General features: G+C 73.5%; 40 protein-coding genes, 4 tRNA genes and 1 pseudogene. 9 read left to right on the plus strand and 36 right to left on the minus strand.

The features are described 5' to 3' along the window. Positions 1 to 636: 636 nt before the first annotated feature. Positions 637 to 1,851, minus strand: a complete 1,215-nt coding sequence (locus tag ACWPXV_RS15770) for an aminoglycoside phosphotransferase family protein (RefSeq protein ID WP_454086108.1) — start codon at positions 1,849 to 1,851, stop codon at positions 637 to 639. A gap of 75 nt (positions 1,852 to 1,926) precedes the next feature. Between ACWPXV_RS15770 and ACWPXV_RS15775 the strand changes: the two genes are divergently transcribed. After that, positions 1,927 to 2,943, plus strand: coding sequence for an adenosine deaminase (locus ACWPXV_RS15775; protein ID WP_454086109.1), 1,017 nt, complete (start codon positions 1,927 to 1,929; stop codon positions 2,941 to 2,943). Here ACWPXV_RS15775 and ACWPXV_RS15780 read toward each other — a convergent pair. From ACWPXV_RS15780 to ACWPXV_RS15815, 8 genes are all read right to left on the minus strand, one after another. After that, the gene (locus tag ACWPXV_RS15780) at positions 2,940 to 4,085 is read right to left on the minus strand and encodes a UDP-N-acetylmuramate dehydrogenase (RefSeq protein WP_454086110.1); all 1,146 of its coding nucleotides are present in this window, start codon (positions 4,083 to 4,085) and stop codon (positions 2,940 to 2,942) included. The two genes, ACWPXV_RS15775 and ACWPXV_RS15780, sit on opposite strands and share 4 nt — an antisense overlap. A 9-nt stretch (positions 4,086 to 4,094) precedes the next feature. Then, on the minus strand, positions 4,095 to 5,315 hold the full coding sequence (locus ACWPXV_RS15785; protein WP_454086111.1) for an MFS transporter: 1,221 nt from the start codon (positions 5,313 to 5,315) through the stop codon (positions 4,095 to 4,097). Then, the gene (locus ACWPXV_RS15790; protein ID WP_454086112.1) at positions 5,312 to 5,728 is read right to left on the minus strand and encodes a MaoC/PaaZ C-terminal domain-containing protein; all 417 of its coding nucleotides are present in this window, start codon (positions 5,726 to 5,728) and stop codon (positions 5,312 to 5,314) included. Before ACWPXV_RS15790 ends, ACWPXV_RS15785 begins: the two co-directional genes overlap by 4 nt. After that, positions 5,728 to 6,201, minus strand: a complete 474-nt coding sequence (locus ACWPXV_RS15795; protein ID WP_454086113.1) for an FAS1-like dehydratase domain-containing protein — start codon at positions 6,199 to 6,201, stop codon at positions 5,728 to 5,730. The genes ACWPXV_RS15790 and ACWPXV_RS15795 overlap by 1 nt, the downstream gene beginning before the upstream one ends. 18 nt (positions 6,202 to 6,219) lie before the next feature. Next, positions 6,220 to 6,408 carry a 50S ribosomal protein L33 gene (gene rpmG, locus ACWPXV_RS15800; protein ID WP_251304072.1) on the minus strand — a complete coding sequence of 63 codons (189 nt, stop codon included), beginning with the start codon at positions 6,406 to 6,408 and terminating at the stop codon, positions 6,220 to 6,222. Positions 6,409 to 6,442: 34 nt separating this feature from the next. Beyond that, positions 6,443 to 6,516, minus strand: a tRNA-Met gene (locus ACWPXV_RS15805). A 61-nt stretch (positions 6,517 to 6,577) separates the two neighbouring features. After that, positions 6,578 to 6,650, minus strand: a tRNA-Thr gene (locus ACWPXV_RS15810). Positions 6,651 to 6,778: 128 nt separating this feature from the next. Continuing rightward, a tRNA-Tyr gene (locus tag ACWPXV_RS15815) sits at positions 6,779 to 6,860 on the minus strand. Between the two features lie 99 nt (positions 6,861 to 6,959). On the opposite strand from ACWPXV_RS15815, the gene ACWPXV_RS15820 reads away from it, so the two are divergent. Further along, positions 6,960 to 7,463 (plus strand): YajQ family cyclic di-GMP-binding protein, encoded by a 504-nt coding sequence (locus tag ACWPXV_RS15820; protein ID WP_454086114.1) that lies wholly within the window; start codon positions 6,960 to 6,962, stop codon positions 7,461 to 7,463. 12 nt (positions 7,464 to 7,475) lie between these two features. Here the strand turns inward: ACWPXV_RS15820 and htpX are convergent, their stop codons facing one another. The 18 genes from htpX to ACWPXV_RS15910 all read right to left on the minus strand — a co-directional run bounded on the left by htpX (position 7,476) and on the right by ACWPXV_RS15910 (position 28,624). Continuing rightward, positions 7,476 to 8,345: a zinc metalloprotease HtpX gene (gene htpX, locus ACWPXV_RS15825; protein WP_454086115.1), complete on the minus strand. Its 870-nt coding sequence runs from the start codon at positions 8,343 to 8,345 to the stop codon at positions 7,476 to 7,478. Further along, positions 8,346 to 9,713: an FAD-dependent oxidoreductase gene (locus ACWPXV_RS15830; RefSeq protein ID WP_454086116.1), complete on the minus strand. Its 1,368-nt coding sequence runs from the start codon at positions 9,711 to 9,713 to the stop codon at positions 8,346 to 8,348. A 209-nt stretch (positions 9,714 to 9,922) separates the two neighbouring features. Next, a complete protein-coding gene (locus tag ACWPXV_RS15835) occupies positions 9,923 to 10,927 on the minus strand; it encodes a polyprenyl synthetase family protein (RefSeq protein ID WP_454086117.1) in 1,005 nt (334 codons plus the stop codon). Next, positions 10,924 to 12,486, minus strand: coding sequence for an NADH-quinone oxidoreductase subunit NuoN (gene nuoN / locus ACWPXV_RS15840; RefSeq protein ID WP_454086118.1), 1,563 nt, complete (start codon positions 12,484 to 12,486; stop codon positions 10,924 to 10,926). The genes ACWPXV_RS15835 and nuoN overlap by 4 nt, the downstream gene beginning before the upstream one ends. Further along, complete coding sequence (locus ACWPXV_RS15845; protein ID WP_454086119.1) at positions 12,483 to 14,072, minus strand: NADH-quinone oxidoreductase subunit M; 1,590 nt, start codon at positions 14,070 to 14,072, stop codon at positions 12,483 to 12,485. Before ACWPXV_RS15845 ends, nuoN begins: the two co-directional genes overlap by 4 nt. Before the next feature lie 17 nt (positions 14,073 to 14,089). Continuing rightward, on the minus strand, positions 14,090 to 16,048 hold the full coding sequence (nuoL, locus tag ACWPXV_RS15850) for an NADH-quinone oxidoreductase subunit L (RefSeq protein WP_454086120.1): 1,959 nt from the start codon (positions 16,046 to 16,048) through the stop codon (positions 14,090 to 14,092). Positions 16,049 to 16,065: 17 nt separating this feature from the next. Then, positions 16,066 to 16,365 carry an NADH-quinone oxidoreductase subunit NuoK gene (gene nuoK / locus ACWPXV_RS15855; RefSeq protein WP_251304077.1) on the minus strand — a complete coding sequence of 100 codons (300 nt, stop codon included), beginning with the start codon at positions 16,363 to 16,365 and terminating at the stop codon, positions 16,066 to 16,068. Then, positions 16,362 to 17,327 carry an NADH-quinone oxidoreductase subunit J gene (locus ACWPXV_RS15860; RefSeq protein ID WP_454086121.1) on the minus strand — a complete coding sequence of 322 codons (966 nt, stop codon included), beginning with the start codon at positions 17,325 to 17,327 and terminating at the stop codon, positions 16,362 to 16,364. Before ACWPXV_RS15860 ends, nuoK begins: the two co-directional genes overlap by 4 nt. A gap of 8 nt (positions 17,328 to 17,335) precedes the next feature. Next, complete coding sequence (gene nuoI, locus ACWPXV_RS15865; protein WP_251839008.1) at positions 17,336 to 17,962, minus strand: NADH-quinone oxidoreductase subunit NuoI; 627 nt, start codon at positions 17,960 to 17,962, stop codon at positions 17,336 to 17,338. Between the two features lie 91 nt (positions 17,963 to 18,053). Then, the gene (gene nuoH, locus ACWPXV_RS15870) at positions 18,054 to 19,424 is read right to left on the minus strand and encodes an NADH-quinone oxidoreductase subunit NuoH (protein WP_454086143.1); all 1,371 of its coding nucleotides are present in this window, start codon (positions 19,422 to 19,424) and stop codon (positions 18,054 to 18,056) included. Further along, a complete protein-coding gene (locus tag ACWPXV_RS15875) occupies positions 19,424 to 22,060 on the minus strand; it encodes an NADH-quinone oxidoreductase subunit G (RefSeq protein ID WP_454086122.1) in 2,637 nt (878 codons plus the stop codon). The genes nuoH and ACWPXV_RS15875 overlap by 1 nt, the downstream gene beginning before the upstream one ends. Beyond that, a complete protein-coding gene (gene nuoF, locus ACWPXV_RS15880; protein WP_454086123.1) occupies positions 22,057 to 23,373 on the minus strand; it encodes an NADH-quinone oxidoreductase subunit NuoF in 1,317 nt (438 codons plus the stop codon). Before nuoF ends, ACWPXV_RS15875 begins: the two co-directional genes overlap by 4 nt. Then, positions 23,370 to 24,191, minus strand: coding sequence for an NADH-quinone oxidoreductase subunit NuoE (gene nuoE, locus ACWPXV_RS15885; protein ID WP_454086124.1), 822 nt, complete (start codon positions 24,189 to 24,191; stop codon positions 23,370 to 23,372). The genes nuoF and nuoE overlap by 4 nt, the downstream gene beginning before the upstream one ends. Continuing rightward, positions 24,191 to 25,534 (minus strand): NADH-quinone oxidoreductase subunit D, encoded by a 1,344-nt coding sequence (locus ACWPXV_RS15890; protein WP_454086125.1) that lies wholly within the window; start codon positions 25,532 to 25,534, stop codon positions 24,191 to 24,193. Before ACWPXV_RS15890 ends, nuoE begins: the two co-directional genes overlap by 1 nt. Continuing rightward, a complete protein-coding gene (locus ACWPXV_RS15895) occupies positions 25,534 to 26,340 on the minus strand; it encodes an NADH-quinone oxidoreductase subunit C (RefSeq protein ID WP_454086126.1) in 807 nt (268 codons plus the stop codon). Before ACWPXV_RS15895 ends, ACWPXV_RS15890 begins: the two co-directional genes overlap by 1 nt. Next, positions 26,337 to 26,891, minus strand: a complete 555-nt coding sequence (locus ACWPXV_RS15900) for a NuoB/complex I 20 kDa subunit family protein (protein WP_251304085.1) — start codon at positions 26,889 to 26,891, stop codon at positions 26,337 to 26,339. Before ACWPXV_RS15900 ends, ACWPXV_RS15895 begins: the two co-directional genes overlap by 4 nt. 10 nt (positions 26,892 to 26,901) lie before the next feature. After that, a complete protein-coding gene (locus ACWPXV_RS15905) occupies positions 26,902 to 27,261 on the minus strand; it encodes an NADH-quinone oxidoreductase subunit A (protein ID WP_454086127.1) in 360 nt (119 codons plus the stop codon). 70 nt (positions 27,262 to 27,331) lie between these two features. Further along, positions 27,332 to 28,624 carry a geranylgeranyl reductase family protein gene (locus ACWPXV_RS15910; protein ID WP_454086128.1) on the minus strand — a complete coding sequence of 431 codons (1,293 nt, stop codon included), beginning with the start codon at positions 28,622 to 28,624 and terminating at the stop codon, positions 27,332 to 27,334. A gap of 143 nt (positions 28,625 to 28,767) precedes the next feature. On the opposite strand from ACWPXV_RS15910, the gene ACWPXV_RS15915 reads away from it, so the two are divergent. Both ACWPXV_RS15915 and ACWPXV_RS15920 read left to right on the plus strand, forming a co-directional pair. After that, positions 28,768 to 29,457 (plus strand): demethylmenaquinone methyltransferase, encoded by a 690-nt coding sequence (locus ACWPXV_RS15915; protein WP_454086129.1) that lies wholly within the window; start codon positions 28,768 to 28,770, stop codon positions 29,455 to 29,457. Between the two features lie 11 nt (positions 29,458 to 29,468). Beyond that, positions 29,469 to 30,755 carry an isochorismate synthase gene (locus ACWPXV_RS15920; protein ID WP_454086130.1) on the plus strand — a complete coding sequence of 429 codons (1,287 nt, stop codon included), beginning with the start codon at positions 29,469 to 29,471 and terminating at the stop codon, positions 30,753 to 30,755. A gap of 171 nt (positions 30,756 to 30,926) precedes the next feature. Here the strand turns inward: ACWPXV_RS15920 and ACWPXV_RS15925 are convergent. Then, positions 30,927 to 31,985, minus strand: a pseudogene (locus ACWPXV_RS15925) (S1C family serine protease); the annotation flags it as partial. Positions 31,986 to 32,269: 284 nt separating this feature from the next. Between ACWPXV_RS15925 and fdhD the strand changes: the two are divergent. Continuing rightward, positions 32,270 to 33,103, plus strand: coding sequence for a formate dehydrogenase accessory sulfurtransferase FdhD (fdhD, locus tag ACWPXV_RS15930; protein WP_454086131.1), 834 nt, complete (start codon positions 32,270 to 32,272; stop codon positions 33,101 to 33,103). Between the two features lie 131 nt (positions 33,104 to 33,234). Here the strand turns inward: fdhD and ACWPXV_RS15935 are convergent, their stop codons facing one another. The 5 genes from ACWPXV_RS15935 to selD all read right to left on the minus strand — a co-directional run bounded on the left by ACWPXV_RS15935 (position 33,235) and on the right by selD (position 40,441). Then, positions 33,235 to 34,080 carry a formate/nitrite transporter family protein gene (locus ACWPXV_RS15935; protein ID WP_454086132.1) on the minus strand — a complete coding sequence of 282 codons (846 nt, stop codon included), beginning with the start codon at positions 34,078 to 34,080 and terminating at the stop codon, positions 33,235 to 33,237. Continuing rightward, on the minus strand, positions 34,077 to 35,099 hold the full coding sequence (nrfD, locus tag ACWPXV_RS15940) for an NrfD/PsrC family molybdoenzyme membrane anchor subunit (protein ID WP_454086133.1): 1,023 nt from the start codon (positions 35,097 to 35,099) through the stop codon (positions 34,077 to 34,079). The genes ACWPXV_RS15935 and nrfD overlap by 4 nt, the downstream gene beginning before the upstream one ends. After that, complete coding sequence (locus ACWPXV_RS15945; RefSeq protein ID WP_454086134.1) at positions 35,096 to 36,082, minus strand: 4Fe-4S dicluster domain-containing protein; 987 nt, start codon at positions 36,080 to 36,082, stop codon at positions 35,096 to 35,098. Before ACWPXV_RS15945 ends, nrfD begins: the two co-directional genes overlap by 4 nt. 1 nt (position 36,083) lies before the next feature. Then, positions 36,084 to 39,380 (minus strand): formate dehydrogenase, encoded by a 3,297-nt coding sequence (fdh, locus tag ACWPXV_RS15950; RefSeq protein ID WP_454086135.1) that lies wholly within the window; start codon positions 39,378 to 39,380, stop codon positions 36,084 to 36,086. Positions 39,381 to 39,445: 65 nt separating this feature from the next. Further along, the gene (selD, locus tag ACWPXV_RS15955; protein WP_454086136.1) at positions 39,446 to 40,441 is read right to left on the minus strand and encodes a selenide, water dikinase SelD; all 996 of its coding nucleotides are present in this window, start codon (positions 40,439 to 40,441) and stop codon (positions 39,446 to 39,448) included. Between the two features lie 70 nt (positions 40,442 to 40,511). Here selD and ACWPXV_RS15960 point away from each other — a divergent pair. The 4 genes from ACWPXV_RS15960 (at position 40,512) to ACWPXV_RS15975 (ending at position 44,248) form a co-directional block, all read left to right on the plus strand. Then, a tRNA-Sec gene (locus ACWPXV_RS15960) sits at positions 40,512 to 40,606 on the plus strand. 22 nt (positions 40,607 to 40,628) lie between these two features. Beyond that, positions 40,629 to 41,933 carry an L-seryl-tRNA(Sec) selenium transferase gene (selA, locus tag ACWPXV_RS15965; RefSeq protein ID WP_454086137.1) on the plus strand — a complete coding sequence of 435 codons (1,305 nt, stop codon included), beginning with the start codon at positions 40,629 to 40,631 and terminating at the stop codon, positions 41,931 to 41,933. Then, entirely contained in the window at positions 41,933 to 43,687 is a 1,755-nt protein-coding gene (locus ACWPXV_RS15970; protein WP_454086138.1) for a SelB domain-containing protein, read from the plus strand. Before selA ends, ACWPXV_RS15970 begins: the two co-directional genes overlap by 1 nt. Before the next feature lie 81 nt (positions 43,688 to 43,768). Next, positions 43,769 to 44,248, plus strand: coding sequence for an ATP-binding protein (locus ACWPXV_RS15975; RefSeq protein WP_454086139.1), 480 nt, complete (start codon positions 43,769 to 43,771; stop codon positions 44,246 to 44,248). Here the strand turns inward: ACWPXV_RS15975 and menD are convergent. From menD to ACWPXV_RS15990, 3 genes are all read right to left on the minus strand, one after another. Continuing rightward, positions 44,245 to 45,903 (minus strand): 2-succinyl-5-enolpyruvyl-6-hydroxy-3-cyclohexene-1-carboxylic-acid synthase, encoded by a 1,659-nt coding sequence (gene menD, locus ACWPXV_RS15980; RefSeq protein WP_454086140.1) that lies wholly within the window; start codon positions 45,901 to 45,903, stop codon positions 44,245 to 44,247. The two genes, ACWPXV_RS15975 and menD, sit on opposite strands and share 4 nt — an antisense overlap. Then, positions 45,900 to 46,889, minus strand: a complete 990-nt coding sequence (locus ACWPXV_RS15985; protein WP_454086141.1) for an o-succinylbenzoate synthase — start codon at positions 46,887 to 46,889, stop codon at positions 45,900 to 45,902. The genes menD and ACWPXV_RS15985 overlap by 4 nt, the downstream gene beginning before the upstream one ends. 24 nt (positions 46,890 to 46,913) lie before the next feature. Then, a partial coding sequence (locus tag ACWPXV_RS15990) for a hypothetical protein (RefSeq protein ID WP_454086142.1) occupies positions 46,914 to 47,116 on the minus strand: 203 nt, incomplete at its 5' end.

The following is a 47,116-nucleotide window of genomic DNA, read 5'->3' on the forward strand; positions in this document are numbered from 1 at the left end:
TGTAATATGTTGTCCGCGTGAAGTGCCACTATGTACTTCCTATAGAGTTGCGCTACATCATTTACACATCTACTGAGCTGGCATGTTTGTGTTTTTGTTTATTAAGACAGACCGTCCACAATGACCTGTATGTTTTTTTTTTTTAATGATCCGGCGACCACCGAGATCTACACGTAAGGAGTCGTCGGCAGCGTCAGATGTGTATAAGAGCCCGCTCGGGGCCTGGGTGCGGGCCGGTGCCTGCGTGCGCTCCGGCGCGGGCTCGCGTGCGGGGGCCGCCGTGGCCGCCTCGCGGGGCGCCTCCGCGGGCGTCGCCGAGGTGGGTACCGAGGCGGCCGTCGTCGCCGTCCCCGCCGCCGGGGACGCCGGGTCGGTCGCCCGGGGGTCCGGGGTGGCGGACGGGCCGGCCTCCTCGCCGGACACCCGCACCGCGGGCAGCGTCTGGCTGCCGGGGGGCTCGGTGATGGCCGCCGCGGCCAGCCCCGCCCCACCGATGCCGAGTGCCCCCAGGACTCCTGTCGTGACCCAGCGTCGTGCGCTCATCGCCCGTCCCTCCTCGTCGGGTGCGCCTGCCGCACCTGGCCCCAGCCCAGCCTCCCCGCATGAGAGGGGGAGGAGGGCCGGATGAGAGGGCTCTCATCTGGCCCCGGCGAGCCAGCTCTCGGCCTCCGCCAGGCGCCCCTCGGCGTCGGCCCGCCACCCCGCCGCGCCCGTGCGCCGGGCGCCGGCCACGAGCGAGAGGACGACCCCCGCCGCCCGGGCGCGCAGCGCGCCGGGGTCCACGAGCCGCTCGCACCGCTCGGTCCACGTCTCGAGGACGGCGGGCACGCCGGGGTAGGTGCGCGGGGCGAGGTGGGGCAGGACGCTCACGTGAGCGAGGAGGCAGGCGAGGTCGTCGACGCGGTGCCCCGGGCCGAGGGAGTCGACGTCGAGCAGGGTGCTGACCCGCCCGTCGGTCATGAGGAGGTTGGCCTCGTAGAGGTCACCGTGCGTCGGCACGACGGGGCCGGCGTCGGTACTCGCCAGCGCGGCGGCCACGCCGTCGGCGAGCGCCTCGATGCGCGCGCGGTGCTCGGGCAGGACGACGCTCGCCGCGTGCGCGTAGTGGCCGGAGCGCTCGGCCCAGGCGGGCCGGCGCGGCAGCTCGAGTGCGGCCGCGGGCAGGCGGTCGAGGACGGCGACGACGTCGTCGAGGACGGCGCGCGCCCGCGCCGGCTCCATCCCGCGCGCCAGCGCGTTCGCCAGGGAGGTGCCGCGGCCCGCGCGGATGACGAGCAGGCCGTCGTCGTCCTCGTGGAGCACCTCCGGCGCCGGGACACCGGCGGCGGTGAGCACCCGGTGGCGGGTGGCGAGCTGGTGCAGCGCCCGCGGCCGCACGACCTTGGCGTAGACCTCCCCGTCCGCGAGGCCCGTCCCCCGTGCCCGCACGACGGCGCGGCGCAGCGGCCGGTAGGCGAGGAGCTCGACGGCGGGCTGCCGCTCCACGCCCAGGCGCTCGGCCAGCCCCGCCGGTGAGCAGGCCGCCGCGAGCGCCGGGAGCTCGGGGTCGGCCGGGTGCCCCCACCCGTGGCCGACGCTGCCGCCGCTCTCGAGGCGGACGAGCCCCTCCCCCGCCGGCGCGGTGACGCGGCCCGTCGTCGCGCACAGGTAGTCGTCCGGTCCGTCGCCGCCGGTGCGGACGGTGTAGCCGACGGTGACGCCGGCGCCGGGCCGGTGGTGGACGGTGTGGACCCGCCACGGCCCCAGCGAGGCACCCTCGGCCGCGAGCGCCGCCCCCAGCACCTCCCCCGCGCCGGGGCCGGTGAGCAGGGCGACGTCGTCGCGCTCGGTCTGCGACACCGACTCGTCCATGGGGGACAGTCCACCACGACCCGGCGGGGCGGCGCCGCACGTCGTCGTCGCCGGGTCCGTGACAGACTCGGGCCCGTGCGGGACCTGACGACGCTGCCCAAGACCCACCTGCATCTCCACTTCACCGGCTCGATGCGGCCCAGCACCCTGGCCGAGCTGGCCACGGAGGCCGGGATCCGTCTCCCGCCGGCCCTGCTCGACGGGCAGGCGCTGCGCGTGCCCGCCGGGGAGCGGGGCTGGTTCCGCTTCCAGCGCCTGTACGACGCGGCCCGCGCCGTCGTGCGCAGCGAGGCCGCGATGCGGCGGATCGTGCGCGAGGCGGCCGAGGACGACGCCGCCGAGGGCTCGCGCCGCCTGGAGATCCAGGTCGACCCGACGTCCTACGCGCCGTTCGTCGGCGGGCTCACCCCGGCGCTGGAGATCGTCCTGGACGAGGCCCGGACGGCGAGCCGGACGACGGGCGTGGAGGTCGGCGTCGTCGTGGCCGCCTCGCGCACCCGCCACCCGCTCGACGCCCGCACGCTCGCGCGCCTGGCGGTGCGGCACAGCGGCGACGGCCCGGGCGAGGTCGTCGGCTTCGGGCTGAGCAACGACGAGCGCCGCGGCGACACGAGCGAGTTCGCCCCCGCCTTCACCATCGCCCGGCAGGCCGGGCTGGCGAGCCTGCCCCACGGCGGGGAGCTCCTCGGCCCGGACCACGTCCGCGCCGTCCTCACCCACCTCGGGCCCACCCGGCTGGGCCACGGCGTGCGCCTCGCCGAGGACCTCGCGCTGCTGGAGAAGGTCACCGAGGCGGGCATCGCGCTCGAGCTGGCCCCGGCGAGCAACGTCGCGCTCGGGGTCTACCCCACGGCCGCGGACGTCCCGCTGCGGACCCTCCACGACGCGGGGGCCCGGATCGCGCTGAGCGCCGACGACCCGCTCCTGTTCGTCTCCCGCCTCACCGACCAGTACCGCATCGCGCGGGAGGACCACGGCATGGACGACGTCGCCCTCGCCGAGCTGGCCCGCGGCTCGGTCCGTGCGAGCCTCGCCGCGGAGTCGAGCAAGCGGCACTGGCTGGCCGAGATCGACGCCTGGCTGGAGTCCTAGAGGCTCACGCCGAGCAGGACCGGCTCGGGGACGAGCTCGACGCCGAAGCGCGCGCGGACGGCGTCGCGCACGGTGCGGGCGAGCTCGACGACGTCGGCGGCGCTCGCCCCGCCCCGGTTGGTCAGGGCCAGCACGTGCTTGCTCGACACCGCGGCGCGCCGGGGGTCGCCCTGGCCCCGCTCGACGCCGGAGCGGGAGATGAGCCAGGCGGCGGAGGTCTTGACCAGGCCCTGGACCGTGGGCGGGGTGACGCCGAAGGCGGGGCGGGAGCGGTCCTCGACCGGGAAGCGGGGCGCGTCGGGCGGCAGCAGCGTGTCGGCCTGCTCGACCGTGAGCACCGGGTTGGTGAAGAAGGAGCCGGCCGACCACGTGTCGGGGTCGGCGTCGTCCAGGACCATGCCCTTGCCGCGGCGCAGCTCGAGGACGGCCTGCCGGACGTCGGCGGCCGGTGCGCGGGCGCCGAGCTCGACGCCGAGCGCACGTGCCAGCTCGGCATAGCGGACGGGTGCCGAGGTGGAGCCGAGGGCGAGCTGGAAGCCGACCTCGAGGACGACGTACCGGCCCGTGGGGCCCCAGGTGCGTCCCCCGCCCGCGCGGGTGTCGGTGAGGGAGCGCTTGAGCACGCTCGTGCGGTAGCCCAGCCCGAGCTCGCTGACGACGAGGGTGCGCGTGCGCTGCTCGAGGCGGTCGTAGACGCGCACCGTCTCGAGCGTCTCGGCGACCTCCTGGCCGTAGGCGCCGACGTTCTGCACGGGGGTGGCGCCGGTGGACCCGGGGATCCCGGAGAGCGCCTCGACGCCGCGCCAGCCCTCGGCGACCGCGGTGGCGACGACGTCGTCCCAGGGGTGACCGGCGGGCACGGTGATCGAGACGCCGGCGCACGCGTACTGCGACTCGGTGCGGATGCCGCGGCGCGCGTCACGCACGACGACGCCGTCGAAGCCGTCGTCGGAGGCGAGGAGGTTGGAGCCGCCTCCGAGGACGAGGAGCGCGGTGCCCTGCTCGTCGGCCTCGCGCACGGCGGCGAGGAGCTCGGCCTCCGTCGTCGCCTCGACGAGACGGGCCACCGGCCCGCCGACGCGGAAGGTGGTCAGCTCGGCCAGGGTGGTCGGCGCGGCCGGGGACTGCTCGGTGGTGCTCACCGGACCAATCTAGACGTGGCCCGGGGCGGGGGCGTCCAGCGGTCGCGGCGTCTGCGGCAGCGGGCGCGCGGCGCGGGCGACGAGGAAGGCGACGGCGAGCGGCACGGCGATCGCGAGCATCGCCCGGCGGTAGCCGACGTGCTCGGCGAGCAGACCGAGGAGGGGCGGGCCACAGAGGAAGGCCGTGTACCCGATCGAGGCGACGACCGAGACCCGGGCGGCCGCCTTGAGCGGCTCGTCGCCCGCGGAGCTCATGCCCGCCGGGAAGCCGAGGGCGGCACCCAGGCCCCACAGCGCCCCGCCGACGAGCGCCAGCCAGAGCACCGGGGAGAGGGCGAAGAGCAGGAGGCCGGCGAGCGCGAGGACCGTCGTGCCGCGTAGCACCGCCACCCGCCCGAAGCGGGCGAGCAGCCGCTCCCCCGCCAGGCGCATGACCGTCATCGCGGTGACGAAGACGCCGAAGCCGAGGGCGCCGACGGCGTCGGACGTGCCGAAGCCGTCGACGACGCCGAGCGCGAGCCAGTCGTTCGCGGCGCCCTCGGTGAGGGCGAAGGCGAGGACCATGACGCCGACGAGGAGGGTGCGCGGCTCGCGCCACCCGCCGAGCGCAGCGGCGAGCCGGCGGCGTCGGCCGCTCTCGAGGGGCGCGGGGGTGAAGGGGAGGAAGCCGCGGGTGGCGACCAGCCCGCCGACCGCAACGGCGACGGCCACGACCGCGAGGTGCACGACCACCGGCAGCCCGAGGAGTGCCGCGCCGGCCCCGAGGACCGCCCCCGCGACCGTGCCGAGGGAGAAGCCCGCGTGGAACCGCGGCATGATCTCCCGCTCGATCTCGTGCTCGACCAGCCCGCCCTCGAGGTTCATCGCGACGTCCCAGGCGGCGATCCCCATCTGCGCGACGAGCAGGCCGACCGCCAGCAGCGGCACGGCGCCGGAGAGCAGCCCCGCCGCGACGACGCCGAACCCCGCGACCGCGACGACGACCCCGCCCCGCACGGTCAGCGCCGCGCCCACGCGCTGCGCGACGGCGCCACCGACGGGCAGGGCGAGCAGGGAGCCGACGGAGCCGACGAGGAGGAGCACGCCCATCTCGCCGGGGCTCAGCCCGAGGGCGTCCCGGACGGCGGGCAGGCGGGAGACCCAGCTGGCGAAGAGGAAGCCGTTGAGGGCGAAGACCCCGAGCACCGCTCCGGTCGCGCGCCGGCCGGCGGGCGAGGCGGTGACGCTCACCTGGGCCGGACCACGGCCTGGGCCTTGGCGAGCACCGTGACGCCCGCGGCCCGGGCGGTGAGGTCCACGCGCACCGTGCCGGCCTCGGCGTCCAGGGCGCCGACCTTCCCGCTCACCTCGAGCTCGACCTCACCAGGGTCCGGCACGACGATCGGGCGGGTGAAGCGCACGCCGTAGTCGACGACGGCGCCGGGGTCGCCGGCCCAGTCGGCGACGGCGGCCGCGGCCAGGCCCATCGTCGCCATCCCGTGGGCGATGACGCCGTCCAGGCCCACCTCGCGGGCGACGCGCTCGTTGTAGTGGATGGGGTTGAAGTCCCCGGAGGCGCCGGCGTAGCGCACGAGCAGCGCGCGGTCGACGGCGTAGGTGCGGGTGAACAGCTCGTCGCCGACGGCGAGGGCGGACAGGTCCATCAGCGTCCCTCCCCGCGCACGGCGAGCGTCGAGCGGACGGTCGCGACGGGTGTTCCGGCGTCGTCGGCGATCTCGGCCCGGGTGCTCACCATCGCGATGCCCGCCCGCTCGGTGACGGAGTCGACGTGGACGGTGGTGCGCAGCAGGTCCCCCGCGACGATCGGGCGGTGGTGGGTGAAGCGCTCCTCCGCGTGGACGACCCGGGAGAAGTCGATCCCCGACTCGGGGTCGGCGATGTAGGCCTGCTCGGCGCGCTGGGCGACGACGACGGCGAAGGTGGGCGGCGCGACGACGTCGTCGTAGCCGAGCTCGCGGGCGGCGTCCCGGTCGGTGTGGGCGGGGTGCCCGGCACCGGTGGCGGCGGCCATCTCGGCGATCTTCGCTGCGGAGACGCGGTAGGTCTCCGTGGGGGCATACGAACGCCCCACGAGCGTCAGGTTGACGCTGGTGGGGCGGTCGGGACTCTCGTTCACGCGGTCAGCGTAGACCGGTCAGCGGGTCTCGCGGTGGATCGTGTGGCGGTTGTCGCGCGGGCAGAACTTCTTCACCTCGAGGCGGTCGGGGTTGTTCCGACGGTTCTTGTTGGTGATGTAGTTCCGCTCCTTGCACTCCTCGCACGCGAGGGTGATCTTCGGACGGACGTCGCTGGACTTGCTGGCCACGGTATTCCTCGCGTTCATCGGGGCTCCGGGGCCCCGGAGCCGTGTCGTTCAGTAGCGGGGGCGGGACTCGAACCCGCGACACCACGATTATGAGCCGTGTGCTCTAACCACCTGAGCTACCCCGCCATGATCGTCGACCATGGCCGGCACGCCATGTTACGTGACGCACGACGTGGACGTCGATCGGAGCCCCGAAAGGGAATCGAACCCTTGACCTTCTCCTTACCATGGAGACGCTCTGCCGACTGAGCTATCGGGGCGGCGCTGACAACCGTACATGCTGAGGCGGCTCGGACGAAATCGCCTCGGCGTGGCCTGCCTCACGTCCCCGGCGGACGGTCACCACCGACGACGACGGCCCGGATCCTGGGATCCGAGCCGTCTCACGTGGCGGGTGCAGGATTCGAACCTGCGAAGCATTCCGCGGCTGATTTACAGTCAGCTCCCTTTGGCCACTCGGGCAACCCGCCTTGGTCCGTGCAGGACCGAGTGGAACAATACCAAGCCGGAGCGGGTGCTCCCAACCAGGGGCCCGCGTGATCCACCTCGCACCCAAGGAGAGCCCACCGATGGCAGCCGACTCGTCCTTCGACGTCGTGAGCAAGATCGACCGCCAGGAGGTGGACAACGCCGTCAACCAGGCGGCCAAGGAGATCGCCCAGCGCTACGACTTCAAGGGCGTGGGCGCCTCGGTCGAGTGGAGCGGCGAGGACGCGATCCTCATGAAGGCGAACTCCGAGGAGCGGGTCCTCGCGGTGCTCGACGTCCTGCAGAGCAAGCTCATCCGCCGCGGGGTGTCCCTCAAGGCGCTGGACACCGGTGAGAACGAGCCGCAGGCCTCGGGCAAGGAGTACCGCCTCGTGGGCACCCTCAAGGAGGGGCTGAGCTCGGAGAACGCGAAGAAGATCACCAAGCTCGTCCGCGACGAGGGCCCCAAGGGCGTCAAGACGCAGATCACCGGCGACGAGGTGCGGGTGTCCTCGAAGAACCGGGACGACCTCCAGGCCGTCATCGCGCTCCTCAAGGGGGCCGACGACATCGACGCCGCCCTGCAGTTCGTCAACTACCGCTGACGCGCCCGCCGGTCAGTAGCCGGCCATCCGCTCCAGTCGGGCGATGCGCTCGGCCATCGGCGGGTGGGTGGCGAAGAGCTTGGTCATGCCGCCGCCCCGGAAGGGGTTGGCGATCATCATGTGCGAGACGTCCTCGAGCCGCGGCTCGGGCCGCAGCGGGGCGGCCGCCGTGCCCCGCTCGAGCTTGGCGAGGGCGGAGGCCAGGGCCATCGGGTCACCGGTGAGCTGGGCGCCGTCCTCGTCCGCGTCGAACTCGCGGGTGCGGGAGATCGCCAGCTGGATGAGCGAGGCGGCGATCGGGGCGAGCAGCGCCGTCGCGATCATCGCCAGCGGGTTGCCGCCGCGGTCCCGGCCGCCCCCGAAGAACAGGAGGAACTGCGCCGCGGAGGTGATGAGCCCGGCGATGGCCGCAGCCATCGACGAGGTGAGGATGTCACGGTTGTACACGTGCATGAGCTCGTGGCCCAGCACCCCGCGCAGCTCGCGCTCGTCGAGGATCTGCAGGATGCCCGCCGTGCAGCACACCGCGGCGTTGCGCGGGTTGCGGCCGGTGGCGAAGGCGTTGGGCTGGACGGTGGGCGAGACGTACAGGCGCGGCATGGGCTGGCGGGCCGTCGTCGAGAGCTCGCGGACGATCCGGTACATGACCGGCGCCTCCGCCTCGGAGACGGGGCGCGCGCCCATGGCGCGGATCGCCAGCTTGTCGGAGTTCCAGTAGCTGTAGAACGTCGTGCCGACGCCGATGAGGGCGAAGACCCAGATGAAGGCACCGGAGCCGGTGCCGCTCGCGATGAGGCCGCCGATCCCGAGGAGGACGGCCCACATGACGCCGAAGAGCGCCGCGGTCTTGACTCCGTTGAGGTGCCGTCGACCGCCGTCCATCTAGCTCTCCTCCCCCCGCGACACGCGGGTCATCTCGTCCCTGGGCACGACCTTGACGCGCTCGCGCCCCTCGGCCTCACCCAGGGAACGCTCGTAGGCGTCCAGGAGTTCCCAGCCGGACCAGCTCGTCGTCGGCACACCGCGCTCCTCGAGGGCGGCGATGAGGGCGTCGGGGTCGGCCGGCGCGCTGCCCGGCGCGACGCGCCCGGCCTCGGCGTCGGCGACGAGGTGGGCGATCGTCTGCTGCGCGTCGGACTTCGTCGAGCCGATGAGGCCGACCGGCCCACGCTTGATCCAGCCGGTGGCGTACAGCCCGGTGACGATCTCGCCGTCCTCGTCGAGCACGCGGCCCTCGTCGTTGGGGACGACGCCCGCGACGTGGTCGAAGGCGACGCCGTCGATCGGGGAGCTGAAGTAGCCCACCGCCCGGTAGACGGCCTGCACGGGGGTGTCGACGAAGACGCCGGTCCCCCGCACGGTGCCGTCCCCGACGAGCTCGGTGCGCTCGGTACGGATGCCCTCGACGCGGTCGGTGCCGAGGATCTCGACGGGCCGGTGGAGGAAGTGGAGGTGGATGCGGCGGGAGGCGGTGAGCTCCTCCGGGTCGCGCAGCGTCCAGTCGGTGAGCGTCTTGACGACCTGCTTGGTCTGGTTGGTCGAGCGGATCGCGGCCTCGGAGCCCTCGTCGAACTCGAAGTCCTCCTCGTAGACGATGACGTCGACGTCGGGGACCTTGCCGAGCTCACGCAGCTCGAGCGGGGTGAACTTCACCTGGGCGGGGCCGCGGCGTCCGAAGACGTGGACGTCTGTCACCGGGCTCTGGCGCAGGCCCTCGACGACGTTCGCGGGGACCTCGGTCGGCATGAGGTCCTCGACGTGCTTGGCGAGGATGCGGGCGACGTCGAGGGCGACGTTGCCGACGCCGAGGACGGCCACGCTCTGCGCCTCCAGCGGCCAGGTGCGCGGCACGTCCGGGTGGCCGTCGTACCAGGAGACGAAGTCCGCGGCGCCGTAGCTCCCGGGCAGGTCGATGCCGGGGATGGGAAGCGGGGCGTCCTTGTCGGCGCCGGTGGAGATGATGACGGCGTCGTAGTGCTGCCGCAGCTCCTCCATCGAGACGTCCGTGCCGACGTCGACGTTGCCGACGAGCCGGATGTCGCCGCGCGCGAGGATCTTCTGCAGCGCGACGATGATCTGCTTGATGCGCGGGTGGTCGGGGGCGACGCCGTACCGGACCAGGCCGAAGGGGGCGGGGAGGCGCTCGTAGAGGTCGATGGAGACCTCGAGGCCGGCCTTGGACAGGATGTCGGCGGCGTAGATGCCGGCCGGGCCGGCGCCGATGAGGGCAACGCGCAGTGGCTTGGTCACAGAGCCTCGTCTGGTCGGTGGTGCGGGCGGGGGAATCCGCCGTCCAGTCTATGCGGTGCCGCCCGCCCGCCCCTCCGCTGTGCCGGGCGTCACGTCGACGGGCCCTCCGGAGCAATCCGGCTGTCGGCGGGGAAGGTGGCGCGGGCGTGGCGGGCGGTGGCGGGTGGGCGCCTGGCGGGCGGGCGGGCCGGCCGGTGGGGGCAGGCCGGTCAGGCGAGGCGGTCGACCATGAGGCCGGCGAAGTCCTTGAGGGCTTCCTTGACCGGACCCTCGGGCAGCGGGGCGAGCTCGGCGACGGCGTCGCGGGCCCACTGGCGGGCGAGCTCGCGGGCCTCCTCGAGGACGTCGTGGTCCCGCAGCTGCTCGACGGCGGCGCGCAGCGCGGAGTCCGAACCGAGGTCGCTGGCGAGCCGCTCGAGGACCGCAGCCCCCTCGGGGTCGATCCGGCCCTCCGCGGCGCGGCGCTGCAGGAGGAGCACGGGCATGGTGGCCACGCCCTCGCGCAGGTCCGTGCCGGGCGTCTTGCCGGTGGTCTCGGAGTCCGAGGCGAGGTCGATGACGTCGTCGGCGAGCTGGAAGGCGACGCCCACCTTCTCGCCGTACTGCTCGAGGACCCCGGCCAGCTCCTCCCCCGCGCCGCTGAAGACGGCGCCGTAGCGCGCCGAGGCGGCGATGAGGGAGCCGGTCTTGTCCGCGAGGACCTGGATGTAGTGGGCGATGGGGTCCTCCCCCTCACGCGGCCCGAGGGTCTCGTGGAGCTGGCCCAGGCACAGCCGCTCGAAGGTCTCGGCGTGCACGAGCACCGCCTCGGCCCCGAGGGACGCGACGAGCTGGGAGGCGCGGGCGAAGAGGAGGTCGCCGGTGAGGATCGCGACGGAGTTGTCCCACACGGCGTGCGCGCTCGGGGCCCCGCGGCGCAGGGCCGCGGAGTCCATGACGTCGTCGTGGTAGAGGGTGGCGAGGTGGGTGAGCTCGACGGCGACGGCCGCCCGCGCGACCTCCTCGCGCCCGGCGGTGCCGAGCTCCGCGGTGAGGAGGGTGAGGGCCGGCCGCAGGCGCTTGCCGCCCGCGGCGGCCAGGTGCTGCATGGGGGCGTCGACGAGGTCGTCGGCGCCGGTGACGGCCTGGCGCAGGCGGTCCTCCACCTCCTCCATCCGGACGAGGAGGCGGTCGCTGAGCTCGTCGTCGCCGAGCTGGAACATGGAGGCGGTCACGGCAGGAACGTCGCCGCCTGCTCGGCGAGGTCGAGCACCGGGCCGGGCACGACACCGAGGAGCACGGTGCCGAGGGCGCACACCGCGATCGCCACCGAGGTGAGGCCCTCGGAGCGGACGACCGCCGTGCGCTCGCCGTCGGGCTCGGTGAAGAACATGAGCACGACGAGGCGGACGTAGAAGAAGGCGGCCGCGGCGCTGGCGAGGACGGCGACGACGACGAGCACGGTCGCCCCGCCCTCGACACCGGCCGCGAAGACCGCGAACTTCCCGATGAAGCCACCGGTGAGCGGGATGCCGGCGAAGGACAGGAGGAACAGCGTCATCGCCAGGGCCAGGCCCGGGCTGCGACGGCCCAGGCCCGCCCACTGGGACAGGTGCAGGGCCTCGCCGGTGACGTTGCCGGCCGCGTCTCGCTCGCGGACGAGGGTGACGACGGCGAAGGCGCCGACCGTGGCCAGGCCGTAGGCGAGGAGGTAGAAGAGCACCGCGCTGATGCCGTCCTGGACCAGGGCGATGACGCCGACGAGGACGAAGCCGGCGTGGGCGATCGAGGAGTAGGCGAGCATCCGCTTGACGTCCGTCTGGACGAGCGCGATGACGGTGCCCACCCCCATCGTGAGGATGGCGATCCCCCACAGGAGCGGCTCGAGGTCCCAGCCGAGGCCGGGGACGACGACGTAGACGAAGCGCAGCAGCGCACCGAAGGCCGCGATCTTCGTGGCGGCCGCCATGAAGCCGGTGATGGGCGTCGGGGCGCCCTGGTAGACGTCCGGGGTCCACATGTGGAAGGGCGCCGCACCGACCTTGAAGAGCAGGCCGACGATGAGGAGGACGGAGCCGGCGAGGAGCAGGCCGTCCATGCCGCCGGTGCTCGGCACCGCGACCGCGAGCTCCGACAGCCGCAGGCTGCCGGAGAAGCCGTAGAGCAGGGCCGCGCCCATGAGGAAGAACGCCGAGGAGAAGGCACCGAGCACGAAGTACTTGAGCGCGGCCTCCTGGGACAGCAGGCGGCGGCGGCGGGCCATCGCGGTGAGGAGGTAGAGCGGCAGCGAGAGGACCTCGAGCGCGACGAACATCATGAGGAGGTCGCCGGCGGCGGGGAACAGGAGCATGCCGCCGGTCGCGAAGAGGACGAGCGGGAAGACCTCGGTCTGGCTGAGGCCGGCGCGCTGCGCCTCGGCCTCCTCCGGGCTGCCCGGCCGGGTGCCCACTTGGGCGGCGAAGGCGTCCTCGCCCCACTCGGAGCGGTCGGCGATGACGAGCAGCGCGATGAGCGCGACGATCGCGATGATCCCCTGGGCGAGGAGGGCGGGGCCGTCCTCGATGAGGGTGCCGCCGGCCACCTCCTGGGGGCCGTCGACGGTCACGACGGTCCAGCGCCAGACGACGGCGACGAGCGCGCCGGCGATCGCCAGCGCGGAGAGCGCGACCTGGGTGCCCCGGCGTGCCCGGCGGGGCACGAAGGCGGCGACGAGGATGCCGAGGAGGCCCGCGCCGAGCACGATGAGGACGGGCGTCAGCGCCGCCCATTCGATGTGCGGTGGGACGAAGTTCACTGCTCGCTCCCCTCGGCGCCCGCGGCTGCGGCGTCGCTCGATCCGTCAGGTCCAACCACAGCCGCCGAGTCCAGCGTGCTGGGCTGCTCGATCGCGGCCTCCTCGGCCACCGGCCGCACGACGTCCATGACTGGCCCGGGCACGAGGCCCAGGGCGAGCATGCCGGCGACCAGCGGGGCCACGACCCACTTCTCGCGGGCGCCGAGGTCCGGCAGCGCCGCGAGGGTCTCGTTGCGCGGCCCGGTGAACATCCGCTGGTAGGGCAGCAGGATGTACAGGGCCGCGATGATGACGGCCAGCACGGCGAAGACCGCCGCGACGACGTTCACCCGGAAGGTGCCGAGCAGGACGAGGTACTCGGGCACGAAGCCCGACAGTCCCGGCAGGGCGATGGTCGCGAGGCCGGCGACGAGCCAGCTGCCCGCGAGCACCGGGGTCACCCGCTGCATGCCGCCGTACGCGGCGATCTCCTGCGTGCCACCGCGCTGGGTGAGGAAGCCGGAGACGAGGAAGAGCGCGGCGGTGGAGACGCCGTGGGCGACCATGTAGAGCATCGCGCCGGTGAGGGCGACCTCCTCGCGCACGAAGATGCCCAGGACGATGAAGCCGAAGTGGGACACCGAGGTGAAGGCGATGAGGCGCATGACGTCGCGCTGCCCCACGGCGACGAGTGCGCCGTAGAGGATCGAGACGACCGCGAGCACGATGATGACCGGCGCGGCCCAGCGGGAGGCCTCCGGGAAGAGCGGGAGGCACAGCGCGAGCATCCCGAAGGTGCCGACCTTGTCGAGGACGCCGACGAGGAGCGCGGAGGTGCCGGGCGAGGCCTGCTGGGCGGCGTCGGGCAGCCAGGTGTGGACCGGCCACATCGGCGCCTTGACCGCAAAGGCGATGAAGAAGGAGATGAAGATCCACCGCTCGGCCCACACGCCGAGCTCGCTGCCGGCGAGGGTGTCGATGAGGAAGGCCTGCTCCCCGCCGGGACCCATGACGCCGAGGGCGATGACGCCGACGAGCATGATGAGGCCGCTCGCCAGGGAGTAGACGAGGAACTTCAGCGCGGCGTAGCGGCGCTTGGGGCCGCCGTAGTTCCCGATGAGGAAGTACACCGGGATGAGCATCGCCTCGAAGACGACGTAGAAGAGGAAGACGTCGCGGGCGGAGAAGACCGCCACCATCGTCGCCTCGAGGAGGAGGACGAGGGCCACGAAGCCGGCCTGGCGGCGCGCGACGACCGCGCCCTCGGGCACGATCTCCTGCTCCCGCCAGGCGGCGAGCAGCGCGAGCGGGACGAGGAGGACCGACAGGCCCACCATCGTCAGGCCCAGGCCGTTGATCCCGACGGCGTAGGAGACGCCGAGCTGCGGGATCCACGAGAGCTGCTCGGTGAACTGGTGCTCCGCGGCGGCGCCGAGGTCGAAGCCGGTCGCCATGACGACGAAGCCGGCGAGGACGACGAGGGAGACGACGAGGCCGACGGTGCGGGCCACCCGGTGGAGGGCAGGCACGAGCCAGATCACCGCGGCCGCGACGAGCGGCACGACGATGAGCAGGCTCAGCCAGGGAAGGTCACTGATGTTCTGCATTGGTCGCTTCCTCCAGCTCAGCCGCGCGAGGCCAGGACGACGGCAAGGGCGGCTACGACACCGACGAGCATGATCGCGGCGTAGGAGCGGATGTAGCCGGTCTGCAGGCGGCGCAGCCACCCGCCGGTCCCGGCGGTGCCACGGGCCAGGCCCATGACCGCGCCGTCGACCACGGCGGAGTCCCCGTAGACGAGGGCGCGGGTGAGGTACTGCCCCGGGCGCATGAACACTCCTTCGTTGACGGCGTCCTGGTAGAGGTCGCGGCGGGCGGCGCGGGTGAGCACCGAGCCGCGGGGGGCCTCGACCGGGACGGTGGACGCGGCGTACTGGCGCCACGCGAGGAAGACGCCGATCGCCATGAGGACGACCGTCGCGGCCATGATGGCCGGGATGGGCAGCACGGGCTCGTGGTGCTCGGCGTGCCCGGTGACGGGCTCGAGCCAGGTGACGAAGCCGTCGCCGGCGGCGAGCACGGCACCGAGGCCGACCGAGCCGACGGCGAGGATGACCATCGGCACCGTCATGAGCAGCGGGGACTCGTGCGGGTGCTGCTGCTTGCCCTCGCGGGTGGGCGCCCAGCGCTCCTTGCCGTGGAAGGTCATGAAGAACAGGCGCGACATGTAGAAGGCGGTGAGCCCGGCGGCGAGGAGGGTGACCGTGCCGAAGACCCACGGGCGCCAGCCCTCACCGACGAAGGCCGCCTCGATGATGAGGTCCTTGCTCCAGAAGCCGGACAGGCCCGGGAAGCCGATGATGGCCAGCCAGCCGGCACCGAAGGTCAGCCAGGTGATCTTCATGTGCTTGCCGAGACCGCCGAAGCGGCGCATGTCGACCTGGTCGTCCATGCCGTGCATGACCGAGCCGGCCCCGAGGAACATCCCGGCCTTGAAGAAGCCGTGGGTGACGAGGTGGAAGATCGCGAAGGCGTAGCCGACCGGGCCCAGGCCCGCGGCGAGCATCATGTAGCCGATCTGGGACATCGTCGAGGCGGCGAGCACCTTCTTGATGTCGTCCTTGGCCGCACCGACGACCGCCCCGAAGACCAGGGTGATCGCACCGACGATGACGACGACGAGCTGCGCGGTGGGCGCACCGTCGAAGACCGGCGCGGAGCGGACGATGAGGTAGACGCCCGCCGTCACCATGGTCGCGGCGTGGATGAGCGCGGACACCGGCGTGGGGCCGGCCATCGCGTCGCCCAGCCAGGCCTGCAGCGGGAACTGGGCGGACTTGCCGCATGCGGCGAGCAGGAGGAACAGCCCGGTGATCGTGAGGATCGTCGTGCTGGCACCCTGCGCGCCCGCGAAGACGCCCTCGAACTCGACGGTGCCGAAGGCGGCGAACATCATCATCATCGCGAGGAGCAGGCCGACGTCGCCGACGCGGTTCATGACGAAGGCCTTCTTGGCGGCCACCGCGTACTCCGTGCGGAAGTTCCAGAAGCCGATGAGGAGGTAGGAGGCCAGGCCCACGCCCTCCCAGCCGACGAAGAGGAGCACGTAGGAGTCGGCGAGGACGAGCAGGAGCATCGCCGCGACGAAGAGGTTGAGGTAGGCGAAGAACCGGCGGCGGTCGAGGTCGTGCTCCATGTAGGCCACCGAGTACACGTGGATCAGCGTGCCCACGAAGGTGACGAGGAGGACGAAGGTCATCGACAGCGGGTCGATGCGCAGCCCCGCGTCCACCGTGAGGTCACCGGCGGGCAGCCAGGTGAACAGGTGCAGCCCCATGACCCGCTGCTCGGGGTCGAGCCCGAACATCTGGAGGACGACGAGGAGCCCGACGACGAAGGAGCCGGCCGAGGCGAGCACGCCCAGCCAGTGGCCCCAGCCGTTGGAGCGGCGGCCGGCGAGCAGCAGCACGGCGGCACCGGCGAGCGGCAGCGCGACCATGAGCCACGCGTAGGAGGCCGCGCCGCCTGCCGCGGCGGCGTCCACCACGTCAGTGGGCACGGTCAGTGCCGGAGTTCCCAGCATGTGCACGTTGCTCCCCGTCAGTTCTTGAGCAGGTTGACGTCGTCGATGGACGCCGACCGGCGGGTTCGGAAGATGGAGACGACGATCGCCAGGCCGATGACGACCTCGGCGGCGGCGACGAGCATGACGAAGAAGGCGAAGACCTCACCGTGCAGGTTGCCGTGCCACCGGGCGAAGGTGATGAGCGTGAGGTTCGCGGCGTTGAGCATGAGCTCGACCCCCATGAGGGCGATGATGCTGTTGCGCCGCAGCAGCACCGCGACCGCCCCGATGGAGAAGAGGATCCCGGACAGGACCAGGTAGTTGACCAGGCTCATCGCTGCTCCTCCTGCTGGTCCGACGCGTGGGCACGCTTCGTGTCGGTGTCCTCGGTGCTCTGGCTCGTGGGCACCTCGCCGTCCACGGTCTCGGTCCCCGGCGCGGGCGTAGTGCCGGGCATCCCCGGCATGCCGGACTGGGTGACGCTGCGCGCGCCCATGTCGCCGGGGTGGGAGCTGGTGGACGTCGCGAGCTGCGCGGCGAGCTCGGGGCTGACCGAGGCGATGCTGCGCTGCTGGCCACGGATGCGCAGCACCCGGGGCACGGACTCGTCGATCGGCTTGCCGTCCGCGCCGAGGGCGGGGACGTCGGCGGCGTTGTGCCGCGCGTAGACACCGGGGGCCGGCAGGCTGCGGATGCGCCCGCCCTCCGCGGCGTAGGCGGCCATCTTGGCCTCGGCGACGTCCCGCTGGGTGCGCTTCTGGCGCAGCCGCTCGGCACGCGTGAGGACGACGGCGCCCACGGCGGCGGTGACGAGCAGGACGCCCGCCACCTCCATCGCCACGACGTAGTCGGAGAAGAGGAGCCGCGCCACGCCCACCGGGTTGGTGTCGGCGTTGGCGGCCTCGAGGCCGCGCGGGGCGGGCAGGGCGGCGCGCAGGCCGACGGCGGCGACGAGCGCAATGAGGCCGGCGCCCCCGAGGAAGCCGATCCAGCGCTGGCCCTTGAGCGTCTCGACGACCGAGTCGGAGGAGTCGACGCCGACGAGCATGAGGACGAAGAGGAAGAGCATCATGATCGCGCCGGTGTAGACGACGATCTGCGCGACCCCGAGGAAGATCGCCTCCTGGACGATGTAGAACCCGGCCAACGCGATCATGACGAAGACAACGCACATGGCCGCGTACATCGCCTTGCGGGCGAAGAGCAGGCCCAGGGCCGCGAGCACCGCGAGGGGCGCGACGATCCAGAAGAAGACCTCCTCCCCCGTGCTCGTGACGCCGGTCTCGGCCAGTGTCATGGGCAGGATCATGCGGGGGCCCCCTCGACGGGACGCGCGGTCTGCAGGCTCTCGTCCTCGGGACGGTTCTCGCGCACCCACTCGACCTGCGCCTCGGTGGGTCCGGTGACCTCGCCGCGGTAGTAGGTGTCGTCGTCGGCGTCCTCGACCATCGGGTGGGGCGGGGCGAGCATGCCGGGCATGAGCGGGGCCAGGAGGTCCTGCTTCTCGTAGATGAGGCCCTCGCGGGTGGGGCCGGTGAGCTCGTAGTCGTTGCCCATCGTCAGCGCCCGCGTGGGGCAGGCCTCGATGCAGTACCCGCAGAAGATGCAGCGTAGGTAGTTGATCTGGTAGACGCGGCCGTAGCGCTCCCCGGGGGAGTACTGGGCGTCGGGGCTGTTGTTCGCGCCCTCGACGAGGATCGCGTCCGCCGGGCAGGCCCAGGCGCACAGCTCGCAGCCGATGCACTTCTCCAGGCCGTCCGCGTAGCGGTTGAGCTGGTGGCGGCCGTGGTAGCGCGGCTGCGTCGGCACCTTCTCGAAGGGGTACTGCTCGGTGACCGTGGGACGGAACATCGAGGAGAAGGTGACCCCGAAGCCGGCGACGGGGGCGAGGAGCTCGCCGACCGGGCCCTTCTTGTCGGGCTGGTAGTCCATGGGGAGCCGCTTGCCGACCTCCCCCCGGCGCTTGGAGGGCTTGGCAAGCTGCTTGCGCAGGTTCTCCTTGCCAGGCTCGTGGTCCTGCCGCTTACTCATCGCTGGCCTCCTGTGCAGGTGCCGACTTGGTCTGGGTCGCGGTGCCGGCCTCGGCGAGGCGGCGCCGCGGGGAGGGCGGGAGCTGCTGGCCCGGCATCGGCGGCACGGGGAAGCCACCGGCGAAGGCGTCGAACTCGGAGTCGACGACCACGCCGTCAGCGCCCGCGGGGGCCGTCTGCTCGGGGTCGGGCTCCGTCTTCTTCTCCGGCCACACGAGGGTGAGGACGAGGATGACGACGAAGATCCCGGCGAGGACGAAGAGCATCGTGCGCAGGTCGATGTCGGAGAACTGGAGCAGTCCCTGGACGACGGCGACGGCGACGAGCCACGCGAGGGCGGCGGGGATGAGGATCTTCCAGCCGAGGTTCATGAACTGGTCGTAGCGGAAGCGCAGGAGCGTGCCGCGCAGCCAGAACATGAAGAACATGACGAGCCAGATCTTGGCGATCAGCCACAGCGGGGGCCACCAGCCCTGGTTGAACATGCCGTCGTTGATCGTCGACAGCGGCCACGGGGCGCGCCAGCCGCCGAGGAAGAGGGTCGCGGCGACGGCGGAGACGTTAAACATGTTGATGTACTCGGCGAGGAAGAACCACGCGAACTTCATCGAGGAGTACTCGACCATGTGGCCGGCGACGAGCTCACCCTCGGCCTCGGGCAGGTCGAAGGGCAGGCGGTTGACCTCACCGACCATCGACACGAGGTAGATGAGGAAGGCGGGCAGCAGGATGATCGCCCACCACACGCGGGTCTGGGACTCGACGATCTGGGACGTCGAGGCGGAGCCGGCGACGAGGAAGACCGAGGCGAGGGCCAGCGCCATGGCCAGCTCGTAGGAGATGACCTGCGCGGAGGAGCGCACGGCGCCCAGCAGCGGGAAGGTCGAGTTGGAGGACCAGCCGCCCAGGACGATGCCGTACACGCCGAGCGCGGTGATGCCGAGGATGTAGAGCACCGACACCGAGGAGTCGGCGAGCTGGAGCGGGGTCTCGATCCCGAAGATCGACACCTCGGGCCCGAAGGGGATGACCGCGTAGATGAGGAAGGCGCACAGCGCGGCGATGAACGGCGCCAGCAGGTAGACGAAGCGGTCGGCGCCCTTGAGGTTGATGTCCTCCTTGAGGAGCAGCTTCATCGCGTCGGCCGTCGACTGGAGCAGACCCATGGGGCCGTGCACGTTGGGGCCGGGCCGCGTCTGCATGCGCGCCAGGACCTTGCGCTCGGCCCAGATGGCGATGAGCACGAAGACCAGCAGCATGACGATGATCGCCACCGCCTTGATCACCCAGATCCACCAGGTGTCGTTGCTGAAGTCGGCGGTCGGGGCGGCCGTGGGGTCGCTGACCACCATGGGCGCGAACATCATCGCGTCACCTCCAGGTCGACGAGGGAGCCGGCGCCCGCGCCGAGCATCTCGTGCACGTGGGACCCCGGGGAGTTCTCCGGGACCCAGACGACGTCGTCGGACATCGTCGTGACGGCCAGCGGCAGGGTGATGCTACCGGCCGGGCCGCGAACGGTGACCGCGGTCCCGTCGACGGCGCCGAGGCGGGCCGCACGGCTCGCCGAGAGGCGCAGGACGGGGCGGTGGGCGGTGCCCGCGAGGTGCGGCTCACCGTCCTGGCCGCGGCCGGCGTCGAGCTGGAGCTTCCAGGTGGCCAGGACCGCCTGGTGCTCGCCCACCGCGGGGGCCGGCGCGGCGCCGACCGGTGCGGGGACGGGCGCCTGGGCGGGCTGCCAGCCGGCGAGCTCGGTGAGCTGGGCGTGGACGTCGGCGAGCGTGCCGCAGCCCAGGCTCGTGCCCATCTCGGCCGCGAGGGCGTCCAGGACACGCTGGTCGGCCATCTGGTGGGAGACGAGCACCTGACCGAAGGGCCGGCGACGTCCCTCCCAGTTGACGAAGGTGCCGCCCTTCTCGACGGGCGGGGCGACGGGCAGGACGACGTCGGCGTGCTCGGTGACCTCGCTGCGGCGCACCTCGAGCTGGACGACGACGCCCGCCGCGGCCAGCGCGCGGCGCGCGAGGGCCGGGTCGGGCAGGTCGCGCAGCTCGACGCCGCCGACGAGGAGCCCACCGAGGCGTCCGGCCGCGGTGTCCTCGAGGATGGCGGTGAGGTCGCGTCCGGCGGCGGAGGGCAGCCGGTCCACGCCCCAGGCGGCCGCGACGTCGACGCGAGCCTCGGCGTCGGACACGTGCCGTCCCCCGGGCAGCAGGCCCGGCAGCAGACCGGCCTCGACGGCGCCCCGCTCGCCGGCGCGGCGCGGCACCCAGGCCAGGCGCGCGCCGGTGCGGTCGACGAGACGCTCGACGGCGGTGAGCACGCCGGGCAGGGCACCGGCACGCTCGCCCACGAGGACGACGGCGCCGGGCTCGGTGAGCGCGGTGGCCACCGCGGCGGCGGCGACCTCCGTGGAGTCGGGCGTGATGCTGTCGAGCACCGCTGCCTCGGCGCCGGGGACGGCGGGCAGCAGGGAGGCGCGCAGCTTGGTCGTGCCGCGCGTGGCGAAGGGCGCGACCGTGCTCACCGCGACGGTGCCGGCGAGGACGCCCTTGCGCAGCCGCAGGAACATCGTCCCGCTCTCCTCCTCGGGCTCGAGGCCGACGAGCAGGACGTGCCCGGCGTGCTCGAGCGCGGAGAAGGTGACGTCCATCGGGGCACCGGCGACCCGGCGCGCGAGGAAGTCGGCCTCCTCGGCGGAGGACGGGCGGGCCCGGTGGTCGACGTCGTTGGTGCCGAGCACGGTCCGCGCGAAGCGGGACCACGCGTAGGAGTCCTCGAGGGTAAGGCGGCCGCCGGGCAGCACGCCGACGCCACCGTTCCCGCGGGCGCGCTCGAGGCCGCGGGCGGCCAGGTGCAGCGCCTCGGACCAGCTCGTCTCGACGAGCTCCCCGGTCTCCTCGTCCCGCACGAGCGGGTACTCGAGGCGGTCGGGGGCGGACTGCCAGGTGAAGGCGAAGCGGTCCTTGTCGGTGACCCACTCCTCGTTGACCTCGGCGTCGTCACCGGCGAGGCGGCGCACGACGACGCCGCGGCGGTGGTCGACGCGGATGGCCGAGCCACCGGCGTCGTGCTCCGCGACGGACTCCGTGGAGATGAGGTCGAAGGGGCGCGCGCGGAAGCGGTACGTCGCGGAGGTGAGCGCACCGACCGGGCAGATCTGGATCGTGTTGCCCGAGAAGTAGGAGGAGAACGGGCGACCGGTCGTGTCGGTCTCGGCGACCCCGACGGGGCCGGCGGACAGGCCGACGACGACGCCGGGCTCCCCCTCGACGGGGCCGCTGAGGCCGCGGTCCGTCACGTGCTGCGCCTCGCCACCCTCGTAGGCGAAGTCGAGGACGTCGGCGTCGAAGGTGCCGATCTGCGAGCCGTGCGTCGCGTGGACGTCGCGGCCCGGCGTGCCACCGCCCCGGCCCTGGAGCGCGATGAACGGGTCACCGGCGATCTGGTCGGAGAAGCGGGTGCAGCGCTGGCACAGGATGCAGCGGTCGCGGTCGAGGAGGATCTCGCTGGAGATCTTCAGCGGCTTGGGGAAGGTCCGCTTGATGTCGACGAAGCGGGTGGTGGCCCGGCCGTTCGACATCGCCTGGTTCTGCAGCGGGCACTCCCCACCCTTGTCGCAGACGGGGCAGTCGAGCGGGTGGTTGATGAGCAGGAACTCGATCATCCCGTGCTGCGCCTTGTCGGCGACGGCGGAGGTGTGCTGGGTGGCGACGACCATGCCGGGGGTGGCCTCGAGCGTGCACGAGGTCTGCGGCTTGGGCATCGCGCGGAGGTTGCCCTCACGGTCCGGGGTGGACACCTCGACGAGGCACTGGCGGCAGGCGCCGGCGGGCTTGAGCAGGGGGTGGTCGCAGAACCGCGGGATCTGGATGCCGACCTGCTCGGCCGCCCGGATGACGAGCGTGCCCTTGGGGACGTCGACCTCGACGCCGTCGATGGTGACGGTGAGGAGGTCGCGCTGCTCCGTCGTCGCGGGAGTGGAAGCCGTCGTCGTCATCGGGCACCTACTTCGGAGAACACGGCCGAGGCCTCGTACGGGAAGAGCTCGCGGGCGGCGGTGTGCGTGCCGGCCTCGAACTCCGAGCGGAAGTGCTTGATGCCGCTCTGGATCGGGACGGCGGACGCGTCGCCGAGCGCGCAGAAGGAGCGTCCGGCGATGTTCGCCGAGACGTCGAGGAGGAGGTCGATGTCGGTGGGCAGGCCCTTGCCGGCCTCGAGCCGGTGCATGACCTGCTTCATCCAGTACGTGCCCTCCCGGCAGGGGGTGCACTTGCCGCAGGACTCGTGCTGGTAGAAGTCCGTCCAGCGGGACACGACCCGGACCACCGAGACCGTCTCGTCGAAGACCATGAGCGAGCGGGTGCCGAGCATGGAGCCGGCCGCCCCCACGGACTCGTAGTCGAGGGGGACGTCGAGGTGCTCCTCGGTGAGGATCGGGCTCGAGGACCCGCCGGGGGTCCAGAACTTCAGCCGGTGCCCGGCGCGGATCCCGCCGGCCATGTCGATGAGCTCGCGCATCGTGATGCCGAGCGGCGCCTCGTACTGCCCGGGCCGGGCGACGTGCCCGGACAGGGAGAACAGGCCGTGACCGGCGGACTTCTCGGTGCCCATCGAGGAGAACCAGTCGGTGCCGCCGCGCAGGATGCCGGGGACCGAGGCGATCGACTCGACGTTGTTGACGACCGTCGGGCGGGCGTAGAGGCCCGCGACCGCCGGGAACGGCGGCTTGAGGCGCGGCTGGCCGCGACGGCCCTCGAGGGAGTCGAGCAGCGCCGTCTCCTCACCGCAGATGTAGGCGCCGGCGCCGGCGTGGACGGTGATCTCGAGGCTGTAGTCACCGTTCGGGCCGAGGTTCGTGCCGATGAGACCCGCCTCGCGGGCCTCGCGGACCGCGGCCAGGAGGCGGCGGTAGACGTGGACGACCTCGCCGCGAAGGTAGATGAAGGCGTGGTTGCCGCCGATGGCGTAGGACGTGATCGCCACGCCCTCGATGAGGGCGTGCGGGTTGGCCATCATGAGCGGGACGTCCTTGCAGGCGCCCGGCTCGGACTCGTCGGCGTTGACGACGAGGTAGCGGGGACCGCCGTCGGGAGCCGGGAGGAAGGACCACTTGAGGCCGGTGGGGAAGCCGGCGCCGCCGCGGCCGCGCAGGCCGGAGCCCTTGACGGTCTCGACGACGTCGCCCGGGGCCATGTCCATGGCCGTGGCCAGGGCCTGGTAGCCGCCGCGGGAGCGGTAGGTGTCCAGGCTCCAGGAGCGCTCGGCGTCCCAGATGTCCGACAGGATCGGAGTCAGCTGCGTCTGGCTCACTGCTTGCCCTCCTCGGCCGTGGCGCCCTCGCCGGCCGGGCCACGCTTGCCCGCCGGGTCGGTGTCGTCAGGGGTGGTCGGCGGGCGCTCGGCGCTGCCGTAGGGGTTGGGGACGGTCCCGCCCTCGACGGGGCCGCCGCCTCGGGCCTCGTCGGTCGCGGGGGCGGTCCAGCCGCGCTCGCGGGCCAGCTGCAGCCCGGCGAGGGTCGCCGGACCGGCGCCCACGCCCTCGTCCGCGCGGCCGTCCTCGAAGCCGGCGAGGACGTGGGAGATCTCCTTGAAGGTGCCGACGGTCGCCGCCCCGCGCGTGGGGGTGACCGGACGGCCGGCCCGCAGCTCGTCGACGAGCTCGATGGCCGTCGTCGGGGTCTGGTTGTCGAAGAACTCCCAGTTGACGACGACGACGGGCGCGTAGTCGCAGGCCGCGTTGCACTCGACCTGCTCGAGGGTGATGACGCCGTCCTCGGTGGTCTCGTCGTGGCCGATGCCCAGGTGCTCGGAGACCGTGTCGTAGATGATGTCGCCGCCCATGACGGCGCACAGCGCGTTCGTGCACACCCCGACCGTGTACTGGCCGTTGGGGTGGCGCTTGTACTGGGTGTAGAAGGTCGCGACGGCGGAGACCTCGGCGCGGGTGAGGCCGAGGAGCTCGGCGCACAGCGCGATGCCGCGGGCGCTGACGTAGCCGTCCTCGGACTGGACGAGGTGCAGCATCGGCAGCAGGGCCGAGCGTGCCTGCGGGTAGCGGGAGATGATCTGCCCGGCCTCGCCGCGCAGCCGCTCCTCCACCTCGGGTGCGTACGTGGTGACGACGCTCATCAGCGGTCCACCCCTCCCAGGACAGGGTCGATCGAGGCCAGCGTGACGACGACGTCGGCCAGCTGGCCACCCTCGCTCATGATCGACGTCGACTGGAGGTTGGAGAAGGACGGGTCACGGAAGTGGGCCCGGTAGGGCCGCGTGCCGCCGTCGGAGACGAGGTGGACGCCCAGGACGCCGCGCGGGTGCTCGATCGTCTGGTACACCTGCCCGGCCGGGACCCGGAAGCCCTCGGTGACGAGCTTGAAGTGGTGGATGAGCGACTCCATCGAGGTGCCCATGATCTCGCGGATGTGGTCCAGGGAGTTGCCCTGGCCGTCGCTGCCGATCGACAGCTGCGCGGGCCAGGCGACCTTCTTGTCCGCGACCATGACCGGCCCGGGCGTGGCCTCGAGGCGCTCGAGGACCTGGTCGATGATCTTCATCGACTCGTAGCACTCGGCCCAGCGGACCTTGACCCGCCCGAAAGCGTCGCAGCTGTCGTCGGTGATGACGTCGAAGTCGTAGGTCTCGTACCCGCAGTACGGCGCGATGCGGCGCATGTCGAGCGGGTAGCCCGAGGCCCGCAGCGCGGGGCCGGTGAGCCCGAGGGCCAGGCCGGCGGCGAGCGAGATGTGGCCGACGTCCTCGTGGCGCAGCTTGTAGATGGGGTTGGCCATCGTGAGGTCCTGGAGCTCACCGATGTCGCGGCGCACCTTGGGGAGCAGCTCGCGGACCATCTCGATCGTGTCGGCCGGGATGTCCTGCGCCACGCCGCCGGGGCGGATGTAGGCGTGGTTCATCCGCAGGCCGGTGATGTGCTCGAGGATCCGCAGGATCTCCTCGCGGCCGCGGAAGCCAATCGTCATCATCGTCGTGGCGCCCAGCTCGTTACCGGCCGTGGCGATCGCGACGATGTGCGAGGCGATGCGGTTGAGCTCCATGACGAGGACCCGGATGAGGGTCGCGCGCGCCGGGATCTCGTCGGTGATGCCGAGGAGCTTCTCCACGCCGAGGCAGTAAGCGGCCTCCTGGAACAGCGGGGCGACGTAGTCCATGCGGGTGCAGAACGTCACGCCCTGGGTCCAGTTGCGGTACTCCATGTTCTTCTCGATACCGGTGTGCAGGTAGCCGGTACCGACGCGCAGCTCGTTGACGGTCTCGCCCTCGATGTCGAGGATGAGGCGCAGCACGCCGTGGGTCGAGGGGTGCACCGGGCCCATGTTGACGACGATGCGCTCCTCGCCCAGGCGCTCGGCCTCGGCGGCGATGGCCGCCCAGTCACCGCCGTCGGCGGTGAACTCGGGGCCGGTCTGCGAGTCGAGCGCAGGCCCGGTGGCGTGCAGGTTCGTGTGCTCGGCCATCAGCTGTAAGACCTCCGGGTGTCGGGCGGCGGGATCGTCCCGCCCTTGTACTCGACCGGGATCCCGCCCAGCGGGTAGTCCTTGCGCTGCGGGTGACCGACCCAGTCGTCGGGCATCGCGGTGCGCGCGAGGGAGGGGTGACCGTCGAAGACGATCCCCATGAGGTCCCAGGTCTCCCGCTCGTGCCAGTCGTTGCCGGGGTAGATGTCGACGATCGTCGGCACGTGGGGGTCGGCGTCGGCGACGGCGACCTCCAGGCGCAGCTGGCGGCCGTGGGTGAGGGAGATGAGGTGGTAGACGGCGTGGAGCTCGCGGTCGACGTCGGCCGGGAAGTGCACGCCGGAGACGCCCATGCACAGCTCGAAGCGCAGGTCCTGGTCGTCGCGCAGCCACTGCGCCACGCGGCGCAGGTGCTCGCGGGCGAGGAAGATCGTCAGCTCGCCGCGGTCGACGACGACCTTCTCGATCGCGCTGTCGGGGTCGACGCCGTCGGCCTCGAGGAGCTCGACGAGGATGTCGACGACCTCGTCGAACCAGCTGCCGTAGGGCCGCTCGGCGGCCGGCGGCATCGCGACGGTGGCGACGAGGCCACCGAAGCCGGAGGTGTCACCGCTGCCGTGGACACCGAACATGCCGCGGCGGACGTCGACGACCTCCAGCTCGCGGCGCCCGCCGACCGGGCCGGCGGGGATGTTCTGCCCGGCGGCCTCGAGGGCCGCCTCGGTCGTCGACTGCGCGCCCGTCTCGCCGGTGCCCGGCTTGACGACGTCGGCGGCGGACGTCTTCTCGTCCTCGCGCTCACTCACGCCAGCAGCCCCTTCATCTGGTGGGTGGGGGTGGCGGCCAGCGCCGCCTCCTCCGCCGCACGGGCCACGGCCTCACGGTTGGCACCGAGAGGCTCGTGCTTGACCTGGTCGTGCAGCGCCATGATCGCGTTGATGAGCATCTCCGGCCGCGGCGGGCAGCCGGGCAGGTAGATGTCCACGGGCACGAGGTGGTCGACGCCCTGGATGATCGCGTAGTTGTTGAACATGCCGCCGCTGGAGGCGCACACGCCCATCGAGATGACCCACTTCGGGTCGGCCATCTGGTCGTAGATCTGCCGGACGACGGGCGCCATCTTCTGGCTCACGCGGCCCGAGACGATCATGAGGTCGGCGTGACGCGGGGACGCGCGGAAGACCTCCATGCCGAAGCGGGAGATGTCGAAGCGCGGGGTGCCCGCGGCCATCATCTCGATGGCGCAGCACGCCAGGCCCATGGTGACCGGCCACATCGAGCCCTTGCGGGCCAGCCCGACGGCCTTCTCCACGGTCGTGAGCATGAACCCCGCTGGGAGCTTCTCTTCCAGACCCATGTTGTCCTCCTCAGTCCCACTCAAGGGCGCCGCGCCGCCACTCGTAGGCGAAAGGCACGGTGATGATGGCGATGAAAGCGAGCGCGGCGATGAGGCCGAAGGCGGCCAGCTCACTGAAGGCGATGGCCCACGGCACGAGGAAGATGACCTCGACGTCGAAGACGATGAAGGTCATGGCCACGAGGTAGTACTTGATGGGGAAGCGGCCGGCGCCCGTGGCGCGCGGGGTGGCCTCCACACCGCACTCGTAGTTCGCGACCTTGACCCGGTTGTAGCGCTTGGGCCCGATGACCGCGCTCGCCGCGAGGCCGCCGATCGCCAGTGCGGCAGCTGCCGCCGCCATGACGAGGATGGGGACGAAGGGGTTCATCGTGCCTCCGTGGTTGCTCGGTGCGCGGTGGGCGTGGCCCTCCGGCTGCTCGGGTGTCCGTCTCGCTGCCTCACGATGCGGGCACCGCCCTGCTCAGTGCCGCGATGAGCCTATCCATCCAGTCCCCGTCGCGGCGGTCGAAGCCGTCGGACAGGAGCTTCATGACGAAGCGCATGAGGACGGGCCGTGGGAGACCGTACTTCACGCAGGCGCGCATGATCTCCGGCCGCTCGATGAGGCGGGCGAAGACCTGGCCCATCGTGAAGTAGCCGCCGAGCTCGTCGGCGAGGATCGCGGGGTAGGTCCGCAGCGCCTTCTCCATCGCGTAGGGCGTGGTCCGGGCGAGGGCCTGGGAGACGACGTCGGCGGCGATCCGGCCGGACTGCATCGCGTAGGCGATGCCCTCGCCGTTGAAGGGCGAGACCATGCCGCCGGAGTCACCGACGAGCAGCATCCCCTGGGAGTAGTGGGGCTTGCGGTTGAAGGCCATCGGCAGGGCGGCGCTGCGCAGCTCGCCCACCTGGTTCTCGGGCGTGAACTCCCACTCGGCGGGCGCGTTGCGCATCCACGTCGCGAACAGGCCCTTGTAGTCGAGCTTCGTGGGCTTGGCGGTGGAGCTGAGCGAGCCCAGGCCGACGTTGACCGTGCCGTCGCCGAGGGCGAAGATCCAACCGTAGCCCGGCATGAGGTTCGAGCGGCCAGGCTCCCCGTCCCACAGCTCCAGGTGCGACTCCATCATCGGGTCGTCGTGGCGCGGGCTCCTGAAGTAGGTGCGGATCGCGACGCCCATGGGGCGGTTGTCGTTCTTCTCGATGCCCATCGTCGTGGCCAGGCGCGCGGAGACGCCGCCGGCGTCGACGACGATGCGGGCACGGTAGGTGCGCTCCTCACCCGTCCGCCGGCCCTTGGCGTCCACCGAGCGGGTGGTGACGCCGAGGATGCGGCCCGAGCGCTCGTGGCGCACCGGGCCGGTGACGGCCACGCCCTCGAGCAGCCGCGCACCGCTGCCGGCGGCGTGCCGGGCGAGGGTCTCGTCGAGGTTCATCCGCGAGCGGGCCAGGCCGTAGGACGGCATCTCGGCGAGCTCGGGCCAGGGGATCTCGATGCGGTGGCCGCCGCCGTAGGTGCGCAGCCCCCAGTTCCGGATCCAGCCGTCGGACTCCTCGGTGGGCACGCCCATGCGGATGAGCTCGGCGACGGCGCGCGGGGTGAGGCCGTCACCGCAGATCTTGTCGCGCGGGAAGGTCGCCTTCTCGAGGAGGAGGACGTCCAGGCCGGTCTGGGCGAGGTAGTGCGCGGTGGCCGATCCGGCGGGACCTGCACCGACAACGATGACGTCGGCGTCATCGTGGGCTGCGCGCACGTCACCTCTCCTGGTTCGTCATGGTGCCCACCGACGTCCAGAACGGCGCGGTGATGCAACAGCAGTCTACAAAGTTCGCGACGCGCGAACCGCTTAGGGTGACCTAACCAGGCGCGGGGGGCGCGTCCTGGGACAATGCCCTCATGAGTCGAGCCGACCTGGACAAGCAGCCGCGTGAGGTGGCGAGGATGTTCGACGCCGTGGCCAAGCGCTACGACGTGACGAACGACATCCTCTCCCTGTGGCAGGACCGCGCGTGGCGCGTGGCCACCCGGCGCGCGGTCGCGGCCGAGCCGGGCATGCGGGTCCTGGACCTCGCGGCCGGCACCGGCACCTCCAGCGAGGCCTACGCGGACGCCGGCGTCGCCGTCGTCCCCTGCGACTTCTCCACCGGCATGGTCGGGGTGGGCAAGCGCCGCCGTCCCGACCTCAGCTTCGTCGCGGGTGACGCGACGAGGCTGCCCTTCGCCGACGAGTCCTTCGACGTCGTGACGATCTCCTTCGGCCTGCGCAACGTCGTCGACACCGACCTCGCGCTGCGGGAGATGCGGCGCGTGACGCGCCCCGGCGGACGCCTGGTGATCTGCGAGTTCTCCCGGCCCACCTTCGCGCCCTTCCGCGTGCTGTACAGCTTCTACCTCACCCAGGTGCTCCCCCGGGTCGCGCGACTGGTGTCCTCCAACACCGACGCCTACGGCTACCTCGCCGAGTCGATCACCGACTGGCCCGACCAGCGCGGCCTGGCCGCCCTCGTGGAGGGCGCTGGCTGGCGCTCGGTGGGCTACCGCAACCTCTCCGGCGGCATCGTCGCGCTCCACCGCGCGACCCGCTGAGGGCAGCCGCGATGTCGTCCGCACCCGCCGGGGACCCGGCGCCCGTCCCCCTGCTCGCCCGGACGGTCCCCATCGAGGACCCCGGCGACCTCCTCGACCTCCTCCCCCGCCCGGACGTCACGACGACGGCGAGCTGGGTGCGCCGCGGCGACGGGCTCGTCGGCTGGGGCGTGGCCGCCCGCGTGGACACCTCCGGCGCGACCCGGATGATCGACGCCGACGCGTGGTGGCGCCGGACGGCCGACGCGATGGTCGTGCGCGACTCCGTCGGCGTGCCGGGCACCGGACCGGTCGCCTTCGGCTCCTTCGCCTTCTCCCGCCGCTCGCAGGCGGGCGGCACGCTCGTCGTCCCGCGCGTCGTCGTCGGCCGCCGCGAGGGCCGCAGCTGGCTCACCGTCGTCGGCCCGGCCGGCCTGGGACCGAACCCCTCGCTCGCCCACAGCCGCGGCGACGTCGTGCCCGTCACCGCGCCCGGCGAGGTCACCTTCACCGACGGCGCCCTCACGAGCGCGCAGTGGCAGGACGCGGTGGCCGAGGTCGTCGACGCGATCCGCGCCGGCACGGTGGAGAAGGTCGTCATGGCCCGCGACGTCGTCGCCCGCACGAGCGCCGACGTCGACGTCCGCCACCTCCTGCGCAACCTCGCCGACCAGTACCCGACGTGCTGGACCTTCGCCGTCGACGGGCTCGTGGGCGCGACCCCCGAGCTCCTCGTGCGGCGCGACCAGGGCCTCGTGGCCTGCCGGGTCCTCGCCGGGACGATCCAGCGCACCGGCGACGACGCCGCGGACCTGCGCCACGCGGCCGAGCTCGCCCGCTCATCCAAGGACCTGGGCGAGCACGAGCTCGCGGTCCAGTCGGTCGCCGAGGCGCTGGGGCCGTACTGCTCGAGCTTCAACGTGCCCGACTCGCCCTTCGTCCTCCACCTGCCCAACGTCATGCACCTGGCCAGTGACGTCACCGGCGTCGTCGACCGGCAGACCTCGCCGAGCTCCCTCGCGCTCGCGGCGGCGCTCCACCCGACGGCCGCGGTGGGCGGGACGCCGACGCCGCGCGCCGTCGAGGTGCTCGCCGAGACCGAGCGGATGGACCGGGGCCGCTACGCCGGCCCCGTCGGCTGGATGGGCGCCGACGGCGACGGCGAGTGGGGCATCGCGCTGCGCTCCGGGGAGGTCACCGGCCCGCGGTCGGTGCGCCTGTTCGCCGGCTGCGGGATCGTCGCCGCCTCCGACCCGGCGGCCGAGGTCCGCGAGTCCGAGGCCAAGCTCCGTCCCATGCGCAGCGCCCTCACCACCTGAGCGCCCCCACCCCCACCACATATGGGTGAAAATCGCGGCCGTCGCACAGCGTCGGCCGCGATTTTCACCCATATGCGTTGGGGGGTCAGGTGCCGGGGTGGGCCTCGTCGCCAGGGTGACCTCGACCCGGGTGAGCTCGCCGTCGCGGACGACGTCGAGGGTCGCCTCGTCGCCGGAGGAGTACTGGCGGACGTAGCCGGTGAGGGCGGCGGAGCCGTCGACGGCGCGGTCGTCGATCGCGGTGATGACGTCGCCGCGCTGCAGGCCCGCCTCCGCGGCGGGCGATCCGTCCTCGACCTGCTCGACCCGGGCGCCGGCGCGGGTGACGCCGTCGACCTCGGCCGTCGTGTCGGTGAGCCCGACGCCGAGGAAGGCGTGCTCGACGCTGCCGTCCTCGACGAGCTGCTGGGCGACGTCGGCGGCCTGGTCCACCGGGATCGCGAAGCCGAGCCCGATGCTCCCGGACTGCCCGCCGCCGCCGGAGAGCGTGGCGATCGAGCTGTTGATGCCGATGACCTGCCCCTTCGCGTCGAAGAGCGGGCCGCCGGAGTTGCCGGGGTTGACCGCGGCGTCGATCTGGATCGCGTTCGTCACGACGGACTGCGTGCGGCTCTGGGTGACGACCGGGCGGTCGAGGGCGGAGATGATGCCGGTGGTGGCCGTCGAGTCCAGCCCGAGCGGGTTGCCGACCGCGAGGACGGCCTGGCCGACCGCGAGGTCGGCGGAGCTGCCGAGGGTGGCCGGGGAGAGGTCGGCCGGCGGGTCGACGAGCCGGACGACGGCGAGGTCGGTCGTCTCGTCCTGGCCCACGAGCTCGGCCTCGTAGAGGCGGCCGTCGGCCAGCGAGACGGTGATCTCGCGAGCGCCGTCGACGACGTGGCTGTTGGTGAGGACGTGCCCCTCGTCGTCGATGACGACGCCGGAGCCCTGGCCCTGCCCGGACGCGGTCGTGACGTCGATGGCGACGACCGACTCCCGCACGGCGGCGGTGACCGCCTGCCAGTCCGGGGTGGCCGACGTCGAGCTGGCGGGGACGACCTGCGTGGGCGCCGCCGTGGTCGGGGTGTCGAGCGCGGGCGAGTCGAAGGCGCCGGTGACGGTGGCCGTGCCGAGGCTCGCGAGGAGCGCGGCGGTCGCGGCGGTGCCGCCGAGGGCGGCCCAGCCGCGGCGGCGGCCGTGCGGGAGCACACGGGTCGCGCGGCGCTCGGCCAGTTCGTCGACGGAGGGCACCCGGGTCGCGGGGTCGGGGCGGGAAGGGTGGGGTGCCCAGGAGCATGGCGTCGACCTCCGCCTGCTCGCGGGCGGCCCGCTCGTCGCGGGCGATGTGGGCGTCGCGTCGCGCGTCGCCGGTGCTGCCGAAGTGGGTCATGGTGGTCCTCCTGGGTTGCGTTCTTCCCCCAGGGAACACCGCGGACCTTGTCCGGCTCTGGGTGGCACCTGGGAGCTTCCTGGGTGGCGCGCCGCGCGTCCCCCGCGGATACGATCGGGGCCGGACGACCGGGCGAGGAGGACGGGTGCGACGGACCAGGCGGCACCGCGTCGAGCGGCTCTCCGTCGACGGCACCAGCCGTCCGCGCAGCGACGTCCTCGCCGGTGAGGAGCCGATGGAGCTGCGCGTGGACGGCGCCGCGTGGACCGTCACCATGCGCACCCCGGGCGACGACTTCGACCTCGCGCTGGGCTTCCTCGTCTCCGAGGGCGTGGTGTGGGACGCGGAGCAGGTGGCCGGCGTCGCCTACGGTCCGGGGGTCAACCCGGACGGCACCCGGAGCTACAACATCGTCGACGTCCACCTGTCCCCGGGCGTCGCACCGCCAGGCACCGCCCACGAGCGCCACGTCTACACCTCCAGCGCGTGCGGCATCTGCGGCACGTCGTCGATCGACGCCGTCACCCGCGCCTCCCGCTTCCCCGTGGCCGACGACGTCCGCGTGCCGCTCCCCGAGCTGCTCGCCATGACCGACCGCATCCGCAGCGAGCAGCGGCTCTTCGCCGAGACGGGCGGGGTCCACGCGGCGGGGCTCTTCGCGGTCGCGGACGACGGGCGGGCCGAGCTGCTGTGCCTGCGCGAGGACGTGGGCCGGCACAACGCCGTCGACAAGGTCGTGGGCTGGGCGCTGCGCGAGCGTGGCCTGCCGCTGCGCCGCTGCGTGCTCCAGGTCTCCGGCCGGGCGTCCTTCGAGCTCGTCCAGAAGGCGCACATGGCGGGGATCGCCGTGCTGTCCGCGGTCAGCGCGCCCTCGGCGATGTCGGTGGAGCTCGCGGCGGGGGTGGGGATGACGCTCGTGGGCTTCAGCCGCGGCGACTCCGCCAACGTCTACGCCGGCCGCGAGCGCATCGTCACCTGAGCGCTGCGCGTCCGGCTCGCGCGGGCGCCGCGCCCTCTCCCAGCTTGGGTCGCCCTTTCCGATCACGCGTCGCCCGTCCTGGGCCGTCGGGATGAGCCGGAGGTGCGACGCATCGTGGCCCGCGGGGCGGCCTACGCCGTCTGGGCGTCGCGGTGCTCCGCCTCGACGTCGTCCTCGGGGCGGCGGGGGCGGGTGCGGTGGGAGAAGTAGAGGCCCAGCGCCGCGAGGGTGAGGCCGCCGATGAAGTTGCCGACGAGCACGGGGATCTGGTTCCACAGCCACCAGTCGTCGACCCCGATCGGGGCGCCGAGCATCATCCCGGTGGGAATGACGAAGAAGTTGACGACGGCGTGCTCGTAGCCGAGGGCGAAGAAGGTGAGGATCGGCATCCAGATCCCGAGGATCTTCCCGGCCAGGCTCGTGGAGGAGAAGCCCATGATGACGCCAAGCGCCACGAGCCAGTTGCACAGCACGGCGCTGAGGGTGGCCCAGGTGAGCCCGGTCGCCGGGCCGGCCTCCTCGTAGCGCAGGGTCTTGTCGACGGCGAGGTCGACGAGGGCCTGGGCGGTGGGCTCGTCGGTGATCGTCCCCATCCCGGTGAGGACCGCGCTGATCATCCAGCCCGCGGCCAGGCCGCCGATGAGGTGCCCGACGACGAGCCACCAGAACACGCGCAGACAGCCGGCGACGCTGACGCGCCGCTCGAGCACGGCCATCGGTACGACGCCGAAGGCGCCGGTGACGAGCTCGAGGCCGAGCAGGACGACGAGCGTGAGGCCGATCGGGAAGAGGAGCGAGCCCAGCACGGGGATCCCGGTCTGCACCTGGACCATGACCGCGAGGGTCGTCGCCGCGCCGAGCAGGTAGGTGGCGAGGACGGCCCGCAGCACGAGCTGCCACGCGGGCAGGGCGACCTTCTTCTCACCGGCCGGCCCGATGGCGTCGACGATCCCGAGAGGGGCGACGGCGTCGCTCACGGGGTTGCCTCCCCCCGCGGCGTGAACCGCACCTCCTCACCGCGCTCCACACGCTCGCGCTGCGGCACCACGGTGTACTTCGGGTCGCGGGCCGAGGCCTGGCCGGCCTCGAAGACGCCCATCCGGGTGCAGAAGGACCCGGCCGCGAGCGCCGCGCCGCTGAGGACGGCGGCCCAGCGGCGCCGCCCGGCGAGCAGCGTGCCGACCGCCCCGGCCGCCGTCAGCGCCTTGGCGGCACGCATGTAGCGCCCGCCGGTGCCGGTGTGGAGCGGTTCGGCCGTGAGACCCATCGAACGTTCCATGACCTGCTCGGCAACGAGCTCGGCGACCGCGCCCGCGACCGCCAGCCTCCGGGCCGGGCCCGCCTGCGCCACGGGGGTGGCCACCATCGCCGCGCCGCCGGAGGCGGCCGCCGCGGAGGCGCAGAAGACGAAGGGCAGCTCCCGGTAGGCCTCGCGCCACGACGGCGTGGACGTGTCGGACAGGAGGACGGCGGTGTAGGCGGCCACGGGTGGGGCGGTGAGCGCGGCCGCGACGCCGGCGGGCCTCCCGACCGCACGGAGCAGCCGAACCGCTCCGGCGTCGGGCTGTACGGGCAGCATCCGGACCACCTCGTCCAGTGCGGCGACGCCAGCCGGGGCGCCGTAGATGCTGAGCAACCAGGTCCCGACCGACATCGGGGACGTGAGCTTGACCGTGCGGAGCATGTTGAGGAAGCGCTCAGGTCGGCCCAGGTCGCTCACGAGCGCCCCGAGGCTCACGCCGAGCGCGCCCATCGAGACCAGTCGTCCCACCCGCCGCAGGTCCGGGCGGTCGGTGAGCTGAGCGCCCGCGGCGAGGAGCGAGGAGCCGGCGGCGAGACCGCCGGCGAACATGTAGAGGGGGATGCGCACGTCCCACGGTGCCGCCTTGACCACCTGGCGCCCGTAGTAGGACGTGAACTCGACGTCCGGGACGGTCTGCGGCTCGGACCGGTCACGCCGGGTGCGCGGACGGCGCGCCTGCGCCGGGGCGCTCACCGCTTCCCCAGGAAGACGAGTGCTGCCCCGGCGAGCAGCGCGCCGGCGGCAGCGCTGGCGCGGTTGAACATCTTCGGCAGGTAGTACGTCGGCACGACCGGGTCGGGCGGCAGGCCGTAGACCTCCGGCTCGTCGAGGAGGAGGAAGAAGGCGCCGGTGCCGCCGACGCCGTCGTTCGGGTCGTGGCCGTAGAGACGGGCCTCCGCCACGCCCTGCTCGTGCAGCTCGCCCCGGCGCTTCTCGGCCCGCTCCCGCAGCTCGTCGACGTCCCCGTACTGGATCGACTGCGTGGGGCAGGCCTGGGCACAGGCAGGTTGCAGCCCGTCACCGAGCCGGTCGTAGCACAGGGTGCACTTCTGGGCGATGCCCACGTTGAGGGCACCTGCCGGACCGCGGCGGCGCTCGATGACCCCGTAGGGGCAGGCCGGCACGCAGTACCCGCAGCCGTTGCACACGTCGTCCTGGACGACGACGGTGCCGAACTCGGTGCGGAAAAGCGCGCCCGTGGGGCACACGTCCAGGCACCCGGCGTGCGTGCAGTGCTTGCACACGTTCGAGGACATGAGCCAGCGGAAGTCGGCCTGCGCGCCCTCCTCGTCCGACATCATCGGGCCGTCGCCGGTGTCGGTCTGCGGGGCGGTCGCCACCGTCCCCGCGGGCATGCTCGTCTCCTGCCCGCCGGTCGGGGCCGGGGGCCCGGAGCCGGGCATGCCGAGGTTGACGGTGGGCCGCTGCTGCTCGATGAAGGCGACGTGACGCCAGGTGTTGGCGCCGAGCGAACCGGTGTTGTCGAAGGACTGTCCGAGGAGGTCGAAATCCTCCCCGCCGGGCACGAGGTTCCACTCCTTGCAGGCGACCTCGCACGCCTTGCAGCCGATGCACACGCTCGTGTCGGTGAAGAAGCCCTTGCGTGGCGGCGGGTCGACGTACCCCGCGTCCACTGCTGGGTCCACCGGCCCGAAGAGGCTGTTCCTGCCGGCCATGTCAGCTCCCCTCGGCTGGTCGGTACGGGGCGTCGTCGGCACCGTCGGAGCGGGTGACGGCGCGGGGGTCGGCGGTGACGATCGGCTGGTGAGTCTCGGTGCCGGCCCGCTGCCGGTACTCCGCGACGAGTGCGGTGAGCTGCGGGCCGCGGGGCCGGCGCCCCGGCAGCACGTCGCAGGTCCCCGCCTTGGTCTCCTGGATGAGGACGTTCGGGTCGAGGCTGATGCCGAAGAGGTCGTTGGCGGAGTCGCCGGTCACCAGGCCGTTGCTGCCCCAGTGGTAGGGCAGCCACACCTGGTGCACCACGCGCCCGGCCACCCGGAGCGGGCGCAGCCGGTCGGTGACGACCACGCGTCCCTCGACCGCCGCCCGAGCGGTGACGACGTGGCACCAGCCGAGGTGCTCGAGCCCCCGCTCCTCGGCGAGCACCGGGGAGACCTCGACGAACATCTCCGGCTGCAGCTCCGACAGGTAGGCCAGGGTGCGGCTCATCCCGCCCGCCGTGTGGTGCTCGGTGAGCCGGCTCGTGGTGAAGACGAAGGGGAAGACGTCGCTGCCGTCACCGGGTGGGCTCGGGTTGATCGGGTTGACGGGGTCGCGGTACTCCACGCGGGTGGGGTTGGCCTGCTGCCCGTACAGCGCGTTGCGGAAGGGCGACTCGACCGGCTCGTAGTGCGTGGGCATCGGCCCGTCGATGAGCCCGCTGGGCACGAACAGGGCCCCACGGCCGTCGCCCTGCATGATGAACGCGTCGGTCCCGTCGAGGGCGTCGACCCCTTCGGCACCAGGCTCGTGCCGGTAGGACGGCGGCTTGGTCCGCTCGAAGTCGGGCACGTCCTGGCCCGTCCACTCCCCCTTCTCCTCGTCCCACCACACGTAGGCCTTGCGCTCGCTCCACGGCTTGCCCTCGGGGTCGGCGGAGGCACGGTTGTAGAGGATGCGACGGTTGGCCGGCCAGACCCAGCCCCACTCGGGGGCGACGAGGGTCTGCTCGGACCCCGGCTTGCGCCGGGCGGCCTGGTTGACGCCGTCGGCGAAGACGCCGGTGTAGATCCAGCAGCCGCCGACGGTGGAGCCGTCGTCCTTGAGCTCGGTGAAGGAGGACAGCGGCCGCCCGGTCGCCACCTCGTAGCCGTTGATCTCCATGAGCACGGCCTCGGCGCTGGGCTCGTCGTGCTCGCCGTGGACGGGGTAGTCCCAGGCGAGATCGAGCAGCGGCCGGTCGCGCTCGAGGTTCGCCTCCGCCAGGCGCTCCCGCATGATCCGGCCCAGGTGGAAGAAGAACCACAGCTCCGAGCGGCGGTCGCCGGTCGGCTCGACCGCCTTCTCCCGCCACTGGAGCATGCGCTGGGTCTGGGTGAAGGTGCCCTCCTTCTCCACGTGGGAGGCCGCCGGGAGAAGGAACACCTCGGTGGCGCACTCCTCGGTGACGATCTCCCCCGTCTCGATCTCGGGAGCGTCCTTCCAGAAGGAGGCGCTCTCGATCTCGTAGAGGTCCCGGACGACGAGCCAGTCGAGCTGGGCCATGCCCAGCCGCTGCGCGCGCCCGTGCGCGGAGCCGACGGCCGGGTTCTGCCCGAGGAGGAAGTAGCCCTTGACCTTGCCGTCGATCATGTCGAGCACGGTGCGGTAGGTGCCGTGGTCCCCGGTGAGGCGTGGCATGTAGTCGTAGCACCAGTCGTTCTCGGCGGTGGCGGCACCGCCCCAGTACGCCTTGAGGAGGCTGGTGGCGTAGGCCGCGCCGTTGCCCCAGAAGCCCTTCCTCCCCGGCATGGCCATGTCCTCCACCCAGGCGGCGAAGTCCGGGTGCTGGCGTGCCTCGGGCATGACGAGGTAGCCCGGCAGGAGGTTGAACAGGGTGGGGATGTCCGTGGACCCCTGGATGCTCGCGTGGCCGCGCAGCGCCATGATGCCGCCGCCGGGACGTCCCATGTTGCCCAGCAGCAGCTGGAGGATGGAGCCGGTCCGGATGTACTGCGCCCCCACGCTGTGCTGGGTCCAGCCGACGCTGTAGACCAGCGCCGTCGTCCGCTCGCGGCCCGAGGCAGACACCCACGCCTCGGCCACCTCCTGGAGCTGCTCGGGGGAGACCCCGCAGGCCTCCTCCACCAGCTCGGGGGTGTAGCGGGAGAAGTGGCGCTTGAGGACCTGGTACACGGTGCGCGGGTGCTGGAGCGTCTCGTCGCGCTCGGGCTCCTCGGGCACCGGCATGCCGTGGGACTCGTGCTGGAGACCGGAGGCGGTGGCCCGGTCCTCGGCGCCCTCCTGCTCGTCCTCCCCCGTCCTCTCGACGCCGGCGTACTGCCAGGTCGAGGTGTCATAGGTGCGGGTCTCGGGGTCGAAGCCGGAGAACAGTCCGTCGAGGTCCTCGGTGTCGAGGTAGTCCTCGGACAGGATCGTCGCGGCGTTCGTGTAGGCGAGCACGTACTCGCGGAAGTCGAGCTCGTTCTGCAGGACGTAGTTGATGATCGCGCCGAGGAAGACGATGTCGGTCCCCACGCGGATGGGCACGAAGGTGTCGGCGAGCGCGCTCGTGCGGGTGAAGCGCGGGTCGACGTGGATGACCTTGGCGCCGCGACGCTTGGCCTCCATCACCCACTGGAAGCCGACGGGGTGAGCCTCGGCCATGTTCGAGCCCTGGATGATGATGCAGTCCGCGTTGCTGAGGTCCTGCTGGAAGTTGGTGGCCCCTCCTCGGCCGAAGCTGGTCCCCAGACCGGGGACCGTGGCGGAGTGTCAAATACGGGCCTGGTTCTCGATCTGCACCGCGCCCATCGCGGTGAAGAGCTTCTTGATGAGGTAGTTCTCCTCGTTGTCCAGGGTGGCCCCGCCGAGGGCGGCGATGCCCATCGTGCGGCGCAGGTGACGCCCCTCGGCGTCGGTCTGCTGCCAGGTCTCGGCGCGGGTGGCGAGGACGCGGTCGGCGATCATCTCCATCGCCGTGTCGAGGTCCAGCTCCTCCCACTCGGTGCCGTAGGGGCGCCGGTAGCGGATCGTCTCCAGGCGGTCCGGGCTGGTGACCAGGCTCTTGCTCGCCGAGCCCTTGGGGCACAGCCGCCCGCGCGAGATCGGGCTGTCCGGGTCCCCCTCGATCTGGACGACCTTCTCGTCCTTGACGAAGACCCGCTGCCCGCAGCCGACGGCGCAGTACGGGCAGACGCTGCGGGCGACACGGTCGGCGGTGGCGGTGCGGGGCGTGATCTGCTCGGTCTTGCGGGACCGCGCGGCCTTGCCCCGGCCCAGCACGTCCGTGCCGGTCAGCTGCCGCAGCACCGGCCAGCCGAGGAATGCCGCCATCACCGCCCCCTTCGTGTGCTCCCGGTCACCGTAGCGCGCACCTCCGACGTGCGCACGGGAACGGCTCAGCGGACGCGCACGGTCCACTCCTCGGCGGGGACGAGCTCCCCGATGACGGGGTGGCCGGGCAGCTCCCCGACGACGAGCAGCCCTCCGGAGGTCTGCGCGTCGGCGAGGAGGACGAGCTCGTCGTCGTCGACGTCCGCGCGCAGGTGGGGACGGACCCACTCGAGGTTGCGGCGGCTGCCGCCGGGGACGTAGCCGGCGGCGAAGGACTCGCGGGCGCCCGCGACGTAGGGCACCGCGGCGGAGTCGACGACGGCGCTCACGCCGCTCGCCCGCGCGAGCTTGTACAGGTGCCCGAGCAGGCCGAAGCCGGTGACGTCGGTGGCCGCCTGGACACCGGCCGCGAGCGCCGCGAGGGAGGCGTCCCGGTTGAGCGTCGTCATGACGGCGATCGCCTCCTCGAAGCGCTCGCCGGTGGCCTTGTGCCGGTTGTTGAGGACGCCCAGGCCGATCGGCTTGGTGAGCGTGAGGGGCAGGCCGGCGCGGCCGGCGTCGTTGCGCAGGAGACGGTCGGCGTCGGCGATGCCGGTGACGGCCTGCCCGTACTTGGGCTCGGGGTCGTCGACGCTGTGCCCGCCGCCGAGCACGGTCCCGGCCGCCTCGCAGACCGCCGCTCCCCCGCGCAGCACCTCCGCGGCGACGTCGAAGGGGATGCGGTCGCGCGGCCACGCGAGGAGGTTGACCGCGACGATCGGGGTGCCGCCCATCGCGTAGACGTCGGACAGCGCGTTGGTCGCGGCGATGCGGCCGAAGTCGTAGGGGTCGTCGACGACGGGGGTGAAGAAGTCCGCCGTCGCGATGACCGCGCGGGTGCCGTCGATGCGGACCACCGCGGCATCGTCGCCGTTCTCGATGCCGACGACGAGGTCGGGGTGCGTGCTCGTGGGCAGTCCGCCGAGGACCCGTTCGAGCTCCCCCGGCGGGACCTTGCAGGCGCACCCTCCCCCGGAGGCGTGCTGGGTGAGGCGGAGCTCGGGGTACGTGGCAGTCGTCACACGAGCCACCCTAGGCGGCTTCCCGGGCGATCACCTGCGCTCCTACCCCGGCGTGGTTAGGCTGCTCCGCGGAGGCGTACCTCGTCTGGTGACGGGCGCGGTCTTCAAAGCCGTTGTGGTCGAGGACCTCGGCCAGGCGGGTTCGATTCCCGTCCGCCTCCGCCAACCCGACCCAGGGAGCTCCGTGGTGCCCGACCCCCGGCGCGCGACGCCGCGCACCGACGCCGTCCTCGCCGACCCCGCCCTCGCCGCCGCCGCCGACCGGCTGGGCCCCGCGCTCGTCAAGGACGCGGTGCGCAACGCCATCGAGGAGTGCCGGCAGGGACGGGTTGAGCCGGGTGACGTCGTCGCCCTCGCCCTCGACCTGCTCCCGACGACGGCGACGACGGTCCGTCCCGTCGTCAACGCGACCGGGGTGCTCGTCCACACGAACCTCGGCCGGGCGCCGCTGTCCGCGGCGGCGGTCGAGGCGCTGACGGTGGCGGCGGGCACGACCGACGTCGAGCTCGACCTCGCGACCGGACGGCGCGGCCGCCGTGGGCGCGGCGCGCTGGAGGCCCTCGCGCGGGCGGTCCCCGACGCCGGAGCGGTGCACGTCGTCAACAACGGGGCGGCGGCGCTGGCCCTCGTCACGCTCGCCCTCGCGGCGGGGCGTGAGGTCGTCGTCGCGCGCGGGGAGCTCGTCGAGATCGGGGACGGCTTCCGGATCCCCGAGCTCCTCGAGTCGGTCGGCGCGCGGCTGCGGGAGGTCGGCACGACGAACCGGGTGCGGCTGGAGGACTACGCGGCGGCCGTCGACGGCGGGGACGTCGCCTTCGTCCTCAAGGTCCACCCCTCGAACTTCGCGGTCACGGGCTTCACCTCGAGCGTGCCCGTCGAGCAGCTGGCGACGCTGCCGGTGCCGGTCGTCGCGGACATCGGCTCCGGCCTCCTCGCGCCCCACCCGCGGCTGCCACGGGAGCCCTCGGCCTCCGCGACGCTGCGGGCCGGGGCCACGCTCGTCACGGCCTCGGGCGACAAGCTGCTCGGCGGGCCCCAGTGCGGGCTGCTACTCGGTGAGGCGGACGTCGTCGAGGGGCTGCGGCGTCATCCCTTCGCCCGCGCGCTGCGGGTCGACAAGCTCACCCTCGCCGCGCTCGAGGCCACCCTCACCGGCCCGGTCCCGCCCGTGCCGGCCGGGCTGGGCACGGACCCCGCGACCCTCCTCGACCGAGCCCGGCGGATCGCGGCGGCGCTGGGGCCGGACGTCGCCGCGGAGGCGGTGCCGAGCGTCGCGGCCGTCGGTGGGGGCGGGGCGCCCGGTGTCGAGCTGGCCAGCGCGGCCGTCGCCGTCGACGCCGCGTGGGCGCAGGCGCTGCGTACCGGCGCCGTCCCCGTCCTCGGACGCGCCCACCGGGGCCGCCTGCTCCTCGACCTCCTCGCGGTCCCGCCCGAGCAGGACGACGACGTCGTCACCGCGGTCCGCGCCGTCGCCGCCGCGGGTGCCGGGTGATGCACGTCGTCGCGACGGCGGGGCACGTGGACCACGGCAAGTCCGCCCTCGTCACGGCGCTCACCGGTGCGCAGCCGGACCGGCTGGAGGAGGAGCAGCGGCGCGGCCTGTCCATCGAGCTCGGCTACGCGTGGACGACCCTGCCCGGCGCCGGCGAGGTCGCCTTCGTCGACGTCCCGGGCCACGAGCGCTTCATCAGCACCACCCTCGCGGGGCTCGGACCCGTGCCCGCCGTGCTCCTCGTCGTCGCCGCGGACGACCCGTGGATGCCGCAGGCCGCCGAGCACCTCGCCGCCCTCGACGCCCTCGGGGTGGAGCACGGTGTCCTCGCCGTCACGCGCGCCGACCTCGCCGACCCGGCCCCCGCCCGCGAGCGCGCCCTGGCCGAGCTCGCGACGACGTCCCTGCGCGGCGCCCCCGCCGTCACGGTCTCCGCGCGCACCGGCGAGGGCGTCGCGGAGCTACGGGAGGCCCTCACCGCCATGCTCGCCGGCCTGCCCCGCCCGGCGGCGCACGAGCCGGTGCGGCTGTGGGTCGACCGCAGCTTCTCCATGCCGGGCGCCGGGACCGTCGTCACCGGCACGCTGCCCGCCGGGCGGCTGCGCGCCGGGGACGGGCTCACCTCGTCCCGCGGGGGGCACCGGGTCCGCGCGGTGCAGTCCCTGGGACGGCCCGTCGAGGAGGCCGAGGGGCCGGCGCGCGTCGCCCTCAACGTCTCAGGTCGCGTCGAGCGGGGCGAGCCCCTCGTCACGCCCGGCGCCTGGCACCACACCGAGGTCCTCGACGTCCGGCTCGGCGAGGTGCGGCTGGGGACCGGTGAGCCGCCCCAGCGCCCGCTGCTCCACCTCGGCTCGACGGTGCTCAGCGTCCACCACCGGCCGCTCGGCCCCGGGCTCGCCCGGCTCACGGCCGAGCGGACGCTGCCTCTCCGGGTGGGGGACCGGGCCCTGCTGCGCGACCCGGGCACCCGGCGGCTGTGGGCCGTCACCGTGCTCGACCCCGCTCCCCCGCCGCTGCAGCGCCGCGGCGCCGCGCGGCTGCGCGCGGAGGCGCTGGCGGGCGCGCACGGCGAGGCGGACGCCGCCGCCGAGGTCACCCGGCGCGGCCTCGTCGCGGCCGAGCTGCTCACGCGGATCGGCGTGCCGGTGGACGGCGTACCCGCCGGTGCCGTCGCCGCGGGCGGGTGGCTCCTGTCCGCCGAACGCGCCGCCGCGGCCGGACGGGCGGCGGTGGAGGCCGTCACCGAGCACACGGCCGCCGCGCCGCTCGAGCCGGCGCTCACCCTGGCCGCGCTGGCCGAACGGCTCGGGCTGCCGACGGCGGAGCTCGCGGCCGCCGTCGTCGCGGAGCCGCTGCGCGTGGAGGCCGGCCGGGTGCGGCTGGCGGGCGCCGACGACGTGCCGGCCGACGTCCGCGCGGCCGTGGCAGCCCTCCACGACCGGCTGGACGGCGCCCCCTTCGCGGCGCCGGCGGCCGACGAGCTGCCCGCCCTCGGTCTCACGCCGAAGGTGCAGGGCGCTGCCGTGCGGGCGGGGCTCCTCCTGTGCCCGGCCCCGGGCGTCGTCCTCCTCGCGGGCGCCGACGAGCTCGCCGCCGAGCGGCTGGCCGAGCTCCCCCAGCCCTTCACGGTGAGCGAGGCGCGCGGCCACCTCGGGACGAGCCGCCGGGTGGTCCTCCCGCTCCTCGCCCACCTCGACCGCACCGGCCGCACGCGGCGCCTGCCGGACGACCGCCGTCGGCTCACCGGGCGCTGACCGGCCCTGCGGTCGCCGGTGGCGCGAGCCTGTCGCATGCTCGTACTCGCCCCCACTGACGTGCCCCGGACGAAGGACGCCATGGCCCACCCAGACGACCGCGCCGACTCCGACGAGGGGCTGGTGTCCTCCAGCCCGCCCCCGGAGTACGTGACGGTGCGCCGGTGGAACCTGTCGACGGCGCAGGAGATCAAGCAGGTCCGCCGCGAGCTCCGCGAGGTCATCGGCGGTGACGGGCCGCCGTCGCGCGGTGCCCTGGCGGACGTGCCGGAGCGGATGATCCTCGTCGCCTCCGAGCTCGCCGCCAACGCCGTCGAGCACGGCCGGCCGCCGACGATCGTCACGCTGGGCTCGGACGGCGCCCGGTACCTGCTCGAGGTCGCCGACCACGACCCGAGCACCACGCCGGTGCTCGCCGGCCGCCGCGAACCGGGGGCCGGGGGCTTCGGGCTGCAGATCGCCCGGCGGCTCGGCCAGGAGGTCGGCTGGTACACGACCGGGAGGACCAAGCACATCTGGGTGACGTTCTCGCCCCAGGCGCCCCCGTCGGCCGCGGCCTAGCCGAGCTCCTGCCGGACGGCGCGGCCCACGCGGTCCGCGAGGCGCGCCCGCCGGTCCCGCAGCCCCGTGCGGTCGAGCGTCACCTCGACGACGGACCGGCCGACAACCGGCTCGGCGAGCACGTCCGCGAGCTGCTCCCTGCTCGCCACCGCCGTGTGGCGCACGCCGTAGCCGGCGCAGAGCGCGGCGACGTCCACCTCCTGCGGCGTGCCGAAGACCCGCTCGAAGGTGACCGCACGCTCGGGGGCGCCGTGCTCGAGGGTCGCGAAGATCGCACCGCCCCGGTCGTTGAGGAGGACCACCTGGAGGTCGACCTCCTCCTCGAGGGAGCCGCGCAGGAGCGCTCCGGCGTCGTGGAGGAAGGTGAGGTCGCCGAGGACCGCCCGGACCGGGGCGGCGGTCGCGAGCGCGAGACCCGTCGCGGTGGCGATCGTGCCGTCGATGCCGGCCAGCCCGCGGTTCGCGACCACCCGCAGGCCCTCCGGGAGCGCGGGGACGGCGAGGTCCCAGTCCCGGACCGTCATCGACGAGCCGAGGACGAGGGTCTCGCGGCGGCCCGGCGCGTGCGCGGAGGCGGCTGCCACGGTGCGGGCCACGCCGAGACCGTCCAGCTCCTCGTGGGCGGCGAGGACCTCCTCCGCGGCGGCCCCGGCGCGCTGCCACCGCGCCAGCCAGGCGCCGTCGTCGTCGCCGGGGAGGATGCGCATGCCACCCGCGACCCGCGCGGCGGTGCCGGCGACGTCGGGCCACACCGCGCCGGTGGGGGCGACGACGACGACGTCGACACCCGGGCGGGCGAGGAGCGCACTGACGGGCCGCGAGAGCGTGGGGTGCCCGAGGACGAGGACCCGCTCGACCTCCTCCCCCAGCTCGGCGAGGAGGAGCCGGTAGGCGGCGACCGAGTGGGCGCCGGTCCGAGCGCCGGAGGTCGGCTCGGCGAGCAGCGGCCAGCCCCCGGCCTCGGCGAGACGCGCAGCCTCCGGGCCCGCGCCGTCGCCGGCGACGACGACCGTGCGCCCGCCCGCGAGCACGTCGACCGTGCCACCGGACTCACGGACCGCGACGACGTCCCGCCGCGCGGGCGGGTCCCCGGGCTGCCAGGCCGCGGCCGGCACGAGCGGGTCGCGGAAGGCGACGTTGAGGTGGACGGGGCCCGGGTCGCCGGAGCGGGCGCCGGTCGCGGCGGCGAGTGCCCGGACGACCACCTGGCGGGTGGCGGCCGGGGGCGTGTCGGCGGGCAGGTCCGCCTCCCAGCGCGGCGCGGCGGCGAAGATGCCCACCTGCTCGGTGGTCTGGCTCGCGCCGGTGCGGCGCAGCTCGTGGGGCCGGTCGGCGCTGAGGACGACGAGCGGGACGCCGCTGTGCGCCGCCTCGAGGACGGCCGGGTGGAGGTTGGCGACGGCCGTGCCGGAGGTCGTGACGACGGCGGCGGGCACGCCCTCGGCGCGGGCCAGCCCGAGGGCGACGAACCCGGCCACCCGCTCGTCGACGCGCACGTGCAGGCGCAGCCACCCGGCGTCGTGCGCGGCGAGGAGCGCGTAGGCGAGCGGGGCGCTGCGCGAGCCCGGGGACAGGACGACGTGCCGCACCCCGCCGCGGACGAGCTCGGTGACGAGCTCGCGGGCGAGGAGGGCCGCGGGCGCCTCGGCGCTCACCGGCTCGCCCCCGCCAAGGCGGCGACGTCGGCGAGGCGGGCGCCCCAGCGGCGGCTCACGTCCGGCGGCGCGGCGACGGCGGCGAGGCTCTCCTCGGTCGGGACGGCTGTGGTCACGGGCAGGTAGCCGCCGTGCGGGACGAGCGGCTCGGGGACGGTGTCGTGCTGGAGCAGCCGGACGGTGCCGAGCCCGCAGGCGTGGTGGAGCTCGGGCAGGGCGGCGGCGAGCGCGACGCCGGCGGCGATGCCGACCGAGGACTCGAGGGCGGAGGACACGACCACGGGCAGCCCGACCTCCTCGGCCAGCCGCAGGCAGGCGCGCACGCCACCGAGCGGCTGCACCTTGAGGACGACGACGTCGGCCGCCTCGGCCCGGCGCACGGCGAGGGGGTCCTCGGCGCGCCGGATCGACTCGTCGGCGGCGATCGGGACGTCAGTGCGGCGGCGCAGGGCGGCGAGGTCCTCGACGGCGGCGCAGGGCTGCTCGGCGTACTCCAGGCCGCCGGCCGCGCGGTCGAGGAGGGCGAGCCGTTCGAGGGCGGTGTCGAGGTCCCACGCGGCGTTGGCGTCGATTCGGATGAGCCCGCCCGGGCCGAGGGCGTCGCGCACGGCCTCGAGGCGGGCCTGCTCCTGGGCCACGTCCTGCCCGGGCTCGGCGACCTTGACCTTGGCCGTGCGGCACCCGTCGCTCGCCGCGACGATGGCGGCGGCCTCCTCGGGCCCGACGGCGGGGACGGTGACGTTGACGGGCACCCGGTCACGGACGGGGGCCGGCCAGCCGAGCTCGGCGGCCTCGAGAGCGGCGGCCAGCCACGGGCGGGACTCGGCGTCGTCGTAGTCCCAGAACGGGGAGAACTCCCCCCAGCCGGCCTCCCCGCGCAGCAGCACGCCGTCACGGGTGGTGAGGCCGCGGAAACGGGTGGTCATCGGGCTGGACCAGACGGCGACGGGCGGCGGGACGGCGGGGCGCCCGGGCGAGGAGGTCACCTCCCGAGGATAGGCCGGGCGGCCCTACCCGAGCAGGGCCAGGGCGGCCTTGAGCGCGCCAAGCGTCCAGGAGGCGACGTAGACCGCCGCCGCCGCGAGGCAGCAGCGGACGACTACGCGCCGGACGACGCCCTCCTCGGGCTCCCGCGCCATGACGGGCAGCTGCTGGTCCCCCATGGTGGGCACCGTACCGTCCTGACCGGCCCGGGGGGCGGCGTTCACGGGGG

It is taken from the genome of Georgenia sp. Marseille-Q6866 (genome assembly GCF_965111665.1).

Excerpts from the sequence above, each read along its gene's own strand:
- ACWPXV_RS15770 (WP_454086108.1), bottom strand. The coding sequence starts at position 1,851 with ATGGACGAGTCGGTGTCGCAGACCGAGCGCGACGACGTCGCCCTGCTC.
- ACWPXV_RS15790 (WP_454086112.1), bottom strand. The coding sequence starts at position 5,728 with ATGGACCTGTCCGCCCTCGCCGTCGGCGACGAGCTGTTCACCCGCACC.
- rpmG (WP_251304072.1), bottom strand. The coding sequence starts at position 6,408 with ATGAACGCGAGGAATACCGTGGCCAGCAAGTCCAGCGACGTCCGTCCG.
- ACWPXV_RS15820 (WP_454086114.1), top strand. The coding sequence starts at position 6,960 with ATGGCAGCCGACTCGTCCTTCGACGTCGTGAGCAAGATCGACCGCCAG.
- htpX (WP_454086115.1), bottom strand. The coding sequence starts at position 8,345 with ATGGACGGCGGTCGACGGCACCTCAACGGAGTCAAGACCGCGGCGCTC.
- ACWPXV_RS15845 (WP_454086119.1), bottom strand. The coding sequence starts at position 14,072 with ATGCAGAACATCAGTGACCTTCCCTGGCTGAGCCTGCTCATCGTCGTG.
- nuoL (WP_454086120.1), bottom strand. The coding sequence starts at position 16,048 with ATGCTGGGAACTCCGGCACTGACCGTGCCCACTGACGTGGTGGACGCC.
- nuoK (WP_251304077.1), bottom strand. The coding sequence starts at position 16,365 with ATGAGCCTGGTCAACTACCTGGTCCTGTCCGGGATCCTCTTCTCCATC.
- ACWPXV_RS15860 (WP_454086121.1), bottom strand. The coding sequence starts at position 17,327 with ATGACACTGGCCGAGACCGGCGTCACGAGCACGGGGGAGGAGGTCTTC.
- nuoI (WP_251839008.1), bottom strand. The coding sequence starts at position 17,962 with ATGGACTACCAGCCCGACAAGAAGGGCCCGGTCGGCGAGCTCCTCGCC.
- nuoH (WP_454086143.1), bottom strand. The coding sequence starts at position 19,424 with ATGTTCGCGCCCATGGTGGTCAGCGACCCCACGGCCGCCCCGACCGCC.
- ACWPXV_RS15875 (WP_454086122.1), bottom strand. The coding sequence starts at position 22,060 with ATGACGACGACGGCTTCCACTCCCGCGACGACGGAGCAGCGCGACCTC.
- nuoE (WP_454086124.1), bottom strand. The coding sequence starts at position 24,191 with ATGAGCGTCGTCACCACGTACGCACCCGAGGTGGAGGAGCGGCTGCGC.
- ACWPXV_RS15890 (WP_454086125.1), bottom strand. The coding sequence starts at position 25,534 with ATGGCCGAGCACACGAACCTGCACGCCACCGGGCCTGCGCTCGACTCG.
- ACWPXV_RS15900 (WP_251304085.1), bottom strand. The coding sequence starts at position 26,891 with ATGGGTCTGGAAGAGAAGCTCCCAGCGGGGTTCATGCTCACGACCGTG.
- ACWPXV_RS15905 (WP_454086127.1), bottom strand. The coding sequence starts at position 27,261 with ATGAACCCCTTCGTCCCCATCCTCGTCATGGCGGCGGCAGCTGCCGCA.
- ACWPXV_RS15915 (WP_454086129.1), top strand. The coding sequence starts at position 28,768 with ATGAGTCGAGCCGACCTGGACAAGCAGCCGCGTGAGGTGGCGAGGATG.
- ACWPXV_RS15920 (WP_454086130.1), top strand. The coding sequence starts at position 29,469 with ATGTCGTCCGCACCCGCCGGGGACCCGGCGCCCGTCCCCCTGCTCGCC.
- ACWPXV_RS15945 (WP_454086134.1), bottom strand. The coding sequence starts at position 36,082 with ATGGCCGGCAGGAACAGCCTCTTCGGGCCGGTGGACCCAGCAGTGGAC.
- ACWPXV_RS15970 (WP_454086138.1), top strand. The coding sequence starts at position 41,933 with ATGCACGTCGTCGCGACGGCGGGGCACGTGGACCACGGCAAGTCCGCC.
- ACWPXV_RS15975 (WP_454086139.1), top strand. The coding sequence starts at position 43,769 with ATGGCCCACCCAGACGACCGCGCCGACTCCGACGAGGGGCTGGTGTCC.